This is a genomic window from Arcicella sp. GW821-FHT09D11, from assembly GCF_059416265.1.
This window is the reverse complement of the sequence record NZ_JBWKOV010000002.1, coordinates 359,226-416,896: the sequence shown is the minus strand read 5'-3', so window position 1 is coordinate 416,896 and position 57,671 is coordinate 359,226. Positions and strand designations below refer to the sequence as shown.

The following is a 57,671-nucleotide window of genomic DNA, read 5'->3' as shown; positions in this document are numbered from 1 at the left end:
CCACCTGGCCCAAGTGCTGAAAGACGACGCTTGTGCGTAATCTCAGCCAATGGGTTGGTCTGATCCATAAATTGTGAAAGCTGGTTGGTACCGAAGAATGAGTTAATTACTGACGAAAGTGTACGAGCATTAATCAAATCAACTGGCTTGAAGTCTTCATTATCACGAACGTTCATACGTTCTTTGATAGTACGAGCCATACGAGCCAAACCAACACCAAACTGTGCATATAATTGTTCACCTACTGTACGAACACGACGGTTAGACAAGTGGTCAATATCATCAATTAGTGCTTTTGAGTTAATCAATCCGATTAGGTATTTCACGATAGAGATAATATCTGCTTTCGTTAATACTTTTGTTTCCATCGGAATATCATGACCCAATTTCTTGTTGATTCTATAACGACCTACTTCACCTAAATCATAACGTTTGTCAGAGAAGAACAAGTTTTGGATAATATCACGCGCTGTTTGCTCATCAGGTGCTTCTGTATTACGCAACTGACGGTAAATTTGCTCAACCGCTTCTTTTTCTGAGTTAGATGAATCTTTCTGTAAAGTATTATAGATGATGTTATAATCATTCACGTTCATATCTTCTTTATGAAGAATAATTGTGTCTAAATCAGCATCAATAATTGTATCAATATCGTCTGAAGTAATTGTAGAATCACGTTCTAATAATACTTCGTTACGGTCGATAGAAACTACTTCACCAGTATCTTCATCTACGAAATCTTCTTGCCAAGTTCTTAAAACCCTAGCAGCCAAACGGCGACCAACAGCTTTATTCAAGTTAGCACGATCAACTTTGATTTCTTCTGAAAGACCGAATAAATCTAAAATGTCTTTATCAGAACCATAACCAATAGCACGCAAAAGCGTAGTTACTGGAAACTTCTTCTTACGGTCGATATAAGCATACATTACGTTGTTAACGTCAGTAGCAAATTCAATCCAAGAACCTTTGAATGGGATAATACGTGCTGAATATAATTTTGTACCATTTGTGTGACGACTCTGAGAGAAGAACACACCTGGCGAACGGTGTAATTGAGAAACGATTACACGTTCAGCACCATTAATTACGAATGAACCACGTTCGGTCATGTAAGGGATATTCCCTAAGAACACTTCCTGTTCGATAGTTTCGAAATCTTCGTTGTCTGTATCATTACAGATAAGGCGCAACTTTGCTTTCAAAGGTACTGAATACGTCAGACCACGGTCGATACACTCATCAACAGAGTATTTCGGTGGATCTACTGAGTAATCAATAAAGTGAAGGACAAAGTTTTCACGAGAATCGGCAATTGGGAAGTTCTCAGCAAATACTTTGAAAAGACCTTCGTCAGTACGATTCTCCGCTGCGGTTTCCAACTGGAAGAAATCCTGAAACGACTTAACCTGAATATCCAAAAAATCTGGGTATTCGAGTAAGTTTTTGACTTTGGCAAAAGAAATTCTGCCCGTTTTTGTCATCTGTGTCAAGGCTGTTACTGTTTTGAAGTTTACAATATGATATTTCTTAATCGGTAAAATAAGGTCAATAGCAAAGTCTTTGGTGTTCAGCAATGGAACATCAAATTGGAAACTTTTGCATTGAAATACCTTTCAATTCCGAATAAAAACATATCTAAAAAATCTTTAAATCAATGACTTACAGCTAATTAGCGTAAGCAAAAATGGAGCCTCGTAGAAGTGAGTAAATCATTTCCCTTGCATTCTTCCTACGAAAAAAGGATGTGTCTCGGAAATAATAACTTTTATTGAAACGCTAAGAGATTTCGTTGAGTTTCAACTAGCTTGCAAAAGTACACATTTTAATTTGATTATCAAGGGATTAGACAAAAAAATTTGAGAATTATTCTACTATTTCGAAAATATTTTTTCATCAACGATGATTTTTAAATTAAAGCAACAAAGAAAAAATTCAAAGCACTATGAACTCTGGCTTTGTTAAGTATTTTTGTAAAATGCTGTGACAATGCTGTGAGCTTTAAGCCTTGAGCAATGAGCTTTTTGCATATTGATGTCACATTTCTATTAGCAGGTGACTTAAGTCCTATTGATTATCCACAAGTATATAAATAACTGATAATCAAAGCATAACAACCTCACCCCCAACCCATCTCCTTCAGAGAGGGGAGCTTTAAGACCCAGAGTTTGCTCCCCTTCTCTGAAGGAGAAGGGGTTGGGGATGAGGTTTGAAGGATAATTTAAGCCCCTTTTAACCCATTTTATCAATAATCACATCTTGATTTCAACTTTTATAAAGATGTGGGTAATCAGTGGAACTTAAGTCGCCAGCTAATAGAAAGGTTTGAGCTTTCATCATCATCTTAAACTAAACAACTTTAAATCAATCATTCATCGATTATCAATCACTAAATCACTCATCCAGTAAATCACTCAATAATTCATCAACATGAAAAAAAACTTAATAACAGGGATTTCCCTTCTATTTTTATCTGTACAATCTTTAATGTTTGGACAATCCATACCCAAACAAGCCCTTCAAGCGATTAACCCTGATGCTATTAAAGCCACGATGACCTATCTAGCTGATGATTTATTGGAAGGTCGTCAACCCGGAACAAAAGGTTTTGCTTTGGCATCAAAGTATATCGAAACAGAATTTATGGCTTTGGGATTGAAGCCTGTCATCAATGGCAATTCATATATTCAAAAAGTACCGCTTAGAAAAGGCATAGTGAATGACAAAGCAAGTGGGTTGAGTTTAGTTATCAATGGGAAAGAAGAAACGTTGGATTATGGCAAACACTTTATTGCTAGTCCAAATTTCATCAACGAAGCCTCTGAGATTGAAGCCCCTTTAGTTTTTGTTGGCTTTGGGGTACACGCACCCGAAATGAATTATGACGATTATCAAAACATTGATGTAAAAGGCAAAATCGTAGTGATACTCAATGGCGCTCCAGAAACTTTTGCCTCTAACGAAAGAGCATACTTCAGCAACAATACCGTTAAATCTAATGAAGCTATCAAGCGTGGTGCTGTCGGTATTATTTCATTTAATCTTCCTACCGACAAAAGAACTACTTGGGATGCTACTGTTCGTCGTGCTAAACAAGGGTCTTTTAAATGGTTGGATGCCAACAATATAGCCAAAGATGGTTTCCCTGAATTAAAAGGCGTAATCTTTTATAATACTGAACATGCTGAAAAGCTATTTAGTAGTACAGCCAAAAAAATGGACGAAATTTATAGCAATGCAAAAGCAGGAAAAGTACAATCTTTCCCTTTGAATGTTAGTGCTAAAATCAAAGTAAAAACGGCTTATCAATTTGTACAAGGCTCAAATCTGGTAGGACTTATTGAAGGAAGCGATCCTAAACTGAAGGACGAATATGTAGTGTATGCCGCCCACCTTGACCATTTTGGTATTGGTGCTCCTGTAAAAAATGATTCTATTTATAATGGTGCGCATGATAATGCTTCTGGTGTTTCAATCCTCTTAGAAATTGCCTATGCGTATCGTTCTTTACCCAAAGCACCCAAGCGTTCTATTATTATTACGGTGGTAACTGGAGAAGAATATGGTTTGTTGGGTTCTGATTATTTTGCCACAAATGCGCCGATAAAAGATGGCAAAATTGTAGCGAACCTAGCCATAGATATGCCTTTTTTCTTCCATCCTGTTTTAGACGTGGTACCTTATGGAGCACAACATTCAAGTCTTTCAAAACAAGTTGCCCAAGCAACAAAAATTCTCAACTTAAAGGTTAGCCCCGACCCATTTCCAGAACAAGTAGTTTTTGTAAGAAGCGACCATTTTAGCTTTATCAAAAAGGGTATTCCTGCCTTATTTATCAAAAGTGGTTTTATGACAGTACCAACGGATACAATTGACAGAAGTAAATCGGATGTGGCATGGAGAACTACCACGTATCATACCCCACAAGACGATATGAGTCAGCCTTTCGACTTCCAAGCTGCCGCTACTCACGTAAAACTAAATTTCTTGATTGGCTATTTTGTTGCCAACGATAGCGTTGCTCCTACTTGGAACAAAGGAGATTTCTTTGGTGGGAAGTTTGGGAAATAGCTTTAAGCAGTGAGCTATGAGCTTTGAGTTTTATTTAAGCATAGCTTTTCAGAGTCATTTGGGTTTTGGAAAGCTATGCTTGTTTTAGGTAAATTTTCTTACCCACGCTTCTCGAAGTATTATAAATCAGTCTGAGACTGATTATTATTTGTTGTTTCATGTCTAAAGACATGAAACAACAGGCAAAAGCTTATAGCTCACTGCTCGAAACTCAAAGCTTAACACTATCAAAATACTCCTTCTTCACAATCTTCGCTGTTTTATGATTGCCTGAATGATGCCATCCTGGAGGCATAACAATATACAAAACCTTAGCTTTTAGGCTAGGTGCTTGATAAACATCTTTCAGTAATAAAGTAATTTCTCCGAAATAGGCATCTAAAAAATCACCTGATTTCATTGGTCTGCTAATACCATATTCTATTTCTTCCTCTTGCTTTTCATCTTGTAACGTGCCAAAAGCTTTGTCCCAAATATTGAGTAAATTACAAAAGTTGGTATCCATATACATAGGATTTTTGGCATGATGTACTCTGTGATGTGAAGGTGTAAGGATGATTTTATTCAAAAAACCCAAACGGCCATCATGCATAATATTCTCTCCGACATGGATAAAAGCACCCCATGTACCATCTATAAACATGATGAGAAATAGCAAAGGAGGATTGACACCCAATAAAATACAGATAGTTGTGCGGATAATATCAGCATAAGGAGCCTCCAGAAAAAAGTGTGTATAAGTAACCGATAAATTCATGTATTCTGGTGCGTGATGCGTAGAATGCAGACACCAGAAAAGGCGAACTTTATGACCTAAAAAATGATAGATAAAATGGGCAAACTCCCACACTATATAACCATAAATAAACCAATACCAAGTAAATTCAGACTTAAATACGGCATAGGGTTCAAACAAAGCAATACACAACCCAACCATGCCAATCGAGATAAAGCGAGAGATAAACCGATTGAAAACATAGGTAAAAAAGGAGATTTTGTATTGATGAAAAGTAAGTCGACGATAGAATAAAGCACGAATAATTTCAATGAATAGCAATACGGGAATCAAGGGACCTAAAGCTTTGCCAATACCATTCTGAGTAAGCAATGCTTGATAATTACCAGATTTTATAATTTCGATAAGCCCATTGAAACTAAAAAAGCCGACGACTTCTTGATAAAGTGTTTCTAAAAATTCCATAGATAAGTTAATGAGTGAATTGTGAATGAGTGATTTAGTGATTATTTGTTGATAAGCTATCGTCTATTCATGCCATGAGTATTTTTAGTTTTTTATCTCATCAATAAAAGCGAAAATATAAATACCGTTAATAAATACTCTACTGATTTGTAGGGATTTGTTTATTGAGGGAATGAGTGATTGAAGATTTAGTGATTTTAAATTGAATAAAGCAAAGCTATTCTAAAATCCGAAATCTGATTGCCGACAGCTAAAACCTCACAGCTTATTAACAATTAAATAAAACAGATAATGATAGAGTTTTGAGGAAGAAAATGGAATTTTGTGTAATGATAACTTTGACTTCATTAATAAAGAGACAACTAATAAACACAATGAAAAGCCTTCAAATCCTTTTTACTTTCCTTATTTTTTCTTCAACTGTTTTTGCACAAAAAACTGCTAAAAAGGTAGTTTTTATGATAGTAGACGGCATTCCTGCTGATGCAATTGAAAAAGCAGAGATGCCCAATTTGAAGGAAATTAGTGCTATCGGAGCATATAAAAGAGCCTATGTGGGTGGTGAAAAAGGGCAATATTCGCAAACGCCTACTATTTCGGCAGTGGGTTATAATAGTTTGCTGACAAGTACTTGGGTGAATAAACACAATGTTTGGGGTAATGATATTAAAAAGCCTAATTATCATTATTGGAATATTTTTAGACTATTGAAAAGTCAGTACCCAGCCAAAAAAATAGGCGTATTTTCTACTTGGCTAGATAACAGAACCAAACTTATTGGCGAATCTTTAGCCGATGCAGGTAACATCAAAATGGATTTTGTCGCTGATGGTTATGAACTAGATACCCTTACTTATCCACACGATAAACAAAGTGAATATATTCATAAAATCGACGAAAAAGTAAGCGATGAAGCCGCTAAAACCATCAAGGAAAATGCTCCAGACCTTTCGTGGGTATATTTAGAATATTCCGATGATATGGGACATAAATATGGTGACAGCGAGCAATTTACAAAAGCATTAGGCTATGTAGATAATCAAATCGGCAAAGTATGGGAAGCTATTGAATATAGAAAGAAGAACTTCAAAGAAGATTGGTTAATTGTGATTACTACTGACCATGGAAGAGATGCAAAAACAGGCAAAAGTCATGGAGGTCAATCAGACAGAGAACGTACTACATGGATAGCAACGAATACACCAAAACTGAACAATTATTTTCAGGAGAATCAGCCTGCCATTGTGGATATTTTGCCTACGATGGCTCGTTTTATGGGTTTAGAAATTCCAAAAGAAAATCTGGTAGAAATGGATGGTGTGGCTTTAATTAATCCAATTTCGGTAGCCAACCCAAATGCTATTTTAGCGAATGATAGTTTACAAATTAGTTGGAAAGCTTTAGAGAAAAAAGGCGAAGTAAAAATCTGGCTGAGCACTAGTAATCACTTTGAAGAAGGAGGAAAAGATATTTATGAATTAATTGATACTGTACCTACAACGAAAGAATCTTTAAAAATTGATGTTAGTACAAAAAAATCGTCCATCTACAAAATATTGATTGAAGGACGATATAATACTGTAAATCGCTGGGTATTGGTGAAGTAAGTTCTTACTTCACCAACTTTTTTAAAACTCCTAGCTTTCCTCTATTCCGAGTGAAAATCATGTTTTTTGATTGATTGGCTGATTTAACCATCATCATATCTCTGACATCACCACTAACATTCAATCCAGAAGTTTGATAAGGAACTGAGGTGAATTTTCCATGACCATTGCCTAGCAAAACAGAACCTATTGAGGCATCATTCCTACCTAATTGAACACGCCAAGGATAAAAATTACCAGCTACTATAATGTCTTTATTTCCATCATGATTAAAATCATCTATCATGATGCTTGTCACCAAAGAAGCCTGAGCACCTAAAGGCAAGGTTCTTGCTACAAATTTTCCATTACCTGCATTTTCAAAATAAGTCGTACTAAGGGTATTAATCTTTAATGTTTTAGCATCCTTGAGTTGCTCGGGAGATAATAATTTCTCTAAAGTTGCCTCCGCATATTCTTTATACTTCAAGAATTTCTTACGAACGGAAGGCATTTGATTAGCCAACTCATCAAGAGAAGCCAAAGGATAACTTTTTCCTTGAATATAATAGCAAATCAGTGGTTCAGTAGTGCCATTTTGGTCAAAATCGCCATAACAGAGGTTCAACGGTTCTTTTTCAGAGGCTTTGAATTGAGTATTCTGTCCTAAATTTCCAGCTACAATATCCAAATCTCCATCATTATCCATATCTTCTATGCTTAGTTTTGCCCAGAAACCATTGGTTTTTTCTAATCCATACTTTGCAGTAGCATTTACTAATTGTCCTTTATGGTTTTCATAGATCGTAATGGGCATAAATTCTCCTGCAATAATTAAATCTAACCAACCATCATGATTCATATCTGCCCACGAAGCAGTATTCACTATTCCTGGTTGTCTTAATGTTTGCTCTTTTTGTTCAGATGCATACTGAAATTTAATATTTCCATTTTTGCTTTCGTTCTTCAACAAATAACAATAGTCAGCCTCTGGAAAACTATTTGGCATAGAGCGTCCTCCTACAAAAATATCTATATCACCATCTTTATCATAATCTGCCACCGCTACACAGCTACCATTACTTGTCAAATCTGGCAATGCTTTTTCAGCTTTAGTGAAAATGCCTTTGCCATTGTTGAGATACAATTGGTCTTGGTACACTTCATGGTGGGCATCGAATTCTGTTCCTCCTCTTGCAATAAATAAATCCAAATCTCCATCACCATCAGCATCCAAAAAGCTCATACCCATATCTTTAGCTAACGTCTGTTTTGCCCAAGGTTGAGATACACTTCGTTGAAAGCCTCCACTATCATTTTGAAGATATAACTCCCCTGAATGCACTTGGTTTCCTCCTACAAAAACATCCTCTAAACCATCGCCATTTACATCTCCCTTTGCTAAAAATGGTCCTTGTTTTGAAATTTGGTAAGGTAAGAGTGATTGATGTTTGAAATCAACATAAGGCGTTTCTTGATGCGTATATGAAAAACCTGCGGAGGTTGAATTATCCGCAAACCAAAAGGTAGGTTTCTGAGTTTTTTCGCTATGAATACTAGCCGTATTGCTATGAATAGTGATAGCTGTATCGACCTTAATATTATTCAGTTGCGTTTTTTCCCCATTAGCCCAATATATTTCTATGGATTTTATAGTCGCATCATTTCCTAATCCAAAATGTAATGATGGCTCAACACTGCTCTGAAAGCCATGTGAAGGATACATTTCTTGCATCTGTGATGAGTGAGCTGTTTTAAGAATTACTTTTGCCCCTAATGCAAAATGATTCCCTCCGCTATCTCTTAATTGCAGTTTAATGTAATGATTGGTTGAAACTTGTCTGCTACGATTCTCATAAACCATGGCGGGTGAATTGCTGTTGCTGACAACCAAATCTAAGTCTCCATCATTATCTAAATCTGCATAGGCGGCACCCGTACTAATAGAAGGTTCAGCCAAACCCCATTTTGCTGTTATATTTTGAAAAATCAAGCCTTCTTTACTGTTTCTATTCAAAAAACAATAATTGCTAGTTTTGGTACTTGGCATCTTTTTAATCAACTCCCAAGTATTAAGTTTTTGCCCCAGTACTTTGGCTTTATTTACCTCTTCTTGATAGGTATATTTCAAAAAATCCATATTAGTGAAATCTCGTAGATAGCCATTGGTGATGTATAAGTCTTTGTTACCATCATTATCTAAATCACACACTAGCGGGCTCCAACTCCAATCGGTATTAGACATCCCTGCCTGTTGCCCTATTTCACTGAATTGTGGAATACCTTCAGTATTGTTGCCAATATTCATCTGCAACATATTGCGCATATTCTGATGGTGAAAACCACTATCTACCAATAATTGATAGGTGTCGTATTCATCGGGTCCTTTTAATAGTTTCTGCCTGCGATTATCCTCTGGAAGCATATCCAATGTCACAATATCAGCATTTTGGTCATTGTTAAAATCAACAATATCCGAACCCATCGAAAATTTAGAAATATGACCAATGCTTTTCTTTAATATTTCAGAGAAATGTCCATTTTTAAGGTTTAAGTATAAAAAATCTTGCTCGTTATAATCGTTGGTTACGTACAAATCTGCCCAACCATCATTGTTTACATCGCCAATGGCAACACTCAACCCAAAGTTCAAACCACTTCCATTAATTCCTGCTTCGTCGCTTATATCTGTAAAATATCCCTTGTCATTTCTGTATAACCTATTGCCAAATTTGGGATGTCTCGTTTTTCGTAGCTTTTCAGTATTGAAAAATGCATTATAAAACATATCTGCATGATTGACCATAAACATATCAAGGTCGCCGTCATGGTCCATATCAAAAAAAGCCACCTGTGTGGTAAATGTACCAACGGCATCTAAGCCATACTTTGCCGCACTTTCCACAAAAGTTGGAACACCAATCTTACTTCCAGTATTAATATACAGTTCATTTCTTCGGTCTTCGTCAGTACCCGACCCTGAGTAACAAACATAAATATCAAGCTTTCCATCGGCATTGATATCAACCATTGTCACTCCTGTTTTCCATTTCTTTCTACCAGCCACCCCTGCAATATCTGTCACGTCTTCAAACTGAAAAGCTGCTTTATCTGATTTTCCCTTGTTGAGATATAGTTTATTCGAAACCATATTTCCTGAAAAATAAACATCAGGTAGTCCATCATTATTTACATCGCCGATAGCAACCCCACCACCATTGTATAAATACTGGTATTCTAATACATTTAATTGTTCATTTTCTTGAATTTCGTTTACAAATGTTATTCCCGAATCTTCGGGTTTTACCAGATGAAACAACGTTTCGTCTGAGGACGATTTGCAGGCATAAAAAAGAAATAGTACTGACAAAAGAAATAGTCGCTGTATCATTGTGAAAAGCCAGAATATTGAAAGAGGTTATCAAGAATTAACTTTAGAGCATGTTAGTCCTTAATAACCTCTTTGATTAAATAAATTCAACTATTAAAAAATCTAAATAATTACCAACCTGCTATTTGTTTAGCCGCTGGGTTTTTATCTATTTCTGATTGTGGAATCGGTAATACATATAATTTAGACGGGAAGCTTCTTGTTTCAAAAGCGTACTTTGTATAATTAAGCGTATTACCAGTTTTAGTTATTTTCATCCCATACAAAGGCCCATTCAATAAGCTTTCAGCAATTTTCCATCTACGAATATCAAAGAATCTATGTTCTTCAAAGGCTAATTCTACTCTACGTTCATTTCTGATTTTAGCACGCATTTGTTCTTTTGAAAGTCCAGTCTCTAAATCTGGCATTCCTGCTCTTTTTCTGATAGCATTGATGGCACTATATATCGTTGCATCAGGACCAGACGCTTCGTTTTTAGCTTCTGCATAATTCAATAAAACCTCTGCATATCTTATAAAAAGCCAATCTTGGTCACTACTTTTTGTATAAATAACATATTGTTCTTCATGAAATTTACGAAGGATGTAGCCTGTCTTGGTATCTTCGGGTTTACCAGTTACATCCCCTCCGCCAGCGAATAATTCTATGACTTTCCCACGGAAAGTAGAACCATTATGTACCACTGTTGCTTCAAAACGAGGGTCAAGATTTGTATAAGGATCAGTTGGTTTATATAAAGGCGAAGTAGCTTGTGGCTTTCCATCAATCATTTCATAAGAATCTACAAAATTCTGTGTAGGCACATTACCGCCCCATCCTGCATCACTACCTCCTTTGAATGAAGGCGGTGAATTCACAACGTCAAATCCGTTATTCAATCCATAATGAACTTTATCTGGTGCTTGAAATTTCTTGGCAAATATTACTTCATTGTTGTTCTTTACAAGAAACAATGTTCTATAATCACTAAACAACGTATAGTCTGTATTAATTACTTTATTGGCAGCATCTGCCGCAGCCGCCCAACGTTCAGCATATAATAATACACGACTTTTTAGTGCATTGGCCGCCCCTGATGTTGCTCTTCCTGCCTCAATAGCTCCTTTTTTAGGAAGCATCGAAATAGCCTTATCCATGTCGCTTATGATAAAATCAACTACTTGGTCATAAGTTGCTCTTGGTAATTGAAAATTATCATTAAGGGTCAAACTTTTACTAATCAATGGTACTCCTGTTGGCTCACTACCTGTAGATTTCTGTCCGTATAATCTCAAAAGTTCATGATAAATGAATCCTCTTAAAAAATAAGTTTCTCCCATAAGTCGATTCCTAAGAGTTTCATCTTTTAGTCTACCAAGATTCTCTAAGGCAACATTTGTTTTTCTAACCAAAGCGTAATAATCACCCCACGTTTCGCCCCAAGGAGTTCCAGAAGGCAAAAAGTTACCAGATTGTAAATTGTTAGAATGCGTCCAAGGCATACACACTTCGCCATCATCTGAAACACCATCTAGTAAATAAAGTCCTTTTGCCCATCCTTCGTAGTTACGGTCAAAACCAGAAGGCATTCTACCATAAATGGCATTAACGAACTGTGTTGCTCCTTGTGGGTCAGTCCAAACTGTTTCTTCCGTAAGTGAATCTTTAGGAACTTGGTTTAAGATACCGCTATCACAACCTAATAATATTGATATGCACACCACTAGTGTACATCTAAGTAATATTGTTTTTTTAATGATTATGTTCATCTTAATGTCTTCTAAAATTTAAAGTTTACTCCTGCATTCCAGATTCTAAATTGTGGGTAATCCCACCCTCTACCACTTGCATTTTCAGGGTCATAATTTTTTATCTTCGACCACGTAGCTATATTATTGGCATTAATATAAATGCGCATCCCTTTGATAAATTTTTGCTTTAATTTCTCTACTGGAAGATTATACGCCAATTCTATATTTTTAAGACGTATATACGAGGCATCTTTCATCCAAAATGAAGATTCACTATGGTTAAGGTTACTTACATCAATTAGTACACGTGGCTCACTGGCATTAGGATTTGTTGGAGTCCATCGGTCTAAATTAGCTTTCAAAGCACCAGCCCCCACAAAGAATGGCCATGCTCCTTCTCCTGCATAATATTGATTTACATTCGTAGCTCCTTGAAATAGGAATGAAAACTCAAAGTTTTTGTATTGTACGTTACCGTTATACCCAAAAATAATTTCTGGCGTATTAGACTTCCCTATTGGTACTCTGTCTAGGTCATTTATTTTGCCATCTTTGTTGATGTCTTCAAAACGAATATCACCTGGGGCAGTCTTCCCTATTTGGGTTGGTGCATTATCAACTTCTTGTTGTGTTTGGAATAAGCCAATAGCTCTAAGACCAAATTGTGTATTAAGCGGCTGACCTGTTCTTTTGATATTTGGGTTTTCAGAATCAGCTTCATCAATGAAAATAATTTTGTTTTTCACAAAAGTGAAGTTTCCACTCATCGAATAACGTAAATCTTTGTTTACTCTATTCTTATGACCTACGGTTATTTCAATCCCTCCATTATTAACTTTTGCTAAGTTTTCAATAGGCAATCCAATACCCAAAAGACCAGGAACTGAAAGGTTTCTATCTGCTAAAATGTCACTTCTTTTATCAAAGAAATAATCAACACTTGTTGTCAATTTACCTTTCCAAAAGGTTCCATCAATACCAATATTAAGTTTTTTAACGGTTTCCCACGTTACATCTGGATTAGACAAACGACCTTCATCAATACCTGGTTGTACGCTTCCATTACCAAAAACGGCTGAGCTATTGACATAATAAGACTGTAGATAAAGGAATCTTTGGCTACCCAAACGGTCGTTTCCTAAAATACCGTAAGAACCACGAATTTTTAGGTAATCAATCGTAGAAGATTCTTTCAAGAATGACTCTTGTGATATTACATACCCTAGCGAAACTGAAGGGAAAAAGCCCCAACGTTTTCCTTTAGCAAACTGCTCTGAACCATCGGCTCTAAAGCTACCTTCAATCGTATATTTATCGTCATAAGACCAGTTAAATCTACCAACAATCCCTTGTCTGCCACTACTTCCTGAATAACCACTATTATTGCGGTTGGCGGCTGCACCAAAATTCAATTCATCTATTCCTAAATTATATCCATCTCTAGATGCCCATAATGAATTCCATGATTGTTCTGTTTGTGTATATAATAATAACCCTGATAACGCACTCAATCCAATCGTCTTTTTATAGTTCAAATGTGCTTCAAGTGTTATCGATTGGTCATCATAATTTCGTTGTTCCAACAAACTAGCGCCCTTCGCTCCTTCTACAAAAGTTCCGTCCGTGTTTCTACTATAAAATGGAATTTTAGTAAAAGTCCAGTTTTTGTCTCCCGTAAAAGTTTTGTCATAAGCAGCAATACCTTTTATTGATAAGCCCGATATAAATGGCAATTGTTGTTCTAATTCTATTCTACCTCTAAACGATTGTATTCCTGTTTTTCTATAACCATTATCTGGCAAGGTTAAATAAGACGGGCCATTAGAATACTGTCCGTTCGACCATTGTATGGGTGCTCTATTAGGTGGCGTTCCAGACATCCAACGAAATACCTCTGTTGATGCCACATTATTAGTTTTTTCATCTCTCCCAGAAATATCAAAAGATAGTTTCGTGGTACTGGTGACATTAGCATCAATATTAGTCCTGAAATTGTATCTATTGAATACGTTTGAAGGAATGATACCCTCTTGTTTTAAATAACCAAAGGAAGTAGCGTAGCGTATTTTATCCGACCCACCTGTAGCAGATAGATTGTAACTACGCATCAAAGCACTTTTTTTCAATACAGAAAACCAATCCGAATCTGGATGCGTATCAGGACTTGAATGCGTGCGGTACTTTTGTAAATCGTCTTCGGTATAAAGTGGAGATTTTCCTTCATTAGCCAAGGCTTCATTATATAATGATGCAAATTCGTATGAATTCAAGAATTGAGGATTTCTGGTTCTTTCTTGTACGCCAATGTTAGAAGAAAAATTGATTTGCATTTTTCCCTCTGCACCTCTTTTGGTAGTCACAAGAATTACACCGTTACCCGCACGAATCCCAAAAACAGCAGCACTTGCGGCATCTTTCAAGATGGAGAAAGACTGTATTTCACTAGAATTTAATTGGGCAAAGTCGCTAGAAGAACGCACAATTCCATCAATAACAAAGATTGGCGAAGCATCTCCTGTAGTACCAATCCCTCTGATATAAATATTAGAAGCATCTTTGCCCGGCTCCCCCGACCGCTGCGTAGCGATAAGCCCTGCGGTTTGTCCAACTAATGAATTACTAAGGTTTGGAGAAGGATTCTGACTTATTTCTTTGGGGGTTACGACAGATACTGCGCCAGAAATTTCACTTTTCTTTTGCGTACCATAACCCACTACTATTACTTCATCAAGATTGCCAATATCTGCCTTTAAAACTACATTCAGTGAAGATTGCTTGCCAACAACCACCTCTGTTTTCAAATATCCCACAGAAGTAAATACCAAAACGGCTTGTTCGTTCGGGATTGATAACCTAAACTTTCCGTTTGGGTCCGTAGTAGTTCCTCGGCTTGTTCCTTTTATTAAAATACTTACTCCAACAAGCGCTTCCCCCTTATCATCAGTCACAGTACCCGTTATTACCTCCTCAATTTTTTCGGACTCTTGGGTGGTACTGATTTTGTTTTCTGAGGGGACTTCGTTTTTTCTTTTTAAAAGAATTTGCTGTCCAGATACTTCATAATTAATACTTAATGGAGATAAAAAGTCAGTCAAAACCTCAGAAAGTGGTTTTCCTTCTGCATCAATTGAAACCTTTCTTTTGGATTCAATCAACTCGGGACTATACATAAAATTGATTCCTACTAACTTTTCAATTTTTTGTAAAACATCCTCTACTTCATTCTTTTTCAAATGGAGCGTCACTTTCTTGTTCAACAAATCTTGAGCTTTAGTATCATGAGCAAATGAGAAGCTCATGCACAAAACAGATAAAGCGATTTGCAGTAAACTGATTTTCATGATTTTTCGTAAAATTTGATACGATGGCAACTTTTTTTTCATACTTTTGAATAATTTGTTAGTTGGAAAGAATTGGCAAAGGAATCCCCTCATCCATTTCTGGATGTTTGTGTCGAAGCAAAGCGAAGGGGACATTCTAGGTGAATGATGCGTCAACATCGTTCACCTTTTTTATTGATTATGTAGTACTCATGTTAAATTACTTGCAAGGTTTACCAGAAATAATAATTTGTCCGTCTAAAACCTCATAACTAGCTTCTGTAATCGAACAAATCCATTTTAGTTTTTCAAAAAGAGGTTCATCACCCAGTTTTGCCGTAATGCTGCATTTAGACATTACTTCTTCGTCGTAAACAATATCCACACCATACGATTTTTCAAGGATGCTAAATACTTCTGAAATAGGGGTTGCATTAAATTCAAACTTCTGGTTTTCAATCGGTAATGTTAATATCACAGGATTATCCACAATGGCTTTCACTAACCTAATTTCCTGACGTTGGTAGATTGCCTGTTGGTTAGCCGTTAAAACCATCCCCGTTAATTCTCTATTATTTTTAAGCTGTGAAGCACTTTCATCATGCTGAGTAAAAACAGATACTTTCCCCGTTTTTACAATTACCCGAATGTCTTTATCTTTTCCAAAAGCCTTTATGGTAAAGCTTGTTCCTAGTACCTTGGTAATCAATTCATTGGCATATACAAAAAATGGACGTTCAGGATTTTTGGCTACTTCAAAAAAGGCTTCACCAACTAGATATACCTCTCTTTTGTTATTATTAAAAGCTTTCTGATAGCTCAATCGGCTATTTTTTTGTAGCACAATGGAGCTTCCATCAGGCAACTGTACTAACTTACTTTTTTCTCCATCATTAATCACCTCTACAAGTTCACTATTCGCCTTTGCATCAGAGGTTTGTTTTTGATAGAGGGCATATTCTTGTTTTGCTTCATTCTTATTCAAGAAAAACCAACTCACACCTATCAATAAGATAACAGAGGCCGCTACGGTCCAATATCTTCTCCAAAGCGGAACCACTTCGGTTATTTCTACTTCTTCTTCTGGTAAATGCTCTTGTTTTTTAGCTTCGGTGAGTGCTTTCTGAATCTGAGAGTCGATATACTGATCTTCCAAATCAACAACTTCTCCTTGAATCGACAATAAGAAATCTCGGGCATGTTCTACAAGTTCCTTTCTATCTATATCTGCTGCTATCCAAGATGTCCAGTAAGCACCATCTTGTGAATTTCTATCAAATACCCAAGTCCTGAAACTTGGATTTTCCAATAGCTCTTGAAATTCTTTATTAGTTATCATAAAATGCTTGAAATAGCTGTTCTAATGCTAACATCCCAAAAGGAGTCATCGGATACTCACAAAAAAGACAATTTTTTAATAAAATTATACAAATCTCTTTTTTGGCTTCGTATTTTACTAATTATCAAGCCTTTCGGTTTGATAAAAACCAATTTTAAAATGCTAATAAGGGAGATATAATGAGAGAGGAGGTAAAATATTAGAAAGCAAACCAGCAGAATAGCAATAACACAAGTTCCCAGTTTTCGCGAATAGTAGCCAAAGCTCTTTGAATAGTATTACTGACAGACTGTGGTTTTATTTGGAGCAATTGAGCGATTTCCTCCACCCGAAGGTCTTGGTAAAATCGAAGGTACAGGATTTCGCGTTGTCTTTCTGGCAACTGTTTTAACGAAGAAGATACTTTGCTATTGATACTATTAGAGGATTCTTCTGCGATAAAAGAGATTTCAGAAGAATCCTCTACATGAATATCGTTAAAATCATCTTCTAAAGGAACGGCCTTGAAAAGTTGTAATGTTTTGAAAAGTTGGTTTCTGAAAGCCCTTAATAAATAAAACTTTACAGATTCTACTTCATTAAGAGAAGCACGACGAACCCATAATTTTATCAACAAGTCTTGAATGGCATCTTCAATAATTTGATTGTTGGATGTAAACTTTCTGCCATAATGCACCAACGTTTTATAATATTGCTTAGATAATTGCGTAAAAGCCACTTCGTCACCTGCTCTGAAATGATTCCAGAGCAATTGTTCTTGCGATAGTTGTGTACTTTTAATGGGATTGGTCATTTTTCAAGCAATATTTACACGAAATAACCAACAATATCTAAAAATAACAATACTTTATGTTATTCTCTATCCATTTATCTTAGCCAGCGTATGGTATATTAAAGCTAAAAATCATTTCCTTTATAAATATCGCTCATCAATAATTTGCAAATGATGCGTACAATGCCCTAAAATAGCATAGCCCATACCTCGTACAGAAATAGTAAAACTGCTAGCTACGCCTCTTTCTTCAAGCATTTTTTCATTAAAACTTTTGAATAAAGTAATGGTAGCTTTACGGACAGCCGTAAATTCTTCTAGTAAATCTTGAATCGTTCGTTGCCCAGCATTGGATGTATCACCATACAATACTTCATCATAGCCAGCCAAAGGAGTATTATCGTGACGGGCAAAGCGTAAAGCACGGTAAGCAAAAATTCTTTCTGTATCAATCACGTGGCCTACCACTTCTTTGATAGTCCATTTGTTAGGCTGATATTGATAATTTAATGTTGCTTCATCCAATGAAAGCATTTTTTGAATCAGTATTTCTTGGTTGTCTTCTAGGCCTTTTAGTAATTCAACGGTATTTACTTTGTTGATATAATTACTAAAAAGACCAAAATTTTCTTCGGGTGATGGAGGTAGGATTTGCATGAGGTTTATAATTGTGAGTTAGTGAATTGTGAATGAGTGATTTGGGGATAAATATAGTGTTAACCTTAGCTTTGTCAACTCTTAAAGAGTTGACAAAGCTAAAAAATTAATGAATTGTGATTGAGTAAATCAATTTTTAATGAATAATGCTAAAGTTAATTGACTCAAAATTTAATCACTCATTCACAATTAATTTACTAATATATTCTGGCACTGGTAAATCAAATTGCATTTTTGAATCAGGAATGGGGGTTTGTGCTTGTAATTTTAAAGGTAGCACGCCCGCCCAAACGGGAAAATCATAATCTTCCTCATCATCATTAGGTGGTCCTGTTCTTGTTTTTGCTGAAGCTTCTTCTAAAGGAAACGAGATAACCATTGTTTTCTGCATTTCACTTTTAGTGGGTAGACGAACATTATCCCAACGCTCTGCAATAAATTGTTCTGTAATGGCTTCTAGTGCATTCCACCGCTCGGTTTCGTCTGTAACCACTGTCCCTGGGGCAAACATAATCACAGAGCGATAATTGACTGAGTGACTAAAAGCTGACCTCGCTAATACTAGTCCATCAATCAAAGATACACTAATACAAACGGTTCTGCCATCGGCAATAGCACGCATAAAATGACTGCCCACTGAACCATGAATGTATAATGTATTGCCGATACGACCATAGCCTGTCGGAATACACATGGGTATTTCTCTTTCGACATAAGAAACATGGCAGAAAAGCCCTTCATCTAAAATACTATGGATAGTTTCTTCAGTATAATCGCCTTTTTTTGCTGCACGACTAATTTTTGTTCTTTCGGTAATTGGTAATGTTGCCATATTTTTAATTGGGGTTTTCTGTCAAGATTATTTACAAATTTCTATCTTTACTGGATTAGTTTAGTACTCCACAATTTTACATACAAGTAGTCCAGATGGAAATTCCTTATAAAACCTTGCTTGACATCAGGAAGGATGCTTCTTTGCCTGTTTATGTACAAATAGCCAATGAAATCATCAAGAATATCCAATCGGGTATTCTGAAAAAAGGTACAAAATTGTTGAGTTCCCGACAAATGGCAGAGCTTCTGGCTCTACATCGTAAAACTGTTGTGGCAGCCTACGATGAATTGTATTCGCAGGGTTGGATTGAGGTATTGCCTAAAAAAGGAACCTTCATTGCCCAACATCTACCCAATGTAAAGCCCATTTTATTATCACAAAAAGACTTTCAGGAAGAAGGCAAAGACAACTTTTCAATGGATTTTCCTAAGAATGTCCACGTAAAAATTCCTATTGTTATTACACAAAGACTAGCCTTTAATGATGGACTACCTGATGTACGCTTAGCACCTAGAGACGAATTAGCTCGTTTGTATGCTCATTATACTAAGTTTGGTGAACCTTCAGTACTTAATTATTCCTCTGTGTATGGTACATGGCGACTTCGTGAAACTTTTTCAAAAGTGTTGAATGAAACACGGGGTATGAATACATCACCTGAACAGATTATTACTACTAGAGGAAGCCAGATGGCTATTTATTTAGTTGGCTTAGCATTATTTGAAAAAGGTGATGAAGTAATTGTGGGTGCTTTAAATTATCCAGCAACCAATATGACTTTTGCCACGTTAGGAGCAAAAATTAATACTATTCCTATTGATGAAGACGGAATCATAGTGGATGCCATTGAAGAGATTTGCCTCAAAAAAACCATTAAAGCAATTTACGTTACTTCACATCATTACCATCCTACTACGGTGACGCTTACACCCGAACGAAGGATTAAACTATTGGCTTTGGCAGAAAAGTATCGTTTTTATATTATTGAGGACGACTATGATTATGATTTTCATTATGCCAATCGACCAGTATTACCCTTAGCAAGTGCCGACCGACATGGTTTGGTCGTGTATATTGGTTCGTTTACTAAAAAAATTGCGCCTACTTTTCGGGTGGGTTATGTCGTAGCAAACCAAGAAATCATTGAAGAATTAGCTAAGCTTCGCCGTATTATAGACCGACAAGGTGATACCATTCTGGAATTATCGTTAGCAGATATGTTGGAAAACGGGACGCTAAAACGCCATGCCGCAAAAGTGTTGAAAATCTATAAAGAACGACGAGACTTTACTTGTGATTTATTGAAAAAGGAATTGGGGAATGTTATCGACTTTAAAATTCCTGATGGCGGTATGGCTATCTGGACAAAGTTTGACAACAGTATTTCTTTGATAGACCTTGCTAAAAAAGTTGCTAAAAATGGACTTTATATCTCGGATGGGTCAGCATATCCGTCTGAGAATGCTTGTAGAATAGGTTTTGCTTCCATGAATTTTAAAGAAACCGAAGACGCTGTGAAGATTTTGAAAAATGCTATTTGAATAGCTATTCACTGTCGTCAAATATTTGTTAATTAATTTCATTTTTATACGGTATATTATCTAATAATTTAAGTATTTTGGTTTATTCTTTTCACATCATACTCACAAACTCAACAAACAGATGATTTATAAAAAACTACTATCTCTCTGCCTTTTTCTTTGTTTATTATCTAGCTACCCAATAAAGGCGCAAAATGAAGACGAACGCTTAAAAAATATTAAAGCTAGCTTACCTCAAATCGACCAAATTTTTAAAGCTTATGCTGAAAAAAACCATTATCCTGCTTTTACGTATGGCTTGGTGGTAGATGGCAAATTAATACATTCGGGTGCTGTGGGCTATAGCAATCTTGATAAAAAAACACCCGCTTCCATACAGTCAGATTTTAGAATTGCCAGCATGTCGAAAAGCTTTACGGCTATGGCGATTTTGAAGTTAAGGGATGAAGGTAAACTAAAGTTGGATAATCCTGCGTATTTGTATATTCCTGAGTTAAAAGGTCAACATTTGTTGACGAAAGATGCTCCAGACATTACTGTTCGTAATTTATTAACGCATTCGGCAGGTTTTCCTGAAGATAATCCTTGGGGCGACCGTCAGTTGGCTATCAGCGATGAAGCTATGCTAAAAATGTTCAAAAAGGGAATCACGTTCTCTAATAACCCAAGTACCGCTTATGAATATAGTAACATGGGTTTTGCGATGTTGGGATATATCATCAAAAAAGTTTCTGGACAGTCGTATCAACAATACATCAACGAGAATATTTTAAAGCCTTTAGGAATGAATAATACCTATTGGGAATACAGCAAAGTGCCCGCAGAACAATTGGCACATGGTTACCGTTGGTTAAACGAACAATGGGTAGAACAACCATTATTACACGACGGTGCTTATGGAGCGATGGGCGGAATGATTACAACGATAGAAGATTTTAGTAAATATGTAGCTTTTCATCAATCTGTGTGGCCAGCTAGCGACGGTATTGAAAAAGGGCCTGTAAAAAGAAGTTCCGTTCGAGAAATGCAACAGCCTTGGCAGTTTATTGGTATAAACCAAAATTATAAATATCCTACAGGTCGTAAGGTGGCTATGGCAAGTGCTTATGGATATGGTTTAGGGCAATCTACAGATGCCGAAGGTAGACGTTCTGTTGGGCATAGTGGAGGTTTACCGGGCTTTGGTAGTAACTGGCGCATCCTGCAAGATTATGGTATTGGCGTAATTTCATTTAGTAATCTTACTTATGCCAACGCTGGTTATTTTAATATACAGGTATTAGATACTTTAGTAGCGTTAGCTAAACTAAAACCTAAGCCAATTCCTGTTTCGCCGATTCTGAAACAACGAATTAATGAGCTAACAGCACTATTGCCTACTTGGAAAAATGCTGAAACGAGTGGCATTTTTGCAGAGAACTTCTTCCTTGATTATTTCGTGCCAAGCTTGCAGAAAGAAGCAACACCCATTTTTGAAAATGCAGGAAAGATTGTAGGAATAAAAGAAATTAAGCCAGAGAATAACCTGAGGGGTACTTTTGTATTAGAAGGTGAAAAAGCCAATATTGAAATTAGCTTTACCCTGACGCCAGAAAATCCTGCTTTGATACAAGAATATCATATTAAGTCACTGGCGAAGTAAGTTTTTACCCGCTGATTTGGCTGATAAAAAACGCTGATTTTCGCAGACATATACTATCTCCGAAAATCAGCGATAAAAATCTCTGTAAATCTGCGGGTAAGAAACTAGTATCTTTTTTACCCGCAGATTTTCAGAGATTCTTTTCGGAGATTTATGCTAATTTTTTGTTTACTGAAAAACTCTACATTCAAAACTCCAAACTCTTCACTCCGAAATTCTATCTCATTCTATCAGAAGATTTCACTAACATTTCATCTCTACGGATAAAACGGTTAGCAATCATATTCGCTAACATTGCTACTACTGACGCTACAAAACCAGCACCGTAATTTCCTTGTACTTCTGGCTCAAACATAGGTACCCCTACTCTAAACACTTCATAAAAAGTAATTCCTAGCGTTATGGCAATCAATAGCGAATTGATTAAACCCAACGTCATTTGTAATACTCTTTTTTTGTATTGCGTAATTGAAAAAATCGCAATCGAAACAGCGATAATGGCTAAAATACCAATAACAGCCGTACTAGCTGTGCTGATACAAGTATTCTCTTTCCAATGTTCAAGGTTAAAAGCAGTTAACACTACCCTTTCATTCAACAAAGCACTATTTTTTTCCCAGATAGGTAAAACTGTTACTGATGCCATTGCTACGGCAACGACAAGTAATAATAAGGTCTGAATTCTTTGAAGCATCTCTTTATGTAATTCGTAAATTTTAAATTTGATAAGGCAAAGTTCTAAAACTTTACGAATGTACGCAAGATTACAATTTCAAATCCGCATTTTTATAATATTCATACTCTACTCGGAGGAAAGGAATTGGCTTCTGATTTTCAAATTTTACCCAATCAGCCATGATTAATCGATTTTTGGCATCATAAAATAATTGTTGACGACGCACCAATGCATTTTTCCAATAAACACTTAGTTCAGTAAGTTTACCTATGTTATTATACACGGGGAATAATCTTTCAGTATGCCACATTGACGAGGAGGCATAATTTTGATTGAGGTCGTCTACGTCTAAAACCTGTGGAATTTTACTATTGCTATTAACATAATTCAGCGTTACCTTTTTTACTACTGTCCCGTTATTGTTTTTTAATTTTCGTCTTTCAATGCGATTATAAATATCAGCGGTTTCTTGCCAACGGGAAGACTTATCGCTTATCAGAAAATCAAAATCATAGTTCAGAATATTATCTTCAAAATAATTAATCAGTTCTTTGCTCTGGTTAGGCTTAATCGTCCCATCAATATCAAATTGAATATCACCACTGCCTTTGTTGTTATTGATAGGCACTACTCTGATAGTTTTTAAAAAAGCCACGGTAGAATCAATACTTGCCATATTTTTTTTATACTTCGCTCCAACGCTTATCAGATGCCCCCTGTCATAATTCAGGATAATTACCGCATCAGCCCCTACAGACTGTGCTTTTTGCTTGAGCTGTACGATGGCATCGTTATAATCATTGCCATCGGTTTCAATCATCAATGTTTTAAAATAAGGTTCTTTGATGGGCAATTCATGCAAGAAAAAAATATCTACCTCGTGTGTATGAGGCAAGGTTGGGATTTTGGTAAAGACATTCTGAGCAGTAATCTTTCCTCCAAAAATCATTAAAACCAGTATAGCGATTAGTCTTTTCATATTTTATAAAGCTTTAGTTTTAAGCAAGACAAATGATACACTAAAAACCCCTAATTGATACTATTATTATTCTAAGCATCGATATATTTACAAGCAATCTTGGCCGAGGAAATCGCCAAAGGAATACCTCCGCCAGGGTGTACGCTACCCCCCACAAAATATAGATTTTTTATCTTGGACGAAAAATTTGCGTGTCTTAAAAAGGCACCATAACGATTGTTGGATGAATTGCCATACAAAGCCCCTTGTGCCGACGACGTTTTAGATTCAATTGTCCGCGGGTCAAGAATTTCTTCGCATACTATTAAGTCGGAAATATCTACTTTTAATATCCTTGATACTTTCTTAATCACATTTTGGCGAGTATCAGCAATGATTTTATCCCAGTCTTGTCCTTCATTGGCTGGCGCATTGATGAGTACAAACCAGTTTTCACAGCCTTCGGGAGCATCATCTTTTTTTAATTTGGAGGTAATATTGATATAAACCGTAGGGTCGGATGTAATGGTTTTATCATTAAACATTGTCTGAAACTCTTTCTGATAGTCGTCACTAAAGAAAATATTATGTAGTCCCAATTCGGCAAACTGTTTTTTGATACCCCAATAAAAAATTACGCCCGAACTGCTCTTTGGTTGATTTAATAATCGCTCAGGATGCTGTTGAGTAGGCATAAGCTTGCGATAGGTATGGGTAACATCCATGTTAGAAACCACTATGTCAACATTTTGCTCGATATGTTGCCCTGATGAATTACTGAATCGAATGCCCGCCGCTTTTTTGTTGGTTACTAGTATTTCTTCTACTTTACTTTTATAATTGAATGTTACGCCTAAGTCTTCGGCTAGTTTCACTAATGAATCTGTGATAGAAACCATACCTTTTTTTGGAAAAAATGCTCCGATATTGTATTCTAAATGAGGAATAATATTAAGCGTAGCAGGCGTTTGATAAGGGTCTGAACCGTTGTAAGTGGCATAACGATTGAATAGTTGTACAACCTTAGGGTTCTTAAAAAGTTTTTTATTCGCCTGATTCATCGTTCCGAAAATACCGAGCTTGGGTAAATTCAGATAACCCTTGAAGGCTTTCATCGATGTCCATGTAGAAAGTTTATGCAATGAGTCTTGTAAAAAGAGTCCGTCCAGCACTTCATATTTAAAAGCACTGTCTTTCAAGAAATCTAGAATTTTCTGTGCAGGCTCACCCGTAACCTGCTCAACTTCGTTTGCAAATCGCTCAGTTTCAGCCCAAGCGGTAAGTTTTGTGGTATCTTCCCAAAAATAATGACAAATATCTGGCAACTTTATGTATTCAAAATATTCTTTAGGATTTTTGCCTGTTAATTCAAAAAGTTCGTCTACCAAATGTGGTAAAGTAAACAAAGAAGGTCCTGCATCAAAACGATACCCTTCGCACTCAAAACTGCTTAATTTGCCTCCAGCATAAGCATTTGCTTCAAAAACAGTTACTTCAAAACCTTTATGAGCCAACCGAATGGCGGTTGCAATGCCCGCAATGCCTGCTCCAATTATTGCTACTTTCTTCATAAATCATAGCCCGATTTTTTAGAATCGTACCTAAAAATATTTAATTTATTCAATCTATTTTATCAATCATGCTATAAATACCAATCTTTAAACCCATCAAATAGTTTTCAAAACGTCTAATTTCTGTAATTTTGCAAAAAATAAAAACTTACCACAAGTTTCTGCCTATCTGGAATTGGAAAATTCCTATTGATTTTCGCAACAAAGCCTGTGGCAGGATATAAATTCTTTATGCTCAGAACACATAATAATGGCGAACTCCGCCTCACAAATGTAAACCAAACGGTTACCCTCTGTGGATGGGTACAGAAAACTCGTGACAAAGGCGGTATGATCTGGATTGATCTCCGTGACCGCTACGGTATCACGCAGTTGATGCTTGAAGAAGGCAAAACGCCTAAAGAAGTGTTAGATTTGGCTCGTACCTTCGGTCGTGAATTTGTTATTGCTGCGACAGGTAATGTAGTTGAACGTCTTTCTAAAAACGATAAAATTCCGACTGGTGATGTTGAGATAAAAGTTACTTCTTTAGAAGTACTCAACCCAGCAAAATTGCCTCCATTTTTGATTGAAGACGATACAGACGGTGGTGATGATATTCGTATGAAATATCGTTATCTCGATTTACGTCGTAATCCTGTAAGAGCGAACTTACAGTTACGTCATCAAGTGGCACGTTTTACAAGAGATTATCTCGACAAACAAGATTTTATAGAAGTAGAAACTCCTGTGTTGATAAAGTCTACTCCCGAAGGTGCAAGAGACTTTGTCGTTCCTTCAAGAATGAACCCAGGCGAGTTTTATGCTTTACCACAATCACCACAAACATTCAAGCAATTATTGATGGTTTCAGGCTTTGACCGCTACTACCAAATCGTAAAATGTTTTCGTGATGAAGATTTACGTGCTGACCGTCAGCCAGAGTTTACTCAGATTGACTGTGAAATGTCGTTTATCGAGCAAGAAGACGTATTAAATATGTTTGAAGGCTTGATTCGCCATTTGTTCTTGAACGTAAAAAATATGGAATTGGGCGAAGTATCACGTATGACGTATGCACACGCCATGAAATATTACGGTTCTGACAAACCAGACATTCGTTTTGACATGAAGTTTGTGGAATTGAAAAGTGACGAAATAGATTTGACTTCTGGAAAAGATTTTCCTGTATTCGACGCTGCCGATGTCGTAGTGGGTATCAATGCCAAAGGGTGTGCAGAATATACACGTAAGCAAGTGGACGAATTGACTGACTTTATAAAGCGTCCGCAAATTGGTGCGAAAGGTATGATTTACCTTCGTTACAATGCTGATGGAAGCTTAAAATCGTCAGTAGATAAATTCTATGCTGAAGAAGATTTAAAGAAATGGGCAGAAGCATTCGGTGCTGAAAAAGGAGACTTAATCTTGATTCTTTCAGGTACGGGTGATAAAGTACGTAAACAATTGAATGAATTACGCCTTGAAATGGGTAATCGTTTAGGTTTACGTGACCCTAAAAAATATGCTGCTCACTGGGTGGTAGATTTCCCATTATTAGAATATGGTGAAGATGAAAACCGTTGGTTTGCGATGCACCACCCTTTCACTAGTCCTAAACCAGAGGATTTGCAGTATCTGGCAACAGGAGAATTAGGAAAAATTCGTGCAAACGCTTACGATTTAGTAATCAATGGCGTTGAAGTAGGCGGTGGTTCTATTCGTATTTTCCAAAAAGAACTACAAGCGAAAATGTTTGAAGTACTAGGGTTCTCGGATGAAGAAGCAAAACATCAATTCGGTTTCTTGATGGATGCTTTTGAATACGGAGCGCCTCCACATGGTGGATTAGCATTCGGTTTCGACCGTCTTTGTTCTTTATTCGGTGGTTCAGATTCAATCCGTGATTTTATTGCCTTCCCGAAAAACAATTCAGGACGCGATATCATGATTGACTCCCCTTCAACAATCGATCAAAAACAATTAGATGAATTAAAAATTCGTACTGTGGTTTAGTAATCACTAAAAAATAGTTATTCATACAAAAGGGGTTATTTCAAGTAATTGAGATAACCCCTTTTGTCATTATCAGCAACCTTTATTCTTAGCGAAGAGCTTAACAATTCTGCTATATATAGGCAAAAATCACCCGATAGTCTCATTTAAAAAATATTCATAATATATTGTACTTTTTTGCTACAATATATAAAATTATCACTAATTTCAAAGAATGGAATTTTCCTACTAGTTTCATTTTAACGATTCCTCATTCATTTAATTCTACAGCCGATTGTGATGATACTGAATCATCACATAACTTTTAAATAAACACTCCATCCAATTTAACAAATACATGAACAATACTTTTTCATCAATTAGTCGTTTGTTTTTTATCCTTCTCTTCTTAACAGGTCTTTATGCCTGTATTGATCCGTACGATGTTAGTTTCAATCAAGACAATAAAATACTGGTCGTAGAAGGATTACTTACAAATGACACAGAAAACCCCGACACCATCAAAATTAGATATTCTGTTTATACAGATCAGTACATTCGTCCAGAATCAATTTCCTCTATCCAAGCTTCTATTTATTTAGTTAATTCAAAACAAGCTATCAAGCTTATTGAAACAGGAAGTGGGAATTTTACACCTCCTTCAAATTTGAAGATAGACCCTTCTGAAAAATATATCTTGAAGTTTACTTTACCTAATAACCAACAATACGAATCGACCCCCCAGCAGGTAGTCTCTACTTCGCCGATTTTAAAGGCGTATGATACATTTAATCCTCAGAGTAAGGTGTCAGATGATGGCAAAACGTTTCAATCGGCCAATGATGTTTTTGTAGATTTTCAGGATAACCCCTCAGAAAAAAATTATTACCTGTGGCGAACCATTCACTATGAGCGAATTGAACAATGTGCCACTTGTAACTATGGTGTTTATAATACTTTTACACAAAGTTGTATGTCAGTCGCTGGCTCTCGTGATGCTTCTGTAGATTATAACTGTGAGGGCGAATGTTATGCTATTTTTAAAAGTAGCAAAGTAAACGTATTTTCTGATTTGGCATCTGATGGTCGTTTAATCACTGGTCGATTAGTGGCTCAAATACCTTTTTATTATCCTAAAGGATGTTTGGTTGAAATACAGCAAATGTGTATTTCTCCAGATGCTTACACCTTTTATAAAAACCTTGAATCGCAACTACAATCTACAGGTGGACTAGCAGACACTCCTCCTACAGCCATTGTTGGGAATATCAACAACATTACTAATCCATCAGAAAAAATAGTAGGTTATTTCAGTGTTGCAAATATTCAAAAGACACGCCATTGGGTGGATAGAACAACTGCTACTGGTGATCGTGCTTATATTTTAGGACACCCAGTTAAGCTTCCTGATGACCCAAGAGCTCCTTTTGCTGCTTGTAAAAAAAGTGCCACTCGTACTCCAATCAAACCTCAAGGCTGGCAATAATCCCCCTCAGAAACTAATGAAGACAACAATACTCATCCTGATTACGACATTATTGCTTTCCTTTTCCCACAGCTTCGCACAAGAAGCTAACAAACAACGATTTTTTACGATTAAAATAGCCGTGAGAGATTCAAGTGATAATAATATTTTGAAAGAAGCCACCGTAAGAGTGGATTTTCAAAAGGTGAATTTTTCATCAGATACTTCAGGCATACACACTTTGTATCTAAAAAAAGGTACCTATTCGCTTTCGATAAGTCATTTAGGGTATCGCCCTTTTAATATGAGATTATTTGTGGACAACAAAAACCTAAGCTTGAATATTAGCTTAGTAAACGTAGCCCGAGAACTAGACGAAGTGATTGTTAATAGTCAAGGGGGTAATAATAATGTAGCCCGACCATTATTAGGCGTAAACCCTTTGAGTATAAAAATGATTAAGAGAATCCCAGCGATGATGGGCGAAACGGATATTTTAAGAGGGTTACAAATGTTACCGGGGGTTACGTCTGTTGGTGAAGCTGCCAATGGCGTAAATATCAGAGGAGGTACAACTGACCAAAACCTTATTCTCTTAGATGATACGCCCATTTTTAATCCAACACACCTTTTTGGGTTATTTTCAATTTTTCCTCCTGACGCCGTAGCAGGATTAGACCTCTACAAAGGAGGTATCCCTGCCAGATTTAGTGGTAGAGCATCATCTGTGATTGATATTTACATGATAAATCCTTCCTTAGAGAAATTTAAAATGACAGGAGGAATTAGTTTGGTATCTAATCGATTGACTATAGAACAACCTTTGATAAAAGACAAATTGGGTATCATGGTGTCAGGAAGGGCTTCTTTCAATGATTTCCTGTTTAAGCTAGGGCCACCTAGATTAGAGAATATTAAAGCTAATTTTTATGATGTAGCCATCAAACTTTATTATAAAATAGACACAAAAAACACGTTGTCATTTTCAAGCTATTTAAGCAAAGACTTCTTCCAAACAGACTTATTAGGGACTATCGGAAACGTGAATGCGACCTCCACGCAGTATAATTATACTACAGCCAATGCTTCGCTTAAATGGTTTCATGCTTTCAATAATAACCTGAACCTGCAAACAGTCGCAGTTTATACCAATTATCAACCTACAACTTTGTTACCAGAATTAAACAGTAACAATAAAGTATCGATAGAATCTGGCATTAAATATCATCAACTAAAATCTAGCTTAAACTATACGACAGCACTACATAAAATAGAAGTAGGCATAAGCGGAATTTTATATAATATCAATCCGGGAGTATTAAATCCGGGGACATCTACAAGCGTGAATTATAAATCGGCTCCTCAAGAGAAAAGCATAGAATCGGGCATTTATATCGAAGATGAATATGCCCTGAGCAAACGCCTTAATTTATCCTTCGGACTTAGATACTCTCAGTACTGGGCAATGGGTCCTACGACGGTCAGAGATTATGACCCATCATTGCCTAAATCTGATTTTAGTGTGATAGACTCTACCGTTTATCAATCGGGACAATCCTCAGCATCGTATGGCGGCTTTGAACCACGCCTAGCCTTAAAATATACGCTTAACGAAACAAGCTCTCTTAAGTTTGGCTACAGCTTAATGAGACAATTTTTACAAGTAGTATCCAATACGACTACTCCTTTACCTACCTCACGTTGGGCAACAAGTAATAAATACATTAAGCCTCAGGTAAGTGAGTTAGTCTCAGTAGGATATTTTAAAAACTCAAGAGATAACGTTTATGAGTTCTCTTTAGAAGCTTATCATCGTACTACCCAAAATATCATAGATTTTAAACCTGGGGCTGATTTTTTATTCCAACCTTATATTGAAACGCAAACATTACAAGGAAAAGGGAGGGCTTATGGCTTAGAATTTATGGTCAGTAAGAAAAAAGGAGCTACTACGGGCTGGATAAATTATACCTATTCTAGGGCTTTAAATCAAATAAAAGTTGGAGAACGCTTCGAGGAGCAAATCAATAGCGGTAACTGGTATGCGACAAACTTTGACAGACCGCATAGTTTTAATGCTACCATCAGTATTGCTCAAAGTAAGCATCATGAATTTGGCTTTACTTTTGTTTATAACACTGGTCGACCTTTTACTGTACCTAATGGTTTTGTAGAATATAATGGTGCAAAATATCCTTTTTACCAAGATAGAAATAACGATAGAATCAAGGATTATCATCGCCTTGATTTCTCTTGGACGATTAATAATCCAAGCTTAAAGAAAAAGCGTTGGGAAGGTTCGTGGACTTTTGCTGTGTATAACATTTATGGACGAGCGAATGCGTATTCAGTATACATGAGGTCTGAAAAGGGTTTAAAAGCCTACCAATTGACAATCTTTGGCTCTCCTATTCCTTCATTGACATACAACTTTAAATTTATGTAATTAAGGAGGATATTCGACCGTTTTATTATCCCTAAAATACAACAAAAAAAGACGAACAAAGCTGCTCGTCTTTTTTTCTATCTAGTCCCACCATCAGTGGCGTAGTAAAGATATAACATTTATTGTTATTAACAAATGATAATTTTTACAATCTAGCATCTACTAAATTTTTATTCCATAAAGACTTAATATCGTACACTACTGCGTCTGGATTTTTAAGTTTTTCTAAATCCAATTGTTGAAATTCGTCATGCGAAACGGCTAGTAATATACCATCATATTTTTCGGTAATTGTATCAATAAGCGTGATGTCATATTCTTCATGAACTTCTTTTTTATCTGCCCAAGGGTCATACACATCTATTTTCACACCAAATTCCTTTAATTCTTGATACACATCAATCACTCTTGAATTACGAATGTCTGGACAATTTTCTTTGAAAGTAATACCCAAAATCAACACTTTACTTCCTTCAATTTTATGTCCTTTTTTGATTAGTAACTTAATTAATTTACCTCCTACAAAAATTCCCATGTTATCGTTTACACGTCTTCCCGATAAAATAACCTGTGGATAATAGCCCAAGCTTTCTGATTTATGCAATAGATAGTAAGGGTCTACACCGATACAATGTCCGCCTACTAAGCCTGGCTTAAATTTCAAGAAATTCCATTTTGTACCTGCTGCTTCCAATACTTCTGAGGTATCAATGCCCATTTTGTCAAATATCAACGATAATTCATTGACAAAGGAAATATTTACATCTCGTTGAGCATTCTCGATAGCCTTACTAGCCTCGGCAACTTTAATACAAGATGCCCTATAAGTACCCGCTTCGATAATTGAGCCATACAGCTTATCAACAAGTTCAGCAATTGCTTCATTTGAGCCAGAAGTAACTTTCTTGATTTTCGTCAAGGTATTAATCTTATCGCCTGGATTGATGCGTTCAGGGGAATAACCACAGAAGAAATCTTGATTGAATATCAATCCACTTTCTTTTTCCAAGACAGGTACACAGTCTTCTTCTGTACAGCCCGGATATACGGTTGATTCATAAATTACAATGTCATCTTTCTTTAAATACTTCCCTACCGTTTTACTGGCCGAAAGCAAAGGAATCAAATCTGGCTTTTTGTATTTATCAATCGGCGTAGGTACTGTTACGATAAATATATTACAGCTACTCAACATCTCTGGTGTAGCCGAAAAAGTAAGTTTCTCAGAAGCTTTTAATTGTGCAGGTGCTACTTCATGCGTACGGTCGTGACCAGCATTTAATTCATCTACACGTGTTTGATTAATATCGAAACCTAAAACTTGGTACTTTTTCCCAAATTCTACTGCCAAAGGTAAGCCTACATAACCAAGGCCAATAATTGCGATTTTCGTTGCTTGTATATCCAAAATGAACTTCAATTTTAAAACTTTACTATTGTCAGTTACTACCTCTTCAAACACTTCTATTACTTTACTAAGAAGTGATTTTTTGAATTAAAACATAAAGGTAAGCTTATACTACATTTTTTTCAATGTTAGGCGACTGAATCATTATTAAAATGATTTTCAAGGAGAATTTTTACCCGCAGATTTCAGAGATTCTAAACCGCTAATTTTCGCAGATTCTTAACCTGCTCTGATAGCCGATGACCGAAATCCGATAGCTCAAAGCTCACCTCTCAAGGCTTTTAATCAATGTTTTTACCCGCTGATTTTACAGATTTAAAACCGCTGATTTTCGCAGATTGTTAATCTATTCCGAAAGCTGAAAACCGAAAGCCGATAGCTCAAAGCTAAAAGCCTAATGAAAGAATATATAACTTACCCAGATAGCCGTAATGATACTTACTAAATCGGCTGTTAAGCCCGCCCAAAGAGTATAACGAGTATTGCGGATATTGACAGAACCAAAGTATAAAGCCAACACATAAAAAATGGTATCTGAAGAACCTTGGAAAACACAAGACAAACGTCCTGCGAAAGAATCAGCGCCGAAGGTTTTCATCGTATCAATCATCATTGCCCTTGACCCACCACCACTCAAAGGATGCATCAAAGCTGTAGGCAACGCATCGGTAAAGTCTGTGTTCATTCCTGTTAACGCAAAGGCATATTTCATGCCATCCACTACCCACGTTAATGCTCCAGAATTGCGTAAGGCACCAATCGCTACAAGCATTGCTACTAAATAAGGAATAATTTTGACAGATGTTTCAAATCCGCCTTTTGCTCCTTCAATAAAGGCACTAAAGACATCTACCTTTTTTATCAGTGCGCCTACAAGAAATGAGATGATGAATGTAAAGAGAATAACATTGGAAGAAATCTTTGAAACCACTTCAATTTGCTCTTTCGGAATACTTGAAAAATACCAAAGCACTAACCCGATAAATAACGAAATGCCCCCTAACCAAGTAAGGATTACCCTATCTAACAAATTGATTTTTTGACGAATGGCTACAAAGAGTAAGCCCGTAACTGTAGCAACGTAAGTAGCTATCAGACAAGGAATAAAAATATCGGACGGGTCTGCTGCACCATAAATCGAACGTTGCGCCATAATACTAAGTGGAATCAGTACTGGCCCAGCACTATGCAAAACCATAAACATGATTTGCGCGTTAGATGCCACATCTTTACTCGGATTCAATTCTTGTAGACTTTGCATGGCTTTTAGTCCAAACGGTGTAGCGGCATTATCTAGCCCTAGCATATTGGCAGAGAAGTTCATAATCATCTGTCCGTTGGCTGGATGGTTCTTAGGAATTTCAGGAAACAATCGGCTAAAAAAAGGGCCTACTAAACGAGCTAAAAAATTGATAGCACCTGCACGTTCGCCAATGTTTAATAAACCCATAAAAAACGTCATGACTCCCGCCAAAGGCAAAGCTATTTTCATTACCGCCACTTCGGAAGAATCAAACATTCCATCAATAATTATTTTAAATATTTCGGTATCTCCCGTAAAAATGAGTTTGATTAATGCAACAATAAAAGCGACAATAAAAAAGGCAATCCAGAGGTAATTTAAGGCCATGTTATCATTAGGGTTTGATGAGTTCAATTTGAAAATTTTAATCGGGCGGCGAACCGCTTGAAAAGGAAGTATTAAAAGCGAAAATTGCTTTATTTTCACTATTCAAAGCATTTCACCCTTAAATTTATGTTTTATTCTTTAATGACATCAACAATATGAGAAAACAAATTTTCTGTCTATTACTTTTCGTGATGCCTTCTCTTCTAGTATTAGCTAGTGGAAAAGGAACAAAAGTTGAGAAAAACGATCATAATCCTCCAAAGACATTTAAGAAGAAACCACAGACGGACTGTGAGTATGAACAAAAAATGGCTCAACAAGGATTAGTTAATATTCAAGAAATAGACCCTTCTATTTTAGTAGAGTTGAAATATTCTACTACAGATAATTTTGTGGGAAAAGATGTCTATGGTTGTATCACCAATTGTTTTATGCAGAAGCGACCAGCGAAAATGTTAAAACAAGCCAATACTATTCTTCAACAAAAACACCCAAATTATCGGCTGTTAGTATATGATGGCGGTCGCCCACATAGCATCCAAAAAATATTATGGAATACACTTACGCAATATACGCCAAAAGAAAGAGCCAAATATGTAGCAAATCCTGCCGAGGGGTCAATTCATAATTACGGCAGTGCGGTTGATTTGACCATTGCCACAGCAGACGGTAAAGCATTAGACATGGGCACTAAATATGATTACTTTGGCGCTTTAGCCTATCCAACCAAAGAAGATTATTTTCTTGAACAAAAGAAACTTACGAAACAGCAAGTGGCTAATAGAGTACTACTTCGCACCGTCATGAAATCGGCAGGTTTTACAGCAATCGATTACGAGTGGTGGCATTTTAATGCTGTTTCCAGAAGAGATGCAAAACAGATTTATCAGATTATTGAATAGTTTTTTAGTAAAAAGCTCTTAATCGTTCGATTTTAACAAAAAAGTGTCCGAAAACGGACACTTTTTTGTTAAATAGTATTCATAAATATCTGTAAGACAACCGCTTATAGTGGATGGCATATTACTTGTGGTTTTTCCGTGAAAAATCTTTTGGTGATACACTTCCATGATCTCGAATTTTAAGGAATATTATCTATTTCCCTTTTATCCTAGCATCATAGCCGTTTATCCTAAAAATTTTTAAAGCCCCAAAAATCATTCGTAACATTGAACCATAAATTATAAGAATTATGAAATTCTCATTACTAATCCTAACAGGCATTACTTTATTGACTTTTCAAGCAAAAGCTCAAAACGCGATTCAAGCAAGCTCAAATGATAACAATAAAGTATCATTGCAAGATGCTGTAAACATTGCCTTGAAAAACAACATTTCAATAAAACAAAGTGAAAACCAAGTATTATTGAACGGCTTACAATTGAAACAATCAAGAGACAACCGTTTGCCCAATGCTAATGGTTCTATTAACGAATCTTTCAACTTTGGTCGAAGCCTTGACCCATTCACCAACACTTATGTTGAAAAGAACATCAATTACAACAGTTTGAGTGTTAATGCTAACGTTACGCTTTTCAATGGCTTTCTATTAAGGAATACGATACTTCAGAATGATTTATTGTTGAAAGCTACTGAATTAGATTTACAGGCAATGAAAGAAAGCATTTCTTTGCAAGTAGTTTTAGCCTATCTTAATATTTTGAATGCGCAAGACCTTCTAATCATTTCGCAGAGCCAGACACAAATTACAGCTTTACAAATTCAACGTACTGAAAAACTAGTGAATGCGGGTTCTTTACCACAGTCTAACCTACTAGATTTAAAAGCACAATTAGCAACAGAAGAAACAACTGTTATTAATAACCAAAGTACGTTAGATTTAGCTAAGCTTTCATTGATACAGCTATTGAATGATAAAAACATTACTGATGTAACTGTTGAAAGAATTGCATTGCCTGTTCCTACTACTTCTGAGGGATATGATGCTACTGCTGCTAAAATATATGAAATAGCCGAGAGGAACCAACCAACCATCAAAGCCGCCGATTTGAGAATTGAAGGTGCAATCAAAGGGATTGATATTGCTAGAGCAGGCTTTTTACCAACCATATCAGCAGGAGCTAGCTTAGGTGCTAACCAGTCTAATGCTCAGAAAATTTACCGCCAAGATGGAGTAACTACTTCTAATTTAGGAAATGTAAATGTAAATGGAGTAGACTACCCATTGATTGTTTCTCAAACAAAATTTGTAGAAGACGGAACTGTAGCTTATTTTCAACAGCTAAAAAATACCGCCAATTATGGCTTTGGTTTTAATGCTACTATTCCTATTTTTAGCCGTTTCTTAAACAAAAACAGAGTAGCGCAAGCTAAAATACAAAAAAGCAATGCTGACTATAACGCTCAGTTAGTTCGCCAAACACTACGCCAAAACATCGAACAAGCTTACACAAACATGAATAACGCTGCTAAACGCTTTGATGCTTTAACAGTACAGGTAACTGCTTTGCAGGAATCTTTCAGAGCAGCAGAAAGCAGATTCGGCGCTGGAGCAATTGATTTTGTAAACTACAGTCTACAAAAAACAAATCTTGATAAAGCGCGTGGCAACCAAGTACAAGCAAAATATGACTTTATTTTTAGAACAAAAATCTTAGATTATTATCAAAATAAACCACTTACCTTTTAACTTGTGATTTGTGTATAGAACGATTACACATCATCACACAATTACCCAACATTATGGCAAAGAAATCTTCAAATAAAATCTGGTGGATATTAGGTGGCATCATCGTGATATTAGTTATTGCATTGATGGTTGCAAAACAACAAGGCCTCATTGGAAAAGAACCATCTACAGAAGTTGAATTCACTAAAGCTAAAAAAGCTGATATTATCGAAAGAGTATCCGCTTCTGGAAAAATTCAACCTGAGATTGAAGTTAAGCTTTCGCCAGATGTTTCAGGGGAAATTGTAGGACTATACGTAAGCGAAGGTGACTCTGTAGTGGCTGGTCAATTACTTTTGAAAATTCGTCCTGATAATTATGAATCATTATTGGCTCGGGCAGAGGCACAAGTAAATTCATCTAAGGCATCAGTAGAGCAATCAAAAGCAATGCAATCTCAAGCAGAGTCACGTTTGTTGAAAGCAAAAATTGATTATGACCGTAATAAGAAATTACATGATGATAAGGTAATTTCTGATGCTGATTTTGACCAATTCAATTCACAGTATTTAGTAGCAAAACAAGATGTGGAGTCGACCAAGGCAAGTGTATTGGCGTCATCATTCAATGTAAAAAGTTCAGAAGCGGCTTTGAAAGAAGCCAGAGCTAACTTGACTAAAACGACTATTTATGCTCCACAGAGTGGAACCATTTCAAAGTTGAATGTTGAATTAGGCGAACGCGTAGTGGGTACGTCTCAAATGGCTGGTACTGAATTACTTAGAATTGCCAATTTAAATAAAATGGAAGTGCGTGTAAATGTCAACGAAAACGATATTACACGTGTTTCAATGAATGATACCGTAATTGTAGATGTAGATTCATACAGTGCTTCTGGCAGAAAATTCAAAGGTGTTGTTTATGAAATAGCTAGTTCTGCCAACGGGCTAGGAACTTCAGCAACTACCGTTTCAACAGATGCAGTAACTGAATTTGAAGTAAAAATTAGAGTGCTTCGTAAATCATATCAAGATTTAATTGTAGGCAAACACTCTTATCCATTAAAACCGGGAATGACAGCCTCTGTTGAAATTATTACTGACCGCAAAAATGGCGTTTTATCAGTACCATTAGCTTCAGTTACTACTCGTGACCCAAGTATGAAAGATGGCGAAGAGAAAAAAGAAGGTGAGGCACCAGCAGAGCCTAAGGAAGATGAAAAAGTAATCAAGAAAGAGAAAGTTAAAGAAGTAGTTTTTGTACTAGGAAAAGACAGCAAAGCAAAAATGAAAGAAGTAAAAACAGGTATCTCTGACTTTGAAAATATTGAAATCCTTTCAGGTTTAACAGATGGCGAAACTATCATTTCTGGTCCTTATTTAACCGTTTCTAAAAAATTAAAAGACGGTGAATTAGTGAACAAAAAAGAAGTTAAAAAAGACAAAAAATAGTCAATAGATTAGTTTGGTTTAGGGTTTATAAAAAAGCCAGTCAGGAATGTTTTGACTGGCTTTTTTGTGTGCTCTCATGCCATATCGTGTTGAATTGTTTTGTATATTTATGTAAAACAAACTAAATATGACATCAAGACGACATTTTCTAAACCAAGTTACTGCGCTTGCCGGTACTTCCTTACTTCCAACATTTAAAGGTTTATCTTCCAACGACTTACAGTCGATTAGTAGTTTTTCACCAGACAAATCAGCCCTGTTAATGGCTTCTGATGAAGACTTTTGGTATCAAATTCAACAAGCCTATACAGTTTCTCCTCAAATCATTAATTTGAATAATGGCGGGGTTAGTCCAGCCCCAATGGTTGTGCAAAATGCCGTAGAACGCTACAACAAATTATCCAATGAGGCCCCAAGCTATTTTATGTGGAGGATTCTAGACCAAGGTCGTGAACCACTACGCGAAAACCTAGCAAAATTTGCAGGCGTTTCTCCTGAAGAAATCGCCATTAATCGCAATGCCACAGAAGCCCTTGACACGGTTATTTTAGGCTTGCCCCTGACTCGTGGCGACGAAATCGTAATGAGTAGATATGACTACCCAAATATGCTACATGCTTGGCGACAAAGAGAACTCCGAGAAGGATTAAAAATCAATTATGTAAACATTGATTTACCTTTGGAAGACAACGATTTGATTGTTCAAAAGTATGTTGAACAAATGACGCCCCGTACTAAAGTGGTACATATTACGCATATTGTTAATTGGAATGGACAAATTTTGCCTGCTAAACGCATTGCAGATGAAGCCCACAAACGTGGTATTGAAGTATTGATAGATGGTGCTCATTCATTCGCCCATTTGGAATACAAAATCTCTGATTTGGGAGGAGACTATTATGGAACTAGTTTGCATAAATGGCTATCTGCCCCAATTGGCTCTGGAATGCTTTGGATTAAAAAAGAGAAAATAAGTAAAGTGTTTCCGTTGATTCCTAATGACAAACCCAATGGAGATAATATCAGAAAGTTTGAAAACTTGGGAACTCGCCCCTTTCCTATTGAGCAAGCCATTGGTCAGGCTTTAAACTTCCAATTAGCCATTGGGAATGCCCGAAAAGAGGCTCGTCTTCGCTTCTTGAAAAACTATTGGGCTAAAGAGGCTTCAACCATGCCTAAAATCAGATTGAATACTCCTCTGAAAACTGAATACTCGGGAGCGCTAACACATTTTAGTGTGGAGGGAATGGATGCAGGCAAAATAGAAGGAGAATTGTTCGCTAAATATAAAATCCATACATCGCCTGTAAAATGGGAAAAATTGGATGGCGTAAGAGTAACACCACACGTTTATACAAGTCTGCAAGACTTAGATAGGCTTTTGGATGGCTTAAAGTATTTGTCGACTAAAGTTTAGTGGATTTATAAAATACAAAAGGCTTCCCTGTTTATTCAAGGAAGCCTTTTGTATTTTGTTTGATATATTTTATCCAACCAATTCTTTCAAATCTTCATCGTTCAATTGTTTACGAGCATCAGCCATTAACAAGAAACGGGTATAAAGTTTATCTAAATCTGGTTTTTCAAATTCAAATCCTAGTAACTGCAAACGGTGACGAAGGGCAGCACGACCCGAACGAGAAGTCAATACGATAGCAGAAGAGGGTACACCCACATCTTCAGGACTCATGATTTCGTAGTTCTGAGTGTGTTTCAAGAAACCATCTTGGTGAATACCCGAAGAGTGTGCAAAAGCATTCGCTCCTACAATCGCTTTATTCGCTTGTACGGGCATTCCCATCATGTTTGAAACAAACTGAGAGAACGGATAAAGTTGTTTAGCGTTGATACCTGTATGGTAACCTAAATCTTTGTGTGTATTCAAAATCATGGCAACTTCCTCCAACGAAGTATTACCAGCACGTTCTCCTATTCCATTGATAGTTACCTCTACTTGTCTTGCACCTGCCTGAATACCTGCAATAGTATTAGCAGTAGCCAATCCTAAATCGTTGTGATTATGCATTGAAATCACCGCTTTGTGGATATTCGGTACGTTTTCAAACAAATAGTTGATGCGTTGGAACATTTGTTGAGGCAACAAATAACCAGTAGTATCAGGCAAGTTAACCACTGTAGCACCTGCATCAATTACAGCTTCTGTCAATTGTGCTAAGAATACTAAATCTGCACGACCAGCATCTTCTGCAAAAAACTCAACATCTTCTACAAACGACTTTGCGTATTTTACAGCCCAAACACCTCTTTCTAGAATTTCTTCACGTGTTGAGTTAAACTTATATTTAATATGTGTATCTGATGAACCGATACCCGTATGGATTCTTGGATATTTAGCATGCTTCAATGCTGCGGCAGCCGCATCAATATCTTCTTTCTTGGCACGAGTCAGCCCACAAACAGTGGCATTTTTAACTAATTTTGCAATCTCTTCTACCGAACGGAAATCTCCAGGGGAAGAAATTGGGAAACCAGCTTCGATAATATCTACCCCTAGGAGTTCTAGTTGTTCTGCAACTTGTAACTTTTCTTCGGTATTTAATTGACAACCCGGTACTTGTTCGCCATCGCGAAGGGTTGTATCGAATATTAAAATTTTCTGACTCATGGTTATTGCTTTTTGAAGGATTCTTAATCAAAAATAACACGTGATTATAGAAAAAACAAATTTCACAAATTCTTCATTTTAGAATTAAATTCTAAAAAAATCTAAAAAATAAGCCTTTATAGCATTAAATTCTACACATGGCACATTAAAAAGAATTAAAACCTAATCATTCAAGATTTAGTATATTAATTATTTCTTCATAAAATTTATTAAAAAAATAATTATGGATATAGTAGTAAACTAAAATCCGTAAAAAATCCTATTTTTAGATAAATTTCAAAACACAAAAAGGCTTGTCAATTTGTCAAACCCAAAATCCATGTTTAATTTTGATTAATTAACATAAAGCGAATAAAAATCGCCAAGATGATACCATGATAAAAAATAATTGGACTAGAGAGGAAATCGAAGAAATTTATAATCTCCCTTTCATGGAATTAGTGTACCGTGCAGCTACTGTACATCGCCAATTCAATGACCCTCAGGAGGTACAAATCAGCACATTACTTTCAATCAAAACAGGCGGTTGCCCTGAAGATTGTTCTTATTGTTCGCAAGCAGCTCGTTATCATACTGATGTGAAAGTTCAAAAGTTAATGGAACTTGATGAAGTATTGGCGGCAGCAGAAAGAGCTAAAAATGCTGGTAGCTCACGTTTTTGTATGGGTGCTGCTTGGCGTGAAGTACGTGATAACAAAGATTTTGACAAAGTATTGGGTATGGTAGAAGGCGTAAACGCTATGGGTTTAGAGGTTTGCTGTACTTTAGGGATGTTGACAGAGTCTCAGGCTGAAAAACTGAAAAATGCAGGTTTATATGCCTACAACCACAATGTTGATACTAGTGAAGAACACTACGAAGATGTAATTTCTACCCGTACTTTCTCTGATCGCTTGAATACTATTGATAATGTACGTAAGGCAAAAATTTCGGTTTGCTCAGGCGGTATTATCGGTTTAGGTGAATCTGACGGCGACCGTATCGGAATGTTGAAAACATTGGCAAATATGCCTCAGCACCCTGATTCTGTACCTATCAACAACCTTGTGCCTATCAAAGGGACACCACTAGGTGACCAAGAGCCTGCTTCTATCTGGGATATGGTAAGAACTATCGCTACAGCTAGAATTTTGATGCCAAAATCAATGGTGAGACTTTCGGCTGGACGTATGGATATGACTTACGAAGGACAAACACTTTGTTTTATGGCAGGTGCTAATTCTATTTTCTCGGGCGATGTGTTATTAACTACACCAAACCCTGCTGTTAAAAATGACCAAGAATTATTCCAGATTCTAAGTATCAAACCACGTGAAGCTTTTAAAGATACTAAAAAATCAGGTGTTGAATTTCAAGTGATACCTTCGGCTGCAAAAGCATTAGGCATTGAAGAAGTAACTGTATAAATTTTATTCATACATTTTATAAAATACAAAATGGCTTTACAAATTGGTGATATAGCTCCAAATTTTACTTTATTTAATACCGTAAAAAAAGAAATTAGTCTGTCAGACTATAAAGGCAAAAACGTTGTAATTCTTTTTTTCCCTTTAGCTTTTACAAGTGTTTGTACAGCCGAACTTTGTGAAATGAGAGATAATATTGCTATCTATTCAGCACTAAATGCTGAGATTATAGGAATTTCAGTTGACTCTCTTTTTACTTTAGATAAATTCAAGGCAGAACAAAGCCTTCCGTTTGATTTATTATCTGATTTTAACAAAGAGGTTTCAACTGCTTATGAAAGCATTTATGAGAACTTTGTTTTAGGAATGAAAGGGGTTTCAAAACGTTCAGCTTTCGTAGTGGATAGCAATGGCATTATTCAATATGCAGAAGTACTAGAAAGTGCTGGTAGTGTTCCTAACTTTGAGGCAGTGAAGGAAACATTAGCAAAAATATAAATACTAAAAAGGCTCGTCTTTTTAAAAATGACGAGCCTTTTTGATTAAGATACTATCTATTATCTATTAATAATTATTCTTTTTGTAATTAAAAGCGAATCAGTATTTAGTCTCAACATATATTCTCCTTCGGGCAAGTCAGTTAAATTCATCGTTCTGCTTGCATCTAATGAAGAAATTATTCCCCTCTGTAGCAAGCCTCCTAATAAATTATAGACTTCATACGTAGTATTGTTCCAAGGGTCTCTGGCTTCAATTTTAAATACTCCATTACTTGGATTTGGATAAATTGACACACCATTGTCATTAAAGAATTTAAAGGCATACTGGTTTGAAACAGGAGAAAAGCAAACCTTGTCTCCATAAAACAATGTCTTATAGACGTTTTTAGCAATAACACTTAGATTAGCTTCTTCAGTAAATCTTATTGAGCTTCCCGATAGACTATTGTTTGCTACGCCATTTACCTGCCAAACGTATTGGTCAGCCCTAACAGCATTTACTCCTACCGTATAAGGGCTTAAACGAACGATAGAATCTACTCGTGGAGGATTCGCTTTTACTGATACAAATACAGTTGGCGAAATCGGCGATTTACAGTCATTTCCATCAGTCTGATAAGCACGAAACCCTCCTGACTGAGAAACAGTAAGATTTTGAATACCAAAATTTGTAACTGTTCCATTCTGACTAGCAAGCCAGGTTGGTCTGTTGCCAGCGATTAAGCTCATTTGTAAAGTAGTATTATCTCCATCACAAAACACAGTATCTTTTGTTGATAAAATAGTAGGCGTAGCAGGTAATGGATTCACCGTTATTTTTTGAGCTGCTGATGTCATTGAAAAACAATTGTTGCCATCAATCGTTCTGACTGTATAATCACCCGAAGTATTTATTCTTAGGTTTTGGGTACTAGTTCCTGTATTCCATAAATACCTATTGGCCGATACATTGGATGAAGTAAGCGTTACATCAGTATCTGCACAAAAAGTTGTTGGGCCACTCGCCACGATAGTTGGAGTAGGTGGCAAAGGATTTACTACAATCTGGATGTCGTCTGAAACAGGAGAAGAACAGCCTTGAGGACTAATCGTTGTTACTCTATAACTACCTGAAGTGTTTATTCTCAAGTTCTGGCTATTGGTTCCTGTACTCCATAAATAACTACCTGCCTGTGTATTGGATGAAGTTAAGGTTACATCAGTATCTGCACAAAAAGTTGTTGGGCCACTGGCAGCAATCGTTGGTTTTGGTGGTAAAGGCTTATTAGTTGTCGTAACAGTAGATGAAAAATCTGATTGGCAACCATACTGGTTAACGGTTCTTACGGCAAAACTTCCTGAGGTAGAAACATTAATAGACTTCGCAATACTTCCGTTGCTCCATTCGTAAATAGCAGCATCATTAGCATTTAACGTTACACTGTTTCCATCGCAAAAACTAACATCGCTACTAGCAGTAATAGATGCCGACGGCACTGAGCTACCTACAAAAGAGATATAAGGTACTTGAATAATATTACCTACATTATCACGAAAACGAGCATAATACTTTTTATCGGTTCCTACCGAAAGCCTAGTTAGTTTCTGGTTTGAAAATACACCACTTGAAAAATTACTACCATTATTTGACCATTGATAGCTTGAATAACCGTCTGGTAAGTTTACATCTACCTGATTGTTTCCACAATAGAAATCCAAATTACCAATTGTCATTGGCAGTTGTGGTCTTGAGTTTCCAAAAAAGTTATCGTTCAATGCATTGTTCCATGCATTTGCTAGTTGCTCTAAGCCTACTCCATTAAAATGTACACCATCTTGGCGACCGACAACCTGAATTTGGTCGGTATTAGGTCCAAAAAACACATTATTATTGGCTTGGTTAATCACTGCTAGCTGTCCATTAATGATATTCTGGTCAGGAATAATGGCTGTATTACAGATACCATTACATGGCGTAGCCGAACCTCCAGAAGTCAAAGACACCACCCAGCTAATATCTTTTCCAGAATCTGACCTAGACTTATTGATAATTGTTTGAAGATTTGAACGATATACTTCGCTATTGGTAGCCAGTTTTTGATTAATGAAAAAATTATCCGACTCCCCCTGGCACCATAAAACAGAGCGAACACCTAATTGCGCCACAAAATAATGAAAGGCATCTGAAAGGTCTTGATAAGGAAGTTTGTTTTGATAAGTACCCCCAATGTATGGATTAGGGGCATTGTTTCCATTGGCAGTAGTTGCCCAAGTGCTACTTGAGGTACCCTCAAAAGCAGCATTAAAAAACATCACTGGTACATTTAATTTATTTACGAGTAAATCGCCGAGTCTTCCCCAACACCAACCATTCATTCCTCTTGGGGCAATTCTACTATTGGCTTCTAATTTTGAAAACGGAGATAACGAAATATAAAAATCTCCTCCTGAATCTGTGTTTGTGGCAGACCCAAAACAGTTAACTCGGTCATTTGTTGCCCCAATTCCAGCAATGTGGGGCATACCTTGGGCATTAGATTGCCCAGCTATTACAAAAACTTCCCCAACTCCTACTCTTTCTAGTCGTGTAGTACCTTCAATAAGTGTTCCATACAAACTGCCTCTTAGCTCCAAGCTATACCAGCCTTGTTTAACTCTCATGACGCTGCTAAAATTACCGTTGAGTGGCAGTACTTTTATGACTGTCCAATCTACAAATTCACCTTGTCCAGCTTCAACAGGGATTAATCTAGCTTCTACTTTATCAATTTGTTTTTCGTATGTACCTGAAATGGTAATTTGTGAAAAGCCTTCTTGGTTTCGCTGATACACAGCTCGATTTTGAGGCGAAGTAATCTTTATCTGGCAAAAAAGTAAAGTTGGAATACAAAGATTTAATACCAACAAAAGAATTCTTTTGGGAAATAACATCAGAATTATTGTTTAAACTTTATCTCAACAAGATAAAATAAGTAAGGAGGTAATTTTTTTAGCGTAAGCCCATTGGCCAACTTTCTAGGTAGTAAAAATATACAAAATTCACGCAAAGTGAACCTTATGATGTATTTATCCAAAAATACTTATCTTTCGATAAGTATTTTCTTCGAAATTTTAAAATTATTATTCGTTGCTCTTAAGATATATGTCCCATCTAATAGGGTACTCAAATCAAGCACTTTTTGCGCATCTAGCATATCTATTTTACTTTGATAAAGTAGTCTTCCATCCACTGTATAAATAGCAATAATCGTATTTTCTAAATTATACCTACTCTCTAAAGTAAATCTACCATTTTTTGAAGGATTCGGATATACCGATAGCCCTTTATCATCATAAGATACCAAACCATAAGTGGCTATTTCTGAAATACATACCAATGGATTCACATAGCCTTGAATCTGGTAAATATTTCTAGCCTGAACAGTATAATTACCTGCATCTATTGCCCTGATGATAGTGTCTTTGGGAGACGTAGCCAATGTTTTTCCTTCATATTTCCAGATAAACTCAGTAGGCAGTTTAACTGTTTTCACACCCAAAGTGTAAGTCCCTTTTTGTACGATACTTACTGACGTTGGGTTATCTTTTAATGTCGTTTGAACAACATTCGATGATTTTGATAAACAGCCTTTTTCGTCTCTTACAAAACCTTTTACTAATTCCGTGCCAGAGACTTTAATCAATGAAGGGTTGTTATTAGTAAGAACTCCGTTTCTTTCCCAAGTAAAAGTGTACTTTTTGGCATCTGGCGACGTAAGGTTGATGTTTACGCTTGAGCCTTCGCAAAATACAACATCGCTTAATGCATTGATGGCTGGAGGCTTAGGTAATGGGTTTACAAACGTTGTAATGTTGTCTTTTGAAGTAGGTGATAAACAGTTATTAGCACCACGCGTTTGAACAAAGAATGTTCCTGCTTTTTTAACAACAATATTCTGAGTTGTTTCTCCTGTATTCCATAAATAACTTACTGCTCCTTCATTAGATGATACCAGCGTGACACTCTGTTCATCACAAAATTCAGTTGAACTTGTAAATGAAATGGTAGGTGCAACAGGACGAGGTTTGACCGTCAATTTTATTTCATTTGAAATAGGTGATTGACAGGCATTCTTATCAACTACTCTTAGTTTATAACTTCCTTCATTACTTACAGAAATATTATTGGTAGCAGCGATATTAGAAGTGGGAGCCATCCATTGATAAATAGGGTTTTCTGCCTCTGTGGTACTTTGTATGGTTACGCTAGTACCTATACAAAAATTAACATCGTCGATAGCCTTGATAACAGGGGCTTTAGGAGGCAAATTTGTTTTTACCGTAAAGCTAGGCACTTGAACAATATTACCATTGGCCCGTGTTACTTTAACTACATACGAACCCGCAGGAACATCTACTGTTCTGGTAGTATATTCTTGAAAAGTTGTTTCATTTACCCATCGATATTGTTGATAACCTGCTGGCAAGCTCAACCTTACTAAATCTGTAGAAACACATTCAAGTGAAACACTAGGAATGGTATCTGCTGAAATAGGCTCTACTGTTTCAAAAAAGTTTTTATTATCTACTGTCAGCGCCCTAATCCATGCATCGGCAACATCCGTTAGTCCTTTGCCAGTAAAGTGTACACAACGGTCTCTTTCACCAATAAAATCTACCTGAATGTTATCGGTAAATGGCCCTGGGAAAATAGGTCTAAGCGCATCAGTTGTGATGGCTTGATTCTGTGCATTTACAATGATTGGCGAGGGCTTTGGCGGTGATAAAATAGAATCACAACCACGCTGACTTGAATATGAATTACGTGCAACTACCCACGCTAGTTTATTAGTACCTAAATCTTGGCGACTCTTTTTAATTAAACGCTGAAGATTATCCAAATAATTCTCAATCGTTACTGGAGCAGGCTTGCCTTGAGCAATGGCTTCAAGGTTCACAAGGTTTTGGGTCTCTCCTTCCATCCAAAGTACAGCCCTTACTCCTAGGTTTATACCATAATAGCGTAATACAGAATTTAGGTTTTCATAAGGATAACCTACAGGAAAATACCGAAGTGGCATACCAACATCTTGAAAATCGCCTAAAGCAGGCACAGTAGGGTTTTCAGCACTCTCTCTCCAAGTTCTTACTGACGAGCCTCCCCAGCCAGTATTAAAAAACATAATAGGCACATTCAGCTTAGCAGCAAGAGCATCTCCTACTTTTCCCCAATAATAAGGGCCTAGACCTAAAGGGCCAATCGTTACATTTTTGCTGAGTTGAGAGAATTCAATAAGTGAGTAATTGTTGGTAGTGTATGTTACATAACTTGTATTCTTTGGGTCAAATTCTTTTTTGTAGCCGTTCTCGCTATAATCTTTTAAAAAGTTGGCACAGTTCACTCTATCATCTCCAGCAGCAGTTTCTGCATCAGACCGAAGTCCACTACCTCCCGCATTAGACTGCCCTGCGATTACAAATACTTCACCTACTCCTACTTTCTCAATACTTGCAACATCACCCACTACTTTTCCTCTTAATAAGCCCCTTACTTCCATTTTGTACCAGCCACCTTTTACCGTAACTGACCCTTTGAATAATCCCCCAAGTGGATTAGCCTTTAAGACTGTCCAGTCTATCGCAATTCCTTGTCCACTTTTCACAGGACTCATCCTTACTTGTAGTGTATCAATTGGTTGGGAGTAAGTTCCAGTGACAGTAACAATGGCTTCGTTACTCAAATTACGTTGAAATATTTGTCTGAGTACAGGCGAAGTGAGTTTGATTGTTGTTTGACTAAACAATAAGTTATGGGTGCTGATGAGCAACAAAATCAGTAACAATCTCTTAAGCATATTCACTGAATTTAAGTAAAGTACAAGTGTTTGTGAAGTATAAGACGCCATTAGCCTAAAAAGCGTTGCTTTATTTGCTAATAATAAGTGGATAATCATAGAAAAATCCTACAAAAATAAAGAAAGCATCCCAGAATCTGAGATGCTTTCTTTATTTTATTTAAATAATTTATCAAACGGTAGTTAACCATTTATAGATAAATAATTAGTCAGCTACTACAGTGAATTTCACTTTGTGTTTCACTTCTTTGTGTAAATCAAGTGTTGCAGTATAATCACCAACAAATTTCACTTCAGAATCCAAAGCAATTTTCTTTCTATCTACGTCAAATCCTTTTTCTTTCAAAGCTTCAGAAATTTGGATAGTAGTAACACGACCGAAGATTTTACCGCTTTCTCCTACTTTAGCAGCAATTGCTAATGTAATATCACCGATAGATTCAGCCAAAGCTAAAGCATCTAATTTCACTTTTTCAGCTTTGTGAGCTACTTGCTTGATATTTTCAGCAAGAATTTTTTTGTTTGATCCCGTCGCTTGTAATGCGAAACCTTGTGGAATCAAGTAGTTACGTCCATATCCTGGTTTCACGTTAACTACGTCATTTTTATAACCGAGACCTGCGATGTCAGTCTTTAAGATGATTTCCATTTTTTTATTTTATTAAGGTATCAGGGCTTTATTGAAAGGCAACAGTTAAAACCATCAGTCCATTTCTTATTACCTAAAACCTATTATCTAAAACCTTATTTATAATAACTATTTCAATCCGTCAGCTACGTAAGGCATTAAAGCCAAATGTCTAGCACGTTTGATAGCTACAGCTACTTTACGTTGAAATTTCAAAGAAGTACCTGTAAGACGACGAGGAAGAATTTTTCCTTGTTCGTTTACTAACTTCAATAAAAAGTCAGGGTTTTTGTAATCGATATATTTAATGCCTGATTTCTTGAAACGGCAATATTTTTTGCGGATTACGCTTTTGTCAACTGGTTCGTTTACTAATGTCATGATTTCAAAATGTTGAATTTCGTGAATGTCTTAACTTATTCTGCTTTTGCTTCTGCAGCTACTGGTTTTTTACCTACCAAACCTTTTTGCTTACGCTCGTTGTATGAAACTGCGTGCTTATCAAGAACAGTTGTCAAGTAACGAATCACTCTTTCAGCGTCACGCTTGTATTCAAGCTCCAATTTAGCTACTAAAGTTCCTTCTGCTTTGAACTCGATGATATAATAGTAACCAGTTTGTTTGTTTTTGATAGGATACGCCAGCTTACGTATTCCCCATGCTTCTTCATTAATGATTTCAGCATTGTTATCCGTTAGGATTTTTTTGAACTTTTCAACGGCATCCTTTGTCTGCTGTTCAGACAAAACGGGAGTTAAGATGAATACCGTTTCATAATTACGTAATTCCATAAGTATGTAATGTTGTTTTAAAAATTGGAGTGCAAAATTACATATAACCTTTGTAATTACAAAACATTACTGATAAAGTTTTTGATAATCAGCAAGATAGAATTATATAAAGGCATTGCTAAACATCTACTCTTAACGTATTTTCAATTTTTAGCCCCCGAAATAGCCCCCGCCTTTTGTACTTTATTCATATTTTCACTGTTTTTATACCCTAATACCTTTACTTCGGTTCGCCTATTAATAGCATGTTCTTTCTCTGAACATACTACTCCATCCTTACATTGATTCAGCAACTGGGTTTCGCCATAACCTTTGGCAATAATTCTTTCTTGGGCAATTCCCCCTTTTGTAATAATGAAATTAACCGCTTGTGATGCACGTTTTTGCGACAAGCTCATGTTATATTCCTCGTCTGCCCTACTATCGGTATGCGAACCTAGCTCTACCTTTATATCAGGGTTGTCTTTCAGAATTTGTATTAGTGTGTACAATCCTTGAAAGGCTTCTTTCTTGATTTCCCATTTATTAAAATCATAATGGATGTTATCAATCCTATAAATATCATTGAGGTTTATTTTTTGCATATTAATAGTAGCCTCTATTAATTCATTTTGATTAGCCAATGCAGTTACATTTTCAATCATGATGCCCGATACACAAAAAGTTTTTTTTGAATCAAGCAAATAACAAGCAGCATTAAAGTTTGCACGGCGCGTTAAGTATTCATCGAATCGTGCAATGATATCATAATCATTCCCTTTTTCAAGTTTGATTTTTGCATAGCCATTCTGTACCCTAACAGAGTCTACTAGCTGCTGCTTGGTCTTATTGAATACTTTCACAAACGAGCCTTCCAGATTTCCACTTGTCTCGCTATCCACTACTTTCAGTTTCAGCAGGTAAAATCTGGGTTCTTTCGTTGTTGTTACCTGAGCAAAAAGGCTTGTACAAAAGCTACAAAACATGAGCAATAGAAGTGTTTTCATTGGACTTGCTGGTTATAATAATATTTCATGTTGAATGCATTTTAGCCTATACTTTTATGGCTTTTGGCGAAAATCAAAGATAATAGAGAAAAATCAGAAAAAATTTTCAACTTTTAACAAAAAAAAATACGCCGTTTATTTAAGATTTATAACGAAAAACACTGATTTATCTTTCTTATGGGAATCATAAAATTTCAGAGGGCTGTCAGCATGCCAGAAGCCCTTTGAAATCTCATTGTAGCAACTATATTTGTAATGAATTTAACCGCCATTAAATTTCATGAGAAAACCATTATTATTGATCATCTCAATACTGTGTATTGGGCTGATGACTAGTTGCAACGAAAGTATTACGCCTTTAGAAAAGGTAGTTCCTGCAAGCAGTGCAAAGAGCACTACTACTAGCGTTAAACAAACGCTTCTTAACAGTTTTTGGCAATATGGAGAAATTAATATCCAAGGTGGCTCAAAAACTAAACTTGTGTTTTCAAGACAACAAAATGTTGGCTTGAACAATACAATTTCTAAAATCCAAATCAATTTCAAGACTGATGGTACTATTGTAAGCCTTCAAGAAGGTTTAGTTGTACAGAAAGGTAAGTGGAAATTGCTCAATAATGACAAACAATTAGAACTGGCTATTGAAAATAGTCCAGTAGAAGTCTTTGATATTGTTCAGTTCAATAAAGATGTAATTGAGTATAATTCTGTGTTAAGACCAAATGGTTCTCAGGATGACGCTTGGACGATGACTTTGGCTTTTTTAGGCGCTTCACCCTCTTCGGTTACAGAGATTACAACAACGTATAAACTATCTCCGATATAATAATTTGAGTGAAATTACGGACTAATTTAAAAGACCTTTGATGTTTTAAATCGTCAGAGGTCTTTTTGTTGTATCTTTACAGCCTATTTTCGTTAAGGAATTTAAAGAGAAAACCCTAAAATATATTATGCAGCACGATATTATCGTAATCGGTGGAGGAATCGTTGGGCTTGCTACCGCTCTAAGAATCAAGGAACAACGCCCAGAAATGAAAGTTTTGGTACTTGAAAAAGAACGTGAAGTAGCAGTTCATCAAACAGGTAATAATTCTGGTGTTATTCATTCAGGGCTTTATTATAAGCCTGGTTCACTGAAAGCAACCAATTGTATCCGTGGATATCATCAGCTAATAGATTTTTGTAATCAAGAAAATATCCCTTATGAATTAACGGGAAAAGTAGTAGTAGCTACCAAGCACGAACAACGCCAACAGCTTGAGAATTTATATATCCGTGGCCAACAAAATGGATTAGAGGGTTTGCGTAAAATTTCGTCGGCAGAAGTAAAAGAATATGAACCTTATGTTACTTGTGTAGAAGGTATGTGGGTTCCACAAACTGGGATTGTTGATTATAAAGTAGTGTCGCAAAAAATGGCGGATAAATTAAGAAGCCTTGGTGCTGAGTTACTTTTTAATGAAAAAGTAATAGGCGTTACCAAAGGGCATTCGTTATCAATCATCAAAACTGAAAGAAATACCTACGAAACTAAATTGGTGATTAACTGTGCAGGATTGTATTCTGATAAAGTAGCGCAGATGTCGCAAGATTATCCAATTGATGTGCGTATTGTTCCTTTCCGTGGCGAGTATTTTAAAATTCGTCCAGAGAAACATTATTTGGTTAAAAACTTAATCTATCCTGTTCCAGACCCAAATTTTCCTTTCTTAGGGGTACACTTCACCAGAATGATGCGTGGGGGTATTGAAGCGGGACCAAATGCGGTACTGGCTTTCAGAAAAGAAGGATATAAAAAATTAGACATCGACCCAAAAGAACTGTGGGAGACCCTTGCGTGGGGTGGTTTCCAGAAAGTAGCAGCCAAATATTGGGAAACAGGCTTGGGCGAAATGTACAGAAGTTTTTCTAAGGCGGCTTTTACAAAGGCTTTGCAAGAATTAATTCCAGACATTCAAGAATCTGATTTAATTGAAGGTGGTGCTGGTGTAAGAGCACAGGCCTGCGACCGTACAGGTGGTTTATTGGATGACTTCTCTATCATCGAAGACGAGAAAGTAATCAATATTTTGAATGCGCCATCTCCTGCTGCAACTTCTTCATTATCAATCGGACAAACAGTTTCTGAAATGGCTTTAAAGCGTTTTTAGATAAAGTTAATATTAAGAAAATAGCCTCAGAACTAGATTTAATAGTTTTGAGGCTATTTCTTTTATGGTTAAGTAAGTTGTTTAGAACTTATTTTTTTTTGTTTCAGTTAAATAAGTAATCCCATAATTCAGCGATCAATCCACATGAGAATACTTTACCGTTATTTAAAAAAATACCAAGCTACCGTACTTGGTGCCTTAGCCTTGGCGGCTATTAATCAAATTTTTTCACTTCTTGACCCTTTTATTTTTCGTAAAATCATTGATGATGTCGCAACAGTTTATAATTCAGACAATCATACTGTTCATGAGTTCTTATATGCTATTCTCCCCCTCTCTGGTGCTTCGGTAGGAGTAGCATTTGTAAGTAGAGTAGCTAAAAACTTTCAAGATTATTTTATCAGTACTGTCACACAACGTGTAGGCGCACAAATTTATGCCGATGGTATTAGCCATTCCTTAGAATTACCTTATGAAAGCTTCGAAGACCAACGCTCTGGAGAAACACTTGGTAAGCTTCAAAAAGTAAGAGTAGATGTAGAAAAGTTAATTTCTGTAGGTATCAATATCCTTTTCCAGTCGGTAATTGCCTTGATATTTATTTCAATATATGCTTTTTCCGTACATTGGATGATTCTGCCTTTGTTTTTAGTAACAGGCCCCCTGATTGCATGGATTAGCTCGGTATTGAGTAAAAAAATAAAAACGATTCAAATACAAATCGTTCGAGAATCAACGGGTTTGGCAGGTTCTACTACAGAATCTTTAAGAAACATTGAATTAGTAAAATCACTAGGTTTAGCCAAACAAGAGGTGGCTCAATTGAATGCTACTACTCAGAAAATCCTAGCCCTTGAACTCAAAAAGGTACGTTATGTACGTTCAATGTCTTTTGTACAAGGTACGTGCGTGAATTTAATTCGTGCATTAATGGTACTGGTATTGATTTACCTGATATATGAAAAAAAGATAACCATTGGTGAATTTTATTCATTGAATATTTACTCGTTCTTCCTTTTTGGTCCATTACAAGAAATTGGTAATGTCGTAAATACCTATCGTGAAGCAGAAGTTTCTTTACAGAATTTTGAAGACATTTTTAAAATTCCAGTAGAAGTAAAGCCAGCTAATCCATATCCAGTGATTAGCATCGATACCTTGGCTTTTGAAGATGTACAGTTCCGTCATCAATCTGCTACGAAAGATGCCTTGCGTAAAATTTCATTTGAAGCTAAAAAAGGTGAAACCATTGCTTTTGTAGGACCTTCTGGTTCTGGGAAATCTACTTTGGTGAAATTACTGGTAGGTTTGTATCGACCAAAAGATGGTAAAATTCTTTTCAATGGGCATAACTATAATGAGATTGATTTCGACCAACTACGTGAGCGTATTGGTTTTGTAACACAAGACACTCAGCTTTTCTCGGGAACAATCAGAGAGAATTTATTATTCGTAAATCCATCTGCTACTGACGAACAATGTTTGGATGTATTGAAAAAAGCAGCTTGTAATACGCTTTTAGAACGTGCCGACAAAGGACTTGATAGCGTAATTGGTGAAGGTGGCGTAAAAGTATCGGGTGGTGAAAAACAACGCTTGAGCATTGCTAGAGCTTTATTGCGTAACCCAAATTTACTGGTATTTGATGAAGCTACTTCATCATTGGATTCGCTAACAGAAGAAGAAATTTCAGAAACTATTCGTGAAGTTTCTGAAGGACATACTCATCTTACCATCGTGATTGCCCACCGACTTTCTACCATTATGCATGCCGATAAGATTTTTGTATTGGAAAAAGGGAAAATCGTAGAAAATGGCTCACATACTGCATTATTAGACAATAAAGGATTGTACTATGCGATGTGGAGACAACAAGTTGGCGAAAAAGATTCGATAGAAATAGACTAGCTAAATTAGTAGCTGTGAGTGATGAGATTTGAGCTATTACTTAAATAGTAAATAGTAATTGGTGATTAGTATTACTAGCTATCAATCGTTTACGATAAATAAAAACGTTGCTTAAATTGTATTGATTACTTAGTTCATTAGATAAACAGTGTTTTAATCAGGAAAAAATTAAAACACTGTTTATTCACGTTCCATACTTCTCTTTACATCCTTCTCTTTAATAGTATCACGCTTGTCGTACAGTTTTTTACCTTTCGCCAAAGCAATGTCTATTTTAGCAAAACCTCTGTCAGAAATATACATTCTGGTCGGAACAATGGTCAACCCTTGGTCTTTCAGTTTGTTTTGTAATTTCTTAATTTCCTTTTTTGTCAATAATAATTTGCGGTCTCTTAGTGGCTCATGGTTATAATGAGTCCCTTCGTTATACTTAGAAATATTCATTTGTCTGATATACAGTTCTTCATTCAAAAACAAGCAATAAGCGTCAGTAAGATTCACTTTCCCTTGACGAATTGACTTAATTTCTGTACCCATCAACATTACTCCTGCCGAGAATTTCTCAAGGAAAAAGTATTCAAACGAAGCCCTTCTATTCTTAATTTCTATATTTTTTTCTATGCTCTCCTTTGCCATTTTCTGTAAAATTTAATGCTTATTTATAAAAAGTGTAGGATTAATTCTTGCTAAAAAAAGCCATACAGCAAATCTGTACGGCTTTTCTTTCGCAAAATTATAAAAACTTTAAAGAATAATCTTTATTTATTTCTTTTCAGGTCCTTTTTTCTCAGCATATTCTTTGTTTAAGCCTTCAACAATCTCCTTTGTTCTGTCTGCACTATCGTCAGCGAACAAGATTCCACCGCCACTCAAAGTATATCCTAATACAAATTCAAACTTGTTTTCAGCATTATGCTTCTTGATATATTCACGAATGTTAGCATACAATTCTTGCATTTTTTTACCTTGTTCTTCGGCTAAAGCTGCTTGTTTTTGTTGGCTGTATTGCTGTAATTCAGAACCTTTTTTCTTCAACATCATGTCAGCAGCTTGCAAATCAGCTTGTGTCATTGTTTGCGCTCTTTGTTGAATTGCTTGTAATTCACCTTGTAAAGCTCTTTCACGTTGACCTAAATCTACTTGTAAACGGTAGCCTTTGTTTTCAAATTCTTTTTGAGCATCCTTATAGAATTGATAGTTTGCCAATAATGAATCAGTATTTACATAAACTGTTTTCTTTTCACCACTAGCAGTTGAGGTTGAAGAGCTTGATGTTGCGTTTTCCTTGTTGGCAGATTTATCACACGAGAAACATCCAATTGCTAATAAGCCACTGCACAAGATTAGGGATAATTTTTTCATTTCAGTTAAAGCCCCTGCCCCAAGGGATAATTTTTGAATTATGTTAGTCTTCGGATGGGGTAATTAGAAGATAAAAATTTAACAAATATACTAATTTTGTATCAATTTGAAAATGTGATATTTTGATTAATATTATACTGATAATCAAACAGTTATTATTTTTTACTATTTTTATATGCTACTTTATTTAATAGAAGCATACTAAGCTTACTTAATAAAATTCTATCCTATAAGGCTTTAAGCCTATCTTATTTATCTAAAGACTTCCTCACTAAGTAGCCACTCATTCCTGCAAAACCACCTACTAATCCACCAATCAATACCGTTACAGCTATTAAAAGACCAGCGTTGCCACCCAAAGGAAGTATGGATGCAATTTTGGTAGAAAGTATTCCATCAGTAGCAATATGATAATATAATGTCACTAAAAGCCACAGGATTGCAATCCCTGCTGCTCCTTTACGAAAAGCCTCTCCGCTAGATTTTGCTTGTAAATAACAGGCAGTAAAGGCTGCTAGGGCTATTACCCACCAATCAAAAAAATACTGACTCACAAAAGCCACCATAACAATGATTGAAGTAAGCGGACTAAAAAACGAAGAACCTATTTTGCCTAATAATGTCGATTCTTTATCTGTGGTTGAAATATTATTTGCCATTTTTTTTAAATTTTTAACGCTACTTATTATTTGGTTAGCTTAATCGTCTTTTTGATTCTTGTCGATTTTTCATCTTTGCTTTGAAGGAATAATAAATCATTCAATTTACCTTGTCGCCAAGTTTCAATCATATCATCATAATGAGGGCTACCCGGATTTCCCGATTGTCCCCCTGGAATTACGCCATATCCTTTAAAAGTATTGTTTTTGCCTAGTTGCACAATCATCCTCCACGAAGGCCCAGTGCGTTCGGTAGTAGCATTTACGATACCTCTACCTCCTCCGATTTTCACATCCATCTTACTAAATGAATTCAATCCCGGAATCAAGTGCCTAATATCTGTTGATTTATAATTTGCCCATGCCCAACTATCGCCCATATCTGCTTTTTGCCACTTTGTCAAACTATCCATTGTAGCTGTTAATGATATACTGGCGATGTCTTCAAGCGTTTCAACTTTGTTTTTAGTCTTTACATTATTAAACCATTTAACTGTTGGGGTTTGGTTAATCATCTGTGCTGTTTTATCCCAAGAAGGATAC

General features: G+C 36.3%; 41 protein-coding genes (2 of these 41 cut by a window edge). 16 read left to right on the top strand and 25 right to left on the bottom strand.

Going from position 1 to position 57,671, the window contains the following annotated elements:
- Positions 1-1,484, bottom strand: partial view of a DNA-directed RNA polymerase subunit beta gene (rpoB, locus tag AC07N0_RS06980; protein WP_492803649.1) — the 5' portion only. Its footprint begins 2,377 nt before the window's first position; the window shows 1,484 of its 3,861 coding nt (coding positions 1-1,484); it begins with the start codon at positions 1,482-1,484; its stop codon lies off the left edge, out of view.
- Positions 1,485-2,430: 946 nt separating this feature from the next.
- Between rpoB and AC07N0_RS06975 the strand changes: the two genes are divergently transcribed.
- Positions 2,431-4,071, top strand: a complete 1,641-nt coding sequence (locus tag AC07N0_RS06975) for a M28 family metallopeptidase (protein ID WP_494588622.1) — start codon at positions 2,431-2,433, stop codon at positions 4,069-4,071.
- Between the two features lie 211 nt (positions 4,072-4,282).
- On the opposite strand, the gene AC07N0_RS06970 is transcribed toward AC07N0_RS06975, so the two are convergent.
- On the bottom strand, positions 4,283-5,272 hold the full coding sequence (locus AC07N0_RS06970; protein ID WP_494588621.1) for a sterol desaturase family protein: 990 nt from the start codon (positions 5,270-5,272) through the stop codon (positions 4,283-4,285).
- 374 nt (positions 5,273-5,646) lie between these two features.
- Here AC07N0_RS06970 and AC07N0_RS06965 point away from each other — a divergent pair, with 374 nt between their 5' ends.
- On the top strand, positions 5,647-6,879 hold the full coding sequence (locus AC07N0_RS06965) for an alkaline phosphatase family protein (protein ID WP_494588620.1): 1,233 nt from the start codon (positions 5,647-5,649) through the stop codon (positions 6,877-6,879).
- A gap of 4 nt (positions 6,880-6,883) precedes the next feature.
- Here AC07N0_RS06965 and AC07N0_RS06960 read toward each other — a convergent pair whose 3' ends face one another.
- The 7 genes from AC07N0_RS06960 to AC07N0_RS06930 all read right to left on the bottom strand — a co-directional run bounded on the left by AC07N0_RS06960 (position 6,884) and on the right by AC07N0_RS06930 (position 18,902).
- On the bottom strand, positions 6,884-10,249 hold the full coding sequence (locus AC07N0_RS06960) for a VCBS repeat-containing protein (RefSeq protein ID WP_494588619.1): 3,366 nt from the start codon (positions 10,247-10,249) through the stop codon (positions 6,884-6,886).
- A 110-nt stretch (positions 10,250-10,359) separates the two neighbouring features.
- Complete coding sequence (locus AC07N0_RS06955; protein WP_494588618.1) at positions 10,360-11,952, bottom strand: RagB/SusD family nutrient uptake outer membrane protein; 1,593 nt, start codon at positions 11,950-11,952, stop codon at positions 10,360-10,362.
- 59 nt (positions 11,953-12,011) lie between these two features.
- Complete coding sequence (locus AC07N0_RS06950) at positions 12,012-15,323, bottom strand: TonB-dependent receptor (protein WP_494588617.1); 3,312 nt, start codon at positions 15,321-15,323, stop codon at positions 12,012-12,014.
- Positions 15,324-15,522: 199 nt separating this feature from the next.
- Positions 15,523-16,641, bottom strand: coding sequence for a FecR family protein (locus AC07N0_RS06945; RefSeq protein WP_492801756.1), 1,119 nt, complete (start codon positions 16,639-16,641; stop codon positions 15,523-15,525).
- Between the two features lie 199 nt (positions 16,642-16,840).
- Positions 16,841-17,434 (bottom strand): RNA polymerase sigma factor, encoded by a 594-nt coding sequence (locus AC07N0_RS06940; protein WP_492801754.1) that lies wholly within the window; start codon positions 17,432-17,434, stop codon positions 16,841-16,843.
- 120 nt (positions 17,435-17,554) lie between these two features.
- A complete protein-coding gene (locus AC07N0_RS06935) occupies positions 17,555-18,070 on the bottom strand; it encodes a DinB family protein (RefSeq protein WP_492801752.1) in 516 nt (171 codons plus the stop codon).
- 175 nt (positions 18,071-18,245) lie between these two features.
- Entirely contained in the window at positions 18,246-18,902 is a 657-nt protein-coding gene (locus AC07N0_RS06930) for a pyridoxamine 5'-phosphate oxidase family protein (RefSeq protein ID WP_494588616.1), read from the bottom strand.
- Between the two features lie 95 nt (positions 18,903-18,997).
- On the opposite strand from AC07N0_RS06930, the gene pdxR reads away from it, so the two are divergent.
- Positions 18,998-20,446, top strand: a complete 1,449-nt coding sequence (gene pdxR / locus AC07N0_RS06925) for a MocR-like pyridoxine biosynthesis transcription factor PdxR (RefSeq protein WP_494588615.1) — start codon at positions 18,998-19,000, stop codon at positions 20,444-20,446.
- A gap of 121 nt (positions 20,447-20,567) precedes the next feature.
- Positions 20,568-22,088 carry a serine hydrolase domain-containing protein gene (locus AC07N0_RS06920; protein WP_494588614.1) on the top strand — a complete coding sequence of 507 codons (1,521 nt, stop codon included), beginning with the start codon at positions 20,568-20,570 and terminating at the stop codon, positions 22,086-22,088.
- 217 nt (positions 22,089-22,305) lie between these two features.
- Here the strand turns inward: AC07N0_RS06920 and AC07N0_RS06915 are convergent, their stop codons facing one another.
- From AC07N0_RS06915 to crtD, 3 genes are all read right to left on the bottom strand, one after another.
- Positions 22,306-22,782, bottom strand: coding sequence for a DUF4293 domain-containing protein (locus tag AC07N0_RS06915; RefSeq protein WP_494588613.1), 477 nt, complete (start codon positions 22,780-22,782; stop codon positions 22,306-22,308).
- A 70-nt stretch (positions 22,783-22,852) separates the two neighbouring features.
- Positions 22,853-23,743 (bottom strand): hypothetical protein, encoded by an 891-nt coding sequence (locus AC07N0_RS06910; protein WP_494588612.1) that lies wholly within the window; start codon positions 23,741-23,743, stop codon positions 22,853-22,855.
- Between the two features lie 71 nt (positions 23,744-23,814).
- Positions 23,815-25,293 carry a 1-hydroxycarotenoid 3,4-desaturase CrtD gene (crtD, locus tag AC07N0_RS06905; RefSeq protein WP_494588611.1) on the bottom strand — a complete coding sequence of 493 codons (1,479 nt, stop codon included), beginning with the start codon at positions 25,291-25,293 and terminating at the stop codon, positions 23,815-23,817.
- Positions 25,294-25,524: 231 nt separating this feature from the next.
- On the opposite strand from crtD, the gene aspS reads away from it, so the two are divergent.
- From aspS to AC07N0_RS06890, 3 genes are all read left to right on the top strand, one after another.
- On the top strand, positions 25,525-27,288 hold the full coding sequence (gene aspS, locus AC07N0_RS06900) for an aspartate--tRNA ligase (RefSeq protein WP_494588610.1): 1,764 nt from the start codon (positions 25,525-25,527) through the stop codon (positions 27,286-27,288).
- Positions 27,289-27,625: 337 nt separating this feature from the next.
- Positions 27,626-28,753 (top strand): DUF4249 domain-containing protein, encoded by a 1,128-nt coding sequence (locus tag AC07N0_RS06895; protein ID WP_494588609.1) that lies wholly within the window; start codon positions 27,626-27,628, stop codon positions 28,751-28,753.
- A 16-nt stretch (positions 28,754-28,769) separates the two neighbouring features.
- Positions 28,770-31,178: a TonB-dependent receptor gene (locus AC07N0_RS06890; protein WP_494588608.1), complete on the top strand. Its 2,409-nt coding sequence runs from the start codon at positions 28,770-28,772 to the stop codon at positions 31,176-31,178.
- A gap of 145 nt (positions 31,179-31,323) precedes the next feature.
- Here AC07N0_RS06890 and AC07N0_RS06885 read toward each other — a convergent pair whose 3' ends face one another.
- Both AC07N0_RS06885 and AC07N0_RS06880 read right to left on the bottom strand, forming a co-directional pair.
- Positions 31,324-32,589 carry a nucleotide sugar dehydrogenase gene (locus AC07N0_RS06885; RefSeq protein ID WP_494589091.1) on the bottom strand — a complete coding sequence of 422 codons (1,266 nt, stop codon included), beginning with the start codon at positions 32,587-32,589 and terminating at the stop codon, positions 31,324-31,326.
- A gap of 391 nt (positions 32,590-32,980) precedes the next feature.
- On the bottom strand, positions 32,981-34,216 hold the full coding sequence (locus AC07N0_RS06880) for a nucleoside recognition domain-containing protein (RefSeq protein ID WP_492801739.1): 1,236 nt from the start codon (positions 34,214-34,216) through the stop codon (positions 32,981-32,983).
- Positions 34,217-34,371: 155 nt separating this feature from the next.
- Between AC07N0_RS06880 and AC07N0_RS06875 the strand changes: the two genes are divergently transcribed.
- The 4 genes from AC07N0_RS06875 to AC07N0_RS06860 all read left to right on the top strand — a co-directional run bounded on the left by AC07N0_RS06875 (position 34,372) and on the right by AC07N0_RS06860 (position 39,713).
- Positions 34,372-35,118 carry a M15 family metallopeptidase gene (locus AC07N0_RS06875; protein WP_494588607.1) on the top strand — a complete coding sequence of 249 codons (747 nt, stop codon included), beginning with the start codon at positions 34,372-34,374 and terminating at the stop codon, positions 35,116-35,118.
- Positions 35,119-35,408: 290 nt separating this feature from the next.
- The gene (locus AC07N0_RS06870; protein WP_494588606.1) at positions 35,409-36,866 is read left to right on the top strand and encodes a TolC family protein; all 1,458 of its coding nucleotides are present in this window, start codon (positions 35,409-35,411) and stop codon (positions 36,864-36,866) included.
- Positions 36,867-36,919: 53 nt separating this feature from the next.
- On the top strand, positions 36,920-38,296 hold the full coding sequence (locus tag AC07N0_RS06865) for an efflux RND transporter periplasmic adaptor subunit (protein ID WP_494588605.1): 1,377 nt from the start codon (positions 36,920-36,922) through the stop codon (positions 38,294-38,296).
- 127 nt (positions 38,297-38,423) lie between these two features.
- Positions 38,424-39,713 (top strand): aminotransferase class V-fold PLP-dependent enzyme, encoded by a 1,290-nt coding sequence (locus AC07N0_RS06860; RefSeq protein WP_494588604.1) that lies wholly within the window; start codon positions 38,424-38,426, stop codon positions 39,711-39,713.
- Positions 39,714-39,782: 69 nt separating this feature from the next.
- Here AC07N0_RS06860 and AC07N0_RS06855 read toward each other — a convergent pair whose 3' ends face one another.
- A complete protein-coding gene (locus AC07N0_RS06855) occupies positions 39,783-40,922 on the bottom strand; it encodes a 2-isopropylmalate synthase (RefSeq protein WP_494588603.1) in 1,140 nt (379 codons plus the stop codon).
- A gap of 374 nt (positions 40,923-41,296) precedes the next feature.
- On the opposite strand from AC07N0_RS06855, the gene bioB reads away from it, so the two are divergent.
- The gene (gene bioB / locus AC07N0_RS06850) at positions 41,297-42,328 is read left to right on the top strand and encodes a biotin synthase BioB (protein ID WP_492801729.1); all 1,032 of its coding nucleotides are present in this window, start codon (positions 41,297-41,299) and stop codon (positions 42,326-42,328) included.
- 30 nt (positions 42,329-42,358) lie between these two features.
- On the top strand, positions 42,359-42,826 hold the full coding sequence (locus tag AC07N0_RS06845; protein WP_494588602.1) for a redoxin domain-containing protein: 468 nt from the start codon (positions 42,359-42,361) through the stop codon (positions 42,824-42,826).
- A 59-nt stretch (positions 42,827-42,885) separates the two neighbouring features.
- Here the strand turns inward: AC07N0_RS06845 and AC07N0_RS06840 are convergent, their stop codons facing one another.
- The 6 genes from AC07N0_RS06840 to AC07N0_RS06815 all read right to left on the bottom strand — a co-directional run bounded on the left by AC07N0_RS06840 (position 42,886) and on the right by AC07N0_RS06815 (position 51,046).
- Entirely contained in the window at positions 42,886-45,738 is a 2,853-nt protein-coding gene (locus AC07N0_RS06840; protein ID WP_494588601.1) for a T9SS type A sorting domain-containing protein, read from the bottom strand.
- Between the two features lie 149 nt (positions 45,739-45,887).
- On the bottom strand, positions 45,888-48,641 hold the full coding sequence (locus tag AC07N0_RS06835; RefSeq protein ID WP_494588600.1) for a T9SS type A sorting domain-containing protein: 2,754 nt from the start codon (positions 48,639-48,641) through the stop codon (positions 45,888-45,890).
- A 205-nt stretch (positions 48,642-48,846) separates the two neighbouring features.
- Positions 48,847-49,290, bottom strand: a complete 444-nt coding sequence (rplI, locus tag AC07N0_RS06830; RefSeq protein WP_492801723.1) for a 50S ribosomal protein L9 — start codon at positions 49,288-49,290, stop codon at positions 48,847-48,849.
- A 108-nt stretch (positions 49,291-49,398) separates the two neighbouring features.
- Positions 49,399-49,650 (bottom strand): 30S ribosomal protein S18, encoded by a 252-nt coding sequence (rpsR, locus tag AC07N0_RS06825; RefSeq protein WP_184137058.1) that lies wholly within the window; start codon positions 49,648-49,650, stop codon positions 49,399-49,401.
- A 35-nt stretch (positions 49,651-49,685) separates the two neighbouring features.
- Positions 49,686-50,060 carry a 30S ribosomal protein S6 gene (gene rpsF / locus AC07N0_RS06820; RefSeq protein ID WP_492801721.1) on the bottom strand — a complete coding sequence of 125 codons (375 nt, stop codon included), beginning with the start codon at positions 50,058-50,060 and terminating at the stop codon, positions 49,686-49,688.
- A gap of 143 nt (positions 50,061-50,203) precedes the next feature.
- On the bottom strand, positions 50,204-51,046 hold the full coding sequence (locus AC07N0_RS06815; RefSeq protein WP_494588599.1) for an OmpA family protein: 843 nt from the start codon (positions 51,044-51,046) through the stop codon (positions 50,204-50,206).
- A 280-nt stretch (positions 51,047-51,326) separates the two neighbouring features.
- Between AC07N0_RS06815 and AC07N0_RS06810 the strand changes: the two genes are divergently transcribed.
- From AC07N0_RS06810 to AC07N0_RS06800, 3 genes are all read left to right on the top strand, one after another.
- Entirely contained in the window at positions 51,327-51,872 is a 546-nt protein-coding gene (locus AC07N0_RS06810; protein ID WP_492801718.1) for a hypothetical protein, read from the top strand.
- Positions 51,873-51,999: 127 nt separating this feature from the next.
- Entirely contained in the window at positions 52,000-53,199 is a 1,200-nt protein-coding gene (lhgO, locus tag AC07N0_RS06805) for an L-2-hydroxyglutarate oxidase (protein WP_494588598.1), read from the top strand.
- Positions 53,200-53,343: 144 nt separating this feature from the next.
- Positions 53,344-55,107 (top strand): ABC transporter ATP-binding protein, encoded by a 1,764-nt coding sequence (locus tag AC07N0_RS06800; protein ID WP_492801715.1) that lies wholly within the window; start codon positions 53,344-53,346, stop codon positions 55,105-55,107.
- A 180-nt stretch (positions 55,108-55,287) separates the two neighbouring features.
- Here the strand turns inward: AC07N0_RS06800 and smpB are convergent, their stop codons facing one another.
- The 4 genes from smpB to AC07N0_RS06780 form a co-directional block, all read right to left on the bottom strand.
- A complete protein-coding gene (gene smpB / locus AC07N0_RS06795) occupies positions 55,288-55,743 on the bottom strand; it encodes an SsrA-binding protein SmpB (RefSeq protein WP_492801713.1) in 456 nt (151 codons plus the stop codon).
- A gap of 126 nt (positions 55,744-55,869) precedes the next feature.
- Positions 55,870-56,469 (bottom strand): OmpH/Skp family outer membrane protein, encoded by a 600-nt coding sequence (locus AC07N0_RS06790; RefSeq protein WP_492801711.1) that lies wholly within the window; start codon positions 56,467-56,469, stop codon positions 55,870-55,872.
- A gap of 248 nt (positions 56,470-56,717) precedes the next feature.
- The gene (locus AC07N0_RS06785; protein ID WP_494588597.1) at positions 56,718-57,128 is read right to left on the bottom strand and encodes a hypothetical protein; all 411 of its coding nucleotides are present in this window, start codon (positions 57,126-57,128) and stop codon (positions 56,718-56,720) included.
- 26 nt (positions 57,129-57,154) lie between these two features.
- A protein-coding gene (locus AC07N0_RS06780) for a penicillin acylase family protein (protein WP_494588596.1) crosses the window boundary here: on the bottom strand, positions 57,155-57,671 show its 3' end. Its footprint extends 1,931 nt past the window's final position; 517 of the gene's 2,448 nt are visible here — the last part of the coding sequence; the start codon falls outside the window, past its right edge; its stop codon occupies positions 57,155-57,157.

What these genes read in the sequence shown, in the direction of transcription:
- AC07N0_RS06975 (WP_494588622.1), top strand. Translation starts at nt 2,431, where the DNA reads ATGAAAAAAAACTTAATAACAGGGATTTCCCTTCTATTTTTATCTGTA.
- AC07N0_RS06970 (WP_494588621.1), bottom strand. Translation starts at nt 5,272, where the DNA reads ATGGAATTTTTAGAAACACTTTATCAAGAAGTCGTCGGCTTTTTTAGT.
- AC07N0_RS06965 (WP_494588620.1), top strand. Translation starts at nt 5,647, where the DNA reads ATGAAAAGCCTTCAAATCCTTTTTACTTTCCTTATTTTTTCTTCAACT.
- AC07N0_RS06960 (WP_494588619.1), bottom strand. Translation starts at nt 10,249, where the DNA reads ATGATACAGCGACTATTTCTTTTGTCAGTACTATTTCTTTTTTATGCC.
- AC07N0_RS06950 (WP_494588617.1), bottom strand. Translation starts at nt 15,323, where the DNA reads ATGAAAATCAGTTTACTGCAAATCGCTTTATCTGTTTTGTGCATGAGC.
- AC07N0_RS06945 (WP_492801756.1), bottom strand. Translation starts at nt 16,641, where the DNA reads ATGATAACTAATAAAGAATTTCAAGAGCTATTGGAAAATCCAAGTTTC.
- AC07N0_RS06940 (WP_492801754.1), bottom strand. Translation starts at nt 17,434, where the DNA reads ATGACCAATCCCATTAAAAGTACACAACTATCGCAAGAACAATTGCTC.
- AC07N0_RS06935 (WP_492801752.1), bottom strand. Translation starts at nt 18,070, where the DNA reads ATGCAAATCCTACCTCCATCACCCGAAGAAAATTTTGGTCTTTTTAGT.
- AC07N0_RS06930 (WP_494588616.1), bottom strand. Translation starts at nt 18,902, where the DNA reads ATGGCAACATTACCAATTACCGAAAGAACAAAAATTAGTCGTGCAGCA.
- pdxR (WP_494588615.1), top strand. Translation starts at nt 18,998, where the DNA reads ATGGAAATTCCTTATAAAACCTTGCTTGACATCAGGAAGGATGCTTCT.
- AC07N0_RS06920 (WP_494588614.1), top strand. Translation starts at nt 20,568, where the DNA reads ATGATTTATAAAAAACTACTATCTCTCTGCCTTTTTCTTTGTTTATTA.
- AC07N0_RS06915 (WP_494588613.1), bottom strand. Translation starts at nt 22,782, where the DNA reads ATGCTTCAAAGAATTCAGACCTTATTATTACTTGTCGTTGCCGTAGCA.
- AC07N0_RS06910 (WP_494588612.1), bottom strand. Translation starts at nt 23,743, where the DNA reads ATGAAAAGACTAATCGCTATACTGGTTTTAATGATTTTTGGAGGAAAG.
- crtD (WP_494588611.1), bottom strand. Translation starts at nt 25,293, where the DNA reads ATGAAGAAAGTAGCAATAATTGGAGCAGGCATTGCGGGCATTGCAACC.
- aspS (WP_494588610.1), top strand. Translation starts at nt 25,525, where the DNA reads ATGCTCAGAACACATAATAATGGCGAACTCCGCCTCACAAATGTAAAC.
- AC07N0_RS06895 (WP_494588609.1), top strand. Translation starts at nt 27,626, where the DNA reads ATGAACAATACTTTTTCATCAATTAGTCGTTTGTTTTTTATCCTTCTC.
- AC07N0_RS06890 (WP_494588608.1), top strand. Translation starts at nt 28,770, where the DNA reads ATGAAGACAACAATACTCATCCTGATTACGACATTATTGCTTTCCTTT.
- AC07N0_RS06880 (WP_492801739.1), bottom strand. Translation starts at nt 34,216, where the DNA reads ATGGCCTTAAATTACCTCTGGATTGCCTTTTTTATTGTCGCTTTTATT.
- AC07N0_RS06875 (WP_494588607.1), top strand. Translation starts at nt 34,372, where the DNA reads ATGAGAAAACAAATTTTCTGTCTATTACTTTTCGTGATGCCTTCTCTT.
- AC07N0_RS06870 (WP_494588606.1), top strand. Translation starts at nt 35,409, where the DNA reads ATGAAATTCTCATTACTAATCCTAACAGGCATTACTTTATTGACTTTT.
- AC07N0_RS06865 (WP_494588605.1), top strand. Translation starts at nt 36,920, where the DNA reads ATGGCAAAGAAATCTTCAAATAAAATCTGGTGGATATTAGGTGGCATC.
- AC07N0_RS06860 (WP_494588604.1), top strand. Translation starts at nt 38,424, where the DNA reads ATGACATCAAGACGACATTTTCTAAACCAAGTTACTGCGCTTGCCGGT.
- AC07N0_RS06855 (WP_494588603.1), bottom strand. Translation starts at nt 40,922, where the DNA reads ATGAGTCAGAAAATTTTAATATTCGATACAACCCTTCGCGATGGCGAA.
- bioB (WP_492801729.1), top strand. Translation starts at nt 41,297, where the DNA reads ATGATAAAAAATAATTGGACTAGAGAGGAAATCGAAGAAATTTATAAT.
- AC07N0_RS06845 (WP_494588602.1), top strand. Translation starts at nt 42,359, where the DNA reads ATGGCTTTACAAATTGGTGATATAGCTCCAAATTTTACTTTATTTAAT.
- AC07N0_RS06840 (WP_494588601.1), bottom strand. Translation starts at nt 45,738, where the DNA reads ATGTTATTTCCCAAAAGAATTCTTTTGTTGGTATTAAATCTTTGTATT.
- AC07N0_RS06835 (WP_494588600.1), bottom strand. Translation starts at nt 48,641, where the DNA reads ATGCTTAAGAGATTGTTACTGATTTTGTTGCTCATCAGCACCCATAAC.
- rplI (WP_492801723.1), bottom strand. Translation starts at nt 49,290, where the DNA reads ATGGAAATCATCTTAAAGACTGACATCGCAGGTCTCGGTTATAAAAAT.
- rpsR (WP_184137058.1), bottom strand. Translation starts at nt 49,650, where the DNA reads ATGACATTAGTAAACGAACCAGTTGACAAAAGCGTAATCCGCAAAAAA.
- rpsF (WP_492801721.1), bottom strand. Translation starts at nt 50,060, where the DNA reads ATGGAATTACGTAATTATGAAACGGTATTCATCTTAACTCCCGTTTTG.
- AC07N0_RS06815 (WP_494588599.1), bottom strand. Translation starts at nt 51,046, where the DNA reads ATGAAAACACTTCTATTGCTCATGTTTTGTAGCTTTTGTACAAGCCTT.
- AC07N0_RS06810 (WP_492801718.1), top strand. Translation starts at nt 51,327, where the DNA reads ATGAGAAAACCATTATTATTGATCATCTCAATACTGTGTATTGGGCTG.
- lhgO (WP_494588598.1), top strand. Translation starts at nt 52,000, where the DNA reads ATGCAGCACGATATTATCGTAATCGGTGGAGGAATCGTTGGGCTTGCT.
- AC07N0_RS06800 (WP_492801715.1), top strand. Translation starts at nt 53,344, where the DNA reads ATGAGAATACTTTACCGTTATTTAAAAAAATACCAAGCTACCGTACTT.
- smpB (WP_492801713.1), bottom strand. Translation starts at nt 55,743, where the DNA reads ATGGCAAAGGAGAGCATAGAAAAAAATATAGAAATTAAGAATAGAAGG.
- AC07N0_RS06790 (WP_492801711.1), bottom strand. Translation starts at nt 56,469, where the DNA reads ATGAAAAAATTATCCCTAATCTTGTGCAGTGGCTTATTAGCAATTGGA.
- AC07N0_RS06785 (WP_494588597.1), bottom strand. Translation starts at nt 57,128, where the DNA reads ATGGCAAATAATATTTCAACCACAGATAAAGAATCGACATTATTAGGC.